This is a genomic window from Azospirillum melinis, assembly GCF_013340935.1.
Taxonomy (GTDB): domain Bacteria; phylum Pseudomonadota; class Alphaproteobacteria; order Azospirillales; family Azospirillaceae; genus Azospirillum; species Azospirillum melinis.
Map to the genome: position 1 here is coordinate 1 of NZ_WHOS01000042.1, position 55,550 is coordinate 55,550.

51 protein-coding genes and 4 tRNA genes (1 of these 55 running past the window's edge) are annotated in these 55,550 nt (G+C 67.1%); 34 read left to right on the forward strand and 21 right to left on the reverse strand.

The features are described 5' to 3' along the window. Positions 1-105 precede the first annotated feature (105 nt). From GBZ48_RS25025 to GBZ48_RS25040, 4 genes are all read left to right on the forward strand, one after another. Entirely contained in the window at positions 106-1,500 is a 1,395-nt protein-coding gene (locus GBZ48_RS25025) for a murein hydrolase activator EnvC family protein (RefSeq protein ID WP_343049658.1), read from the forward strand. Then, a complete protein-coding gene (locus tag GBZ48_RS25030) occupies positions 1,501-2,943 on the forward strand; it encodes a S41 family peptidase (protein WP_174473506.1) in 1,443 nt (480 codons plus the stop codon). Between the two features lie 15 nt (positions 2,944-2,958). Beyond that, on the forward strand, positions 2,959-4,134 hold the full coding sequence (locus GBZ48_RS25035) for a divergent polysaccharide deacetylase family protein (protein ID WP_174473507.1): 1,176 nt from the start codon (positions 2,959-2,961) through the stop codon (positions 4,132-4,134). 133 nt (positions 4,135-4,267) lie between these two features. After that, entirely contained in the window at positions 4,268-4,846 is a 579-nt protein-coding gene (locus GBZ48_RS25040; RefSeq protein WP_174473508.1) for a hypothetical protein, read from the forward strand. A 21-nt stretch (positions 4,847-4,867) separates the two neighbouring features. On the opposite strand, the gene GBZ48_RS25045 is transcribed toward GBZ48_RS25040, so the two are convergent. The 5 genes from GBZ48_RS25045 to rplU form a co-directional block, all read right to left on the reverse strand. Beyond that, the gene (locus tag GBZ48_RS25045; protein ID WP_174473509.1) at positions 4,868-5,512 is read right to left on the reverse strand and encodes an HAD family hydrolase; all 645 of its coding nucleotides are present in this window, start codon (positions 5,510-5,512) and stop codon (positions 4,868-4,870) included. A 5-nt stretch (positions 5,513-5,517) separates the two neighbouring features. Further along, the gene (gene proB / locus GBZ48_RS25050; RefSeq protein WP_174473510.1) at positions 5,518-6,657 is read right to left on the reverse strand and encodes a glutamate 5-kinase; all 1,140 of its coding nucleotides are present in this window, start codon (positions 6,655-6,657) and stop codon (positions 5,518-5,520) included. Then, positions 6,647-7,957: a GTPase ObgE gene (gene obgE / locus GBZ48_RS25055; RefSeq protein WP_174473511.1), complete on the reverse strand. Its 1,311-nt coding sequence runs from the start codon at positions 7,955-7,957 to the stop codon at positions 6,647-6,649. The genes proB and obgE overlap by 11 nt, the downstream gene beginning before the upstream one ends. A gap of 162 nt (positions 7,958-8,119) precedes the next feature. Beyond that, positions 8,120-8,407: a 50S ribosomal protein L27 gene (gene rpmA / locus GBZ48_RS25060; protein ID WP_109048977.1), complete on the reverse strand. Its 288-nt coding sequence runs from the start codon at positions 8,405-8,407 to the stop codon at positions 8,120-8,122. Positions 8,408-8,463: 56 nt separating this feature from the next. Continuing rightward, the gene (gene rplU, locus GBZ48_RS25065) at positions 8,464-8,781 is read right to left on the reverse strand and encodes a 50S ribosomal protein L21 (RefSeq protein ID WP_012974890.1); all 318 of its coding nucleotides are present in this window, start codon (positions 8,779-8,781) and stop codon (positions 8,464-8,466) included. A gap of 208 nt (positions 8,782-8,989) precedes the next feature. Here rplU and GBZ48_RS25070 point away from each other — a divergent pair. From GBZ48_RS25070 to GBZ48_RS25080, 3 genes are all read left to right on the forward strand, one after another. Next, positions 8,990-9,079: transfer RNA gene (locus GBZ48_RS25070), tRNA-Ser, on the forward strand. 253 nt (positions 9,080-9,332) lie between these two features. After that, a complete protein-coding gene (locus tag GBZ48_RS25075) occupies positions 9,333-9,995 on the forward strand; it encodes a hypothetical protein (protein WP_174473512.1) in 663 nt (220 codons plus the stop codon). A gap of 131 nt (positions 9,996-10,126) precedes the next feature. Further along, positions 10,127-10,726, forward strand: a complete 600-nt coding sequence (locus GBZ48_RS25080) for a PDC sensor domain-containing protein (RefSeq protein WP_174473513.1) — start codon at positions 10,127-10,129, stop codon at positions 10,724-10,726. A gap of 102 nt (positions 10,727-10,828) precedes the next feature. On the opposite strand, the gene GBZ48_RS25085 is transcribed toward GBZ48_RS25080, so the two are convergent. Further along, positions 10,829-11,317, reverse strand: a complete 489-nt coding sequence (locus GBZ48_RS25085) for an Hsp20 family protein (RefSeq protein WP_174473514.1) — start codon at positions 11,315-11,317, stop codon at positions 10,829-10,831. Between the two features lie 264 nt (positions 11,318-11,581). Here GBZ48_RS25085 and GBZ48_RS25090 point away from each other — a divergent pair, with 264 nt between their 5' ends. Continuing rightward, on the forward strand, positions 11,582-12,010 hold the full coding sequence (locus tag GBZ48_RS25090) for a DUF1465 family protein (RefSeq protein WP_098739216.1): 429 nt from the start codon (positions 11,582-11,584) through the stop codon (positions 12,008-12,010). 121 nt (positions 12,011-12,131) lie between these two features. Here GBZ48_RS25090 and rpmE read toward each other — a convergent pair whose 3' ends face one another. Continuing rightward, a complete protein-coding gene (rpmE, locus tag GBZ48_RS25095; protein WP_012974887.1) occupies positions 12,132-12,356 on the reverse strand; it encodes a 50S ribosomal protein L31 in 225 nt (74 codons plus the stop codon). A gap of 233 nt (positions 12,357-12,589) precedes the next feature. Between rpmE and GBZ48_RS25100 the strand changes: the two genes are divergently transcribed. The 8 genes from GBZ48_RS25100 (at position 12,590) to GBZ48_RS25135 (ending at position 20,486) form a co-directional block, all read left to right on the forward strand. After that, positions 12,590-14,383 (forward strand): ABC transporter transmembrane domain-containing protein, encoded by a 1,794-nt coding sequence (locus tag GBZ48_RS25100; RefSeq protein WP_174473550.1) that lies wholly within the window; start codon positions 12,590-12,592, stop codon positions 14,381-14,383. A gap of 81 nt (positions 14,384-14,464) precedes the next feature. Further along, a complete protein-coding gene (locus GBZ48_RS25105; RefSeq protein WP_174473515.1) occupies positions 14,465-15,598 on the forward strand; it encodes an ABC transporter permease in 1,134 nt (377 codons plus the stop codon). 157 nt (positions 15,599-15,755) lie between these two features. Further along, positions 15,756-16,724: a penicillin-insensitive murein endopeptidase gene (gene mepA, locus GBZ48_RS25110; protein ID WP_174473516.1), complete on the forward strand. Its 969-nt coding sequence runs from the start codon at positions 15,756-15,758 to the stop codon at positions 16,722-16,724. Positions 16,725-16,936: 212 nt separating this feature from the next. Then, complete coding sequence (locus GBZ48_RS25115; protein WP_174473517.1) at positions 16,937-17,878, forward strand: methyltransferase domain-containing protein; 942 nt, start codon at positions 16,937-16,939, stop codon at positions 17,876-17,878. 135 nt (positions 17,879-18,013) lie between these two features. Beyond that, positions 18,014-18,100 (forward strand) — tRNA-Leu (locus GBZ48_RS25120). Between the two features lie 38 nt (positions 18,101-18,138). Then, a tRNA-Ala gene (locus GBZ48_RS25125) sits at positions 18,139-18,214 on the forward strand. A gap of 282 nt (positions 18,215-18,496) precedes the next feature. Further along, on the forward strand, positions 18,497-18,877 hold the full coding sequence (locus GBZ48_RS25130) for a hypothetical protein (protein WP_174473518.1): 381 nt from the start codon (positions 18,497-18,499) through the stop codon (positions 18,875-18,877). A 418-nt stretch (positions 18,878-19,295) separates the two neighbouring features. Then, positions 19,296-20,486, forward strand: coding sequence for a glutathionylspermidine synthase family protein (locus tag GBZ48_RS25135; protein WP_174473519.1), 1,191 nt, complete (start codon positions 19,296-19,298; stop codon positions 20,484-20,486). 15 nt (positions 20,487-20,501) lie between these two features. Here the strand turns inward: GBZ48_RS25135 and GBZ48_RS25140 are convergent, their stop codons facing one another. Both GBZ48_RS25140 and phaR read right to left on the reverse strand, forming a co-directional pair. Next, the gene (locus GBZ48_RS25140) at positions 20,502-20,720 is read right to left on the reverse strand and encodes a hypothetical protein (RefSeq protein ID WP_174473520.1); all 219 of its coding nucleotides are present in this window, start codon (positions 20,718-20,720) and stop codon (positions 20,502-20,504) included. A gap of 207 nt (positions 20,721-20,927) precedes the next feature. After that, positions 20,928-21,578: a polyhydroxyalkanoate synthesis repressor PhaR gene (phaR, locus tag GBZ48_RS25145; RefSeq protein ID WP_109048134.1), complete on the reverse strand. Its 651-nt coding sequence runs from the start codon at positions 21,576-21,578 to the stop codon at positions 20,928-20,930. Between the two features lie 591 nt (positions 21,579-22,169). Here phaR and GBZ48_RS25150 point away from each other — a divergent pair. The 4 genes from GBZ48_RS25150 to GBZ48_RS25165 all read left to right on the forward strand — a co-directional run bounded on the left by GBZ48_RS25150 (position 22,170) and on the right by GBZ48_RS25165 (position 27,384). Beyond that, a complete protein-coding gene (locus GBZ48_RS25150) occupies positions 22,170-23,498 on the forward strand; it encodes an alpha/beta fold hydrolase (protein ID WP_174473521.1) in 1,329 nt (442 codons plus the stop codon). 113 nt (positions 23,499-23,611) lie between these two features. After that, a complete protein-coding gene (locus GBZ48_RS25155) occupies positions 23,612-24,787 on the forward strand; it encodes an acetyl-CoA C-acetyltransferase (protein WP_174473522.1) in 1,176 nt (391 codons plus the stop codon). Positions 24,788-24,935: 148 nt separating this feature from the next. Then, positions 24,936-25,658 carry an acetoacetyl-CoA reductase gene (gene phbB / locus GBZ48_RS25160; RefSeq protein WP_174473523.1) on the forward strand — a complete coding sequence of 241 codons (723 nt, stop codon included), beginning with the start codon at positions 24,936-24,938 and terminating at the stop codon, positions 25,656-25,658. 196 nt (positions 25,659-25,854) lie between these two features. Then, positions 25,855-27,384 carry a UbiD family decarboxylase gene (locus GBZ48_RS25165; protein ID WP_174473524.1) on the forward strand — a complete coding sequence of 510 codons (1,530 nt, stop codon included), beginning with the start codon at positions 25,855-25,857 and terminating at the stop codon, positions 27,382-27,384. 71 nt (positions 27,385-27,455) lie between these two features. On the opposite strand, the gene GBZ48_RS25170 is transcribed toward GBZ48_RS25165, so the two are convergent. The 5 genes from GBZ48_RS25170 to GBZ48_RS25190 form a co-directional block, all read right to left on the reverse strand. Beyond that, on the reverse strand, positions 27,456-27,854 hold the full coding sequence (locus tag GBZ48_RS25170) for a gamma-butyrobetaine hydroxylase family protein (protein ID WP_174473525.1): 399 nt from the start codon (positions 27,852-27,854) through the stop codon (positions 27,456-27,458). Continuing rightward, positions 27,851-28,081, reverse strand: coding sequence for a Trm112 family protein (locus tag GBZ48_RS25175; protein WP_109048130.1), 231 nt, complete (start codon positions 28,079-28,081; stop codon positions 27,851-27,853). The genes GBZ48_RS25170 and GBZ48_RS25175 overlap by 4 nt, the downstream gene beginning before the upstream one ends. A gap of 27 nt (positions 28,082-28,108) precedes the next feature. After that, positions 28,109-28,777, reverse strand: coding sequence for an LON peptidase substrate-binding domain-containing protein (locus tag GBZ48_RS25180; protein WP_174473526.1), 669 nt, complete (start codon positions 28,775-28,777; stop codon positions 28,109-28,111). Between the two features lie 58 nt (positions 28,778-28,835). Further along, positions 28,836-29,798 carry a thioredoxin family protein gene (locus tag GBZ48_RS25185; RefSeq protein ID WP_174473527.1) on the reverse strand — a complete coding sequence of 321 codons (963 nt, stop codon included), beginning with the start codon at positions 29,796-29,798 and terminating at the stop codon, positions 28,836-28,838. A 184-nt stretch (positions 29,799-29,982) separates the two neighbouring features. Then, a complete protein-coding gene (locus GBZ48_RS25190; RefSeq protein ID WP_174473528.1) occupies positions 29,983-30,543 on the reverse strand; it encodes a prolyl-tRNA synthetase associated domain-containing protein in 561 nt (186 codons plus the stop codon). A 161-nt stretch (positions 30,544-30,704) separates the two neighbouring features. On the opposite strand from GBZ48_RS25190, the gene GBZ48_RS25195 reads away from it, so the two are divergent. From GBZ48_RS25195 to GBZ48_RS25210, 4 genes are all read left to right on the forward strand, one after another. Beyond that, positions 30,705-30,779 (forward strand) — tRNA-Gly (locus GBZ48_RS25195). 844 nt (positions 30,780-31,623) lie between these two features. After that, a complete protein-coding gene (locus GBZ48_RS25200) occupies positions 31,624-32,292 on the forward strand; it encodes an RraA family protein (protein WP_109445775.1) in 669 nt (222 codons plus the stop codon). A gap of 82 nt (positions 32,293-32,374) precedes the next feature. Next, complete coding sequence (locus GBZ48_RS25205; protein WP_174473529.1) at positions 32,375-33,319, forward strand: AEC family transporter; 945 nt, start codon at positions 32,375-32,377, stop codon at positions 33,317-33,319. A gap of 622 nt (positions 33,320-33,941) precedes the next feature. Then, on the forward strand, positions 33,942-35,639 hold the full coding sequence (locus GBZ48_RS25210; RefSeq protein WP_174473530.1) for a methyl-accepting chemotaxis protein: 1,698 nt from the start codon (positions 33,942-33,944) through the stop codon (positions 35,637-35,639). An 82-nt stretch (positions 35,640-35,721) separates the two neighbouring features. Here GBZ48_RS25210 and GBZ48_RS25215 read toward each other — a convergent pair whose 3' ends face one another. Together GBZ48_RS25215 and GBZ48_RS25220 are read right to left on the reverse strand one after the other, a co-directional pair. Further along, positions 35,722-36,387 (reverse strand): elongation factor P hydroxylase, encoded by a 666-nt coding sequence (locus GBZ48_RS25215; protein ID WP_174473531.1) that lies wholly within the window; start codon positions 36,385-36,387, stop codon positions 35,722-35,724. Positions 36,388-36,547: 160 nt separating this feature from the next. Next, complete coding sequence (locus GBZ48_RS25220) at positions 36,548-38,557, reverse strand: HAMP domain-containing methyl-accepting chemotaxis protein (protein WP_174473532.1); 2,010 nt, start codon at positions 38,555-38,557, stop codon at positions 36,548-36,550. A gap of 412 nt (positions 38,558-38,969) precedes the next feature. Between GBZ48_RS25220 and GBZ48_RS25225 the strand changes: the two genes are divergently transcribed. The 3 genes from GBZ48_RS25225 (at position 38,970) to GBZ48_RS25235 (ending at position 43,236) form a co-directional block, all read left to right on the forward strand. After that, positions 38,970-40,091, forward strand: a complete 1,122-nt coding sequence (locus GBZ48_RS25225; protein ID WP_174473533.1) for a glycosyltransferase family 2 protein — start codon at positions 38,970-38,972, stop codon at positions 40,089-40,091. After that, entirely contained in the window at positions 40,088-41,830 is a 1,743-nt protein-coding gene (locus tag GBZ48_RS25230) for an ArnT family glycosyltransferase (protein WP_174473534.1), read from the forward strand. Before GBZ48_RS25225 ends, GBZ48_RS25230 begins: the two co-directional genes overlap by 4 nt. Positions 41,831-42,012: 182 nt before the next feature. Further along, positions 42,013-43,236 carry a serine hydrolase domain-containing protein gene (locus tag GBZ48_RS25235; protein WP_174473535.1) on the forward strand — a complete coding sequence of 408 codons (1,224 nt, stop codon included), beginning with the start codon at positions 42,013-42,015 and terminating at the stop codon, positions 43,234-43,236. Between the two features lie 27 nt (positions 43,237-43,263). On the opposite strand, the gene GBZ48_RS25240 is transcribed toward GBZ48_RS25235, so the two are convergent. Together GBZ48_RS25240 and GBZ48_RS25245 are read right to left on the reverse strand one after the other, a co-directional pair. Next, entirely contained in the window at positions 43,264-43,674 is a 411-nt protein-coding gene (locus GBZ48_RS25240; protein WP_109051615.1) for a nuclear transport factor 2 family protein, read from the reverse strand. Between the two features lie 153 nt (positions 43,675-43,827). Further along, on the reverse strand, positions 43,828-44,811 hold the full coding sequence (locus tag GBZ48_RS25245) for a hypothetical protein (RefSeq protein ID WP_246307445.1): 984 nt from the start codon (positions 44,809-44,811) through the stop codon (positions 43,828-43,830). Between the two features lie 264 nt (positions 44,812-45,075). Here GBZ48_RS25245 and nadE point away from each other — a divergent pair, with 264 nt between their 5' ends. Continuing rightward, positions 45,076-46,773 (forward strand): NAD(+) synthase, encoded by a 1,698-nt coding sequence (nadE, locus tag GBZ48_RS25250; protein ID WP_174473537.1) that lies wholly within the window; start codon positions 45,076-45,078, stop codon positions 46,771-46,773. Positions 46,774-46,899: 126 nt separating this feature from the next. Here nadE and GBZ48_RS25255 read toward each other — a convergent pair whose 3' ends face one another. The 3 genes from GBZ48_RS25255 to elbB all read right to left on the reverse strand — a co-directional run bounded on the left by GBZ48_RS25255 (position 46,900) and on the right by elbB (position 48,577). Beyond that, positions 46,900-47,055, reverse strand: a complete 156-nt coding sequence (locus tag GBZ48_RS25255; protein WP_174473538.1) for a hypothetical protein — start codon at positions 47,053-47,055, stop codon at positions 46,900-46,902. Positions 47,056-47,202: 147 nt separating this feature from the next. Next, on the reverse strand, positions 47,203-47,772 hold the full coding sequence (locus tag GBZ48_RS25260) for a hypothetical protein (protein WP_098739245.1): 570 nt from the start codon (positions 47,770-47,772) through the stop codon (positions 47,203-47,205). Positions 47,773-47,908: 136 nt separating this feature from the next. Further along, positions 47,909-48,577: an isoprenoid biosynthesis glyoxalase ElbB gene (gene elbB / locus GBZ48_RS25265; protein WP_174473539.1), complete on the reverse strand. Its 669-nt coding sequence runs from the start codon at positions 48,575-48,577 to the stop codon at positions 47,909-47,911. 180 nt (positions 48,578-48,757) lie between these two features. Here elbB and gltX point away from each other — a divergent pair, with 180 nt between their 5' ends. The 6 genes from gltX to purQ all read left to right on the forward strand — a co-directional run. Then, positions 48,758-50,101 (forward strand): glutamate--tRNA ligase, encoded by a 1,344-nt coding sequence (gene gltX / locus GBZ48_RS25270; protein ID WP_174473540.1) that lies wholly within the window; start codon positions 48,758-48,760, stop codon positions 50,099-50,101. Between the two features lie 28 nt (positions 50,102-50,129). Next, entirely contained in the window at positions 50,130-51,506 is a 1,377-nt protein-coding gene (cysS, locus tag GBZ48_RS25275; protein WP_174473541.1) for a cysteine--tRNA ligase, read from the forward strand. Between the two features lie 174 nt (positions 51,507-51,680). After that, positions 51,681-52,112: a DoxX family protein gene (locus tag GBZ48_RS25280; RefSeq protein WP_174473542.1), complete on the forward strand. Its 432-nt coding sequence runs from the start codon at positions 51,681-51,683 to the stop codon at positions 52,110-52,112. Positions 52,113-52,232: 120 nt separating this feature from the next. Then, a complete protein-coding gene (locus tag GBZ48_RS25285) occupies positions 52,233-53,603 on the forward strand; it encodes a TldD/PmbA family protein (RefSeq protein WP_174473543.1) in 1,371 nt (456 codons plus the stop codon). 240 nt (positions 53,604-53,843) lie between these two features. Beyond that, entirely contained in the window at positions 53,844-55,070 is a 1,227-nt protein-coding gene (locus GBZ48_RS25290; protein WP_174473544.1) for an ammonium transporter, read from the forward strand. Positions 55,071-55,182: 112 nt separating this feature from the next. Continuing rightward, positions 55,183-55,550: the 5' portion of a phosphoribosylformylglycinamidine synthase subunit PurQ gene (gene purQ, locus GBZ48_RS25295; RefSeq protein WP_109075620.1), read on the forward strand. 322 nt of this gene lie beyond the right edge of the window; 368 of the gene's 690 nt are visible here — the first part of the coding sequence; it begins with the start codon at positions 55,183-55,185; its stop codon lies beyond the right edge, outside the window.

Below are 55,550 nucleotides of genomic sequence, written 5' to 3' on the forward strand. Positions count from 1 at the left end.
CTTGGAGTGGCAAATGAGTTGGGGCGAGGCTCGGTGTTTCGACTTGAGCCACGCAATGGCCCCCCCTCACCCAGCCCTCTCCACGGAGGGGAGAGGGTTTCCGGGGTGGGAGAGGGTATCCTCGCCGGCTTCGTCGTCATCGCCGGTCTGATCATTGCCCAGCCGGCGAATGCCCAATCCGAAGCTCCCAAGGACACGCTGAAGCGGGTCGAGCAGCAGCTTCAGACCGGCAAGCAGCGCCAGCAGCAGTTGGAACGCCAGTCCCAGGCGCTTCAGACCGAACTCGATACCCTGCGCGGCCGGCTGATCGCGCTGGCCGATCAGGCCCGCGGGCAGGAGCAGACGCTCGACCAACTGGAAGACTCGCTCACCGCCCTTGAGGCGGAAGAGCGCGAGCGCTCCGCCGGTCTCGACGCCGAGCGTCAGCAGATCGCCACCCTGCTGGCCGCCCTGCAACGGCTGGCGCGCATCCCGCCGGAGGCGGCGCTGGCTCGGCCGGAAAGCCCCGTGGACACCCTGCGCTCCGCCCTGCTGCTGCGCGACGCCGTGCCGGCGCTGAGGGCGCGGGCCGATGCGCTGTCCCAGGCGCTGACCGCGCTGGCCGACACCCGTGGCAAGCTGGTCGACCAGCGGGCGAAGGCATTGGCGGCGCGGGTGGCGCTGACCGAAAAGCAGGACGAGATGAACCGCCTGATCGCCCGGCGCGAGGAGCTGTCGCGCCAGACGGAGGAGGAGCGCGTCCAGGTCGGCCAGCGCATGGCGGATTTGTCGGGGCAGGCCACCGACCTCCGCCAGCTGATGGAGCGCATCGAGGCCGAACGCCGCGCCGCCATCGAAGCCGCCGCCCGCCGTGAAGCCGAGCGGCGCGAGGCGGAGCGCAAGGAAGCCGCCAAGCGCGAAGCGGAAAAGCGCGAGGCCGAACGTCGCCTTGCCGCCCAGAAGGAAGCCGAGCGCAAGGAGGCCGAACGAAAGCTGGCCGAACTGCGCGCCGCCGAACAGAAAATCGCCGAACAGAAGGCCGCCGAGGAAAAGCGCGCAAAGGACGAGGCCGCCAGGGAGGCGGCACGCGAACGCGAGCTGGCCGCGAAGTCTCCTGACGGCCCGCCGGCCGTCTCCGGCATGGTTCTGCCGGCTGCCGGCAAGCTGACGACCCGCTTCGGCGAGGCCGACCGCTATGGCGCGACCAGCCGTGGCGTGACGGTCCAGACCCGGGCCGGAGCGACCGTGGTGGCGCCGCGCGGCGGCACGATCGTGTTCGCCGGTCCCTTCAAGGGCTATGGCCTCATCTTGATCGTGGAACATGGCAACGGATATCATAGTTTGATTGCGGGTTTGGGCCGGATCGAAACGGCCGTCGGGCGTAAGGTGGCCAGTGGGGAACCGCTGGCGGTCATGCCGCCGGATGGCAATCCGGATCTCTATTTCGAGCTGCGACGAAACGGCCAGCCGATCAATCCGCAACGCGGGTTCGGCGCCCCGGAGGGGAAAGGACAAGGGTAGATGAGGATGTTCAAGCGCGCCGCAACGGCGGCAGCTCTGGTGTTTCTGGGCGCCGGCGTCGCCACCGTCACTGCTCAGTCCAGCAATTCGTCGGACACCTACCGGCAGCTGAACCTGTTCGGCGACGTCTTCGAGCGCGTCCGCGCCGAGTATGTCGAGCCGGTGACCGACGAACAGCTGATCGAATCGGCGATCAACGGGATGCTGACCTCGCTCGACCCGCATTCCAGCTATCTGAACAAGAAGAGCTTCCAGGACATGCAGGTCCAGACCCGCGGCGAGTTCGGCGGGCTGGGCATCGAGGTGACGATGGAGAACGGCCTGGTGAAGGTCGTGTCGCCCATCGACGACACCCCGGCTTTCCGCGCCGGCCTGCAGCCGGGCGACCTGATCGTCCAGCTGAACGGCGAGGCGGTGATGGGCCTCAGCCTGAACGAGGCGGTGGAGAAAATGCGCGGGCCGGTGGGCAGCGAGCTGAAGGTCACCGTCCGCCGCGGCGAGGCGGGAGAGCCCTTCACCGTGTCGCTGACCCGCGCCGTCATCAAGGTGCAGTCGGTCCGCTTCCGCACCGAAGGCGACATCGGCTACATCCGCGTCACCAGCTTCAACGAACAGACGCAGAGCGGGCTGGAGAAGGCGATCTCCTCCATCCAGCAGCAGCTGGGCGACAAGCTGAAGGGCTTCGTGCTCGATCTGCGCAACAACCCGGGCGGCCTGCTCGACCAAGCGGTTTCGGTTTCCGACACCTTCCTGGAGAAGGGCGAGATCGTGTCGACCCGCGGCCGGCGCGCCGAGGAGGGCACCCGCTTCAACGCCAAGCCGGGCGACCTGATCAAGGGCATGCCGCTGGTGGTGCTGATCAACGGCGGGTCGGCCTCGGCCTCTGAAATCGTCGCCGGCGCCCTGCAGGACCACAAGCGCGCGATCATCATGGGCACTCAGAGCTTCGGCAAGGGATCGGTGCAGACCATCATCCCGCTGCCCGGTCATGGCGCCATGCGTCTGACCACGGCGCGCTACTACACGCCGTCGGGACGCTCGATCCAGCAGCTCGGCATCACCCCGGATATCGAGGTGCATGTCGCCAAGGTGGAGGACTTGGACAAGAACGTCATCCGCCGTCGCGAGGCCGATCTGAAGGGCGCGCTGGTCAACCCCGACGCCGCCAACAAGGCGCCGCGTCCGGCCACCACGAACCCGGCCGCTCCCGGCACGCCGGCCGCTCCGAACCCGGCAGCGCCGGCTCCGGGATCGGGCGCAGGTGCCGCCCCGGCGGCGCCCGGTGCTGCTCCCGGTGCTGCCCCTGCTCCGGGTGCCGCTCCCGCCCCGGCCGAGGGTGCGGCGGCGGAGGGGGCGGAGCCGCCCTTCGACTTCCAGCTCGCCCGCGCGCTGGATCTGCTGCGTGGCGTCGCCCTGTTCCAGCAGCGCTCCGCGGCGCGCTGATCGGAGCGAACGACGGTGAAGGCTCCCGCCCTGCTCGGTCGTCTGCGGTTCGATGTCCGGGGCCTGCGCCCCGGGCTCGGCTGGCTGCGCCGTTTCCGTCGCAACGGAGACGACCCGGCAGGGCGGCCGCGCAAGCCGCTTTCCAAGGCCCTGCTGGGTGCCGTCGCCGTGGTGGCGGTCGCCTATGCCGGCTTGGCCGGTTGGCTGGCGCTGAACGGCGGGGCAACGCGGGACGCGTGGCAGGCGTCGATTCCGTCGACGACGGTGGCGGTCGCCCCGCTGCCGCCGCCACCGCCGCCGGAGCCCAAGGTTGCAGCATCGGCGGTTCCGCCGCCGCTGCCGACCGATGCCGCCCCGCTGCCGCTGCCGGGTGTTCCGGCGGCGGCGGTGACGCTGGTCCCGGCCCCGGTGCCGGGATTGGTGGAGGACAGCCGCAACGGCCCGCTGCCGCGCATCGCCCAGGACGGGCGCAAGCCCTGGCAGGTCTATGCCCGGCCATTCCCGGCGACCGACAAGCGGCCGCGCATCGCCATCGTGATGTCCGACCTCGGGCTCAGCGGCGTCACCACCGGCAATGCGCTGGCGAAGCTGCCGCCCGGCATCACGCTGGCCTTCCTGCCCTATGCCGAGCGGCTGGACGATTGGGTCGAGCGTGCCCGCACCAAGGGGCACGAGGTGATGCTGTCGGTGCCGATGGAGCCGCTGAACTACCCGCGTGACGATCCCGGCCCCAATGCGCTGCTGACCATGCTCGGCCCCGACCGCAATGTGGAGCGGCTGGAATGGTCGCTGGGCAAGGCGGTGGGCTATGTCGGCATCACCAGCACCACCGGCAGCAAGTTCACAGCCAACCCGGCGGCGATGCAGCCGGTGATCGACGCGCTGAAGGCTCGCGGCCTGCTGCTGGTCGATGCCCGCGCCAATCCCAAGAGCGTCGCCGGGCCGCTCGCCAATCTGGCCGGCGTGCCGCGGGCGCTGGGCGACCGTGTCATCGACCGCGACTTGTCGCGCGGCGCCATCGACGACCAACTGCGTGAGTTGGAAGAGATTGCCAAGACCAACGGTGCCGCCGTCGGTTTCGCCTCCCCCTATCCGACGACGATCGAGCGCCTCAATCTCTGGATGACCGCTCTGGCCGACCGCGGCATCGCGCTGGCCCCGGTGTCGGCTGTGGTCAATATCCAGAAATAGCGTACCGGCCGGCTTCTCACCCGATTGGTCTGAATGCGACAACGCGCGTCGGCCGGATGCACGCCTATGTCTTGCGCGATTGCGTCCTATACGAGAATATCCCCGCCGGTTTTCGAATTGGCGGAGAGGGCGGATGTTTCATCCGGAAGCGCTGGAGCCCATTGTCGCGTTCCTGCGTGGCATCGGCATGCAGGTGGAGTATGGCGACGCTGCCCATGGCGGCTTCCTACCCGGTGTGAACATCCAGGCCGGGGCGCTCCATGTCGATCCGGAGACGCTGCTGGGACCGGGCGACCTGCTGCATGAGGCTGGGCATATCATCGTCCTGCCGCGTCAATGCTGGCCGTCGCTGGGGCGTGACGTGCAGGCGGACATCGACACCATCCTCGCCGACCAGACCGCGCGCGACGGCACCCCCGACCCGATCCTGACCAGGGCCGCCCGCCAGGGCGAATTCATGTCGCAAGCCTGGTCCTATGCTGTGGTCCGGCATCTGGACCTGCCGCAGGAATGCTTGTTCTTTCCCGGCTCCTACCGGTGCAGCGGCTATGAGGGCACCCACCCGATGCTGGCCTGGATCGAGCAGGGAACCCATTCCGGCCTGATCAATCTGGCGCAGGCGGGCTTCACCGGCTATGCGGGGATGTTCGCATTCATGGGCGACAATGGGCTGGCCCCGTTCCCGCAGATGGCAAAGTGGACGTTGGACTGAGGGGACTGTCGGCAGTGCCCTTCAGCCGCAGAGCGCATCCCAATCCAGCGCCCCCGGGTCCTCGACCAGATGGTCCACCGTGTCGAACACCACGGCGGGGTGTTGGGGCCAGGCGATGGTCAGCATGCCGGCAGCTTTGGCGCTGCGGGCGCCGGTGGGGCTGTCCTCGATCACCGCGCAGGCTTCCGGCGGCAGTCCCAGCATCTTTGCCGCCAGCAGGTAGGGCTCCGGATGGGGCTTGCCGTTGGCAACGTCTTCGCGGGCGATGCTGAAGCGGAAATGCGGGATCGCCATCGCCCGCATGTTGGCATCGACGATCATGCGCCCGCCGTTCGACACGCAGGCCTGGGCCAGCCCGCGGACGGCGAAGGCCTCCACCAGGGCGAAGGCGCCCTCGCGCGGGCGCACCCGATCAACGTTGGCGACATACTGGGCGTTGATTTCGTCGGCCCAGACATGCAGGTCGATGGGGAAGGGGCGGCGGGCATGCAGGGCGGCGTAGATCTCGCGGAACGCCACGCCGTGCATCGACCGGCAGTCCTCCTCGCTCAGTTCATGGCCATAACCGCGGCAGACATCGACTGTGATCTGCTGGTGCCAGGGCTCGCTGTCCATCAGCGTGCCGTCGATGTCCCACAGGATGGCACGGATCGGGGGGCGCGACATCACGGTCACCGCACCACCAGATCGTCGCGGTGGATCATCTCGTCCCGCCCCTGATAGCCCAGGATCTCCGGGATCTCGGTGCTCTTGTGGCGCAGGATCTTGCGGGCGTCGTCGGCACTGTAGGCGACGAGGCCGCGGGCGACCTCGCGCCCCTCCTGCGTGCGGACGATCACCACGTCGCCGCGGTCGAAGTCTCCCTGCACGGCACTGACGCCGGCGGGCAGCAGGCTGGCACCGTGGGACAGGGCGCGCATGGCACCGTCATCGACCACAAGCACGCCGGTGGCGTTGACATGGCCGGCAATCCAGGCCTTGCGGGCGCTGGTCGGCTCGGCCGACGGCAGGAACCAGGTGCAGAGCGCGCCGCCATCCTCCGGCCGCTGCTCCAGCGCCGTCAGCGGGTTCATGCGCTTGCCCTTGGCGATGACCATGCGGCAACCGGCCGACAGGGCGACGCGCGCAGCGGCGATCTTGGTCACCATGCCGCCGCTGCTGTAACCGGGGGGCGGCTCGCCGGCCATGCCCTCGATCTCCGGCGTCAGTTCGCGCACGGTTGGGATGTGGCGGGCGTCCGGGTCCTTGCGCGGGTCGGCGGTGTAGAGGCCGTCGATGTCCGACAGCAGAACCAGCGTGTCGGCGCTGACCATCTGCGCGACGCGGGCGGCCAGCCGGTCGTTGTCGCCGAAACGGATTTCGGCGGTGGCGACCGTGTCGTTCTCGTTGATGACGGGAACGGCACCCAGCTTCAGCAGCGTGTCGATGGTGTTGCGGGCGTTCAGGTGGCGCCGCCGCTCTTCCGTGTCCTCCAGCGTCACCAGCACCTGGGCGACGGTGACGTCATGGCGGGCCAGCGTTTCCTGATAGGCGTGGGCAAGGCGGATCTGGCCGGTGGCGGCGGCGGCCTGTTTCTCTTCCAGCTTCAGCGCCCGGCCGACGAGGCCAAGATGCTCCCGCCCGCAGGCGACGGCGCCGGAGGTGACGATCACAACCTCCTGCCCGCGCTTGCGGCAGGCGGCGACGTCGTCGGTCAGCGCGTCGAGCCAGTCCCGGCGGATTTGCCGGGTTTCCCCGTCGACCAGAAGGGCCGAGCCGATCTTCACGACCAGCCGGCGGGATTCGAGAAGGGTAGGGGCGTCAAGCGCCATGGCGGGAGGTTCCGTCCGTATCGTCGTCCGAACCGTCCTCTTCGCCTTCCGGCTCCTCTCCGTCAAGGGCTTCGTCCGAGTCGCCGTCCTCCAGCTCCTCACCCTCTTCGAGATCGCCTTCTTCAAGCTGGGCGGCTTCGAGGTCTTCCTCCTCGAAATCCTCATCCTCGAGATTGCCTTCCTCGCCGCCGACCCATTCGCCGGTTTCATCGTCCCACTGCATCTCACCGTCGTCGGGCAGCTTCTGGCCGACCGGTGGGCGCGGGATGGAGCGGGTCGCCGGGGCGTTGATGACCTCGGGCTCTTCCGCCTTCGACTCCTTGATGACGGTCAGCAGACGGTAGAGCACCTGCTTCACGCCCTGGCCGGTGGCGCCCGACAGCACCATGACCTCGGCGCCCGATGCCTCCTCCAGCGCCGCCTTCTTCTCCTCGATCTCCTCGTCGAGCAGGGCGTCGGACTTGTTCAGCCCGATGACCTCCGTCTTGTCGGCGAGGTTGCCGCCATAGGCCTCCAGCTCGTTCCGGATCGTGCGGTAGGAGGCGACGACGTCGTCGGCCGTGCCGTCGATCAGGTGCAGCAGGATGCGCGAGCGCTCGACGTGACCGAGGAAGCGGTCGCCCAGCCCATGGCCCTCGTGCGCGCCCTCGATCAGGCCGGGAATGTCGGCGATGACGAACTCTTCGTCACCGGCGCGGACGACGCCCAGGTTGGGAGCCAGCGTGGTGAAGGGGTAGTCGGCGATCTTCGGCTTGGCCGCGGTGGTGGCGGCCAGGAAGGTCGACTTGCCGGCATTGGGCAGCCCAAGCAGGCCGGCATCGGCGATCAGCTTCAGCCGCAGCCACACCCACTGCTCCTGCCCCGGCCAGCCGGGGTGGAACTTGCGCGGCGCCCGGTTGGTCGGCGTCTTGAAGTGCGCGTTGCCGTGCCCGCCGTCGCCGCCGCGCAGGAAGACGCGGCGCTGGCCGGCCTCGGTCAGGTCGCACAGCACGGTTTCCTGGGTCTCGTCCAGGATCTGGGTCCCGACCGGCACCTTCAGGACGACATCCTCGCCACGCGCGCCGTTGCGGTTGCTGCCCATGCCGTGATGGCCGCGCTGCGCCTTGAAGTGCTGCTTGTAGCGGTAATCGATCAGCGTGTTCAGGCCGTCCGCCGCCTCGATGATCACATCGCCGCCACGGCCGCCGTCGCCGCCGTCCGGGCCGCCGAACTCGATGAACTTCTCGCGCCGGAACGCCACGGCACCGGGTCCGCCGTCACCGCTCTTCAAGAACACCTTGGCCTGATCGAGAAACTTCATCGGGGGACCTTGCCCGTAAACGGAAGGGGAACCGGCGGCGGGACGGCACCGGACTGAAAACGAAAATCGGGGAGCCGGTCGCCCGGTCCCCCGATTTTATCCCACAAGCGTGCAGGCCTGCGACACAGGCCGCTCAACGACCTTACTGGTTGTTCGGCCCGATCACTCGGCGGCGACGGCCGGAACTTCCTGGTCGTTGGCCGGAACGACGTTCACGAAAGTGCGGCCGTTCGAGCTGTGCTTGAAGTAAACCTGACCGTCGGCCATCGCGAAGATGGTGTGGTCGCGGCCGAGGCCGACATTCTCGCCCGGGTGGAACTTCGTGCCACGCTGACGGACGATGATGTTGCCGGAGACGACGTTCTCGCCACCGAAACGCTTCACGCCGAGACGGCGACCGGCGGAGTCACGGCCGTTGCGGGACGAGCCGCCTGCCTTTTTGTGTGCCATGGGGTGTTGCTCCTAATACTGAAGATGCGCCTGGAAGCTTGACCGGAAGACCCGGATCAGGCCGCGCCGTTGATGCCGGTGATGCGCAGGACGGTCAGGTCCTGGCGGTGGCCGTTCTTACGGCGGTAGTTCTGGCGGCGCTTCTTCTTGAAGACGATGATCTTCGGGCCGCGATCCTGGGCGACGACCTCGGCGACGACCGAGGCGCCGGCCACGGTCGGGGTGCCAATGGTGGTGTTGCCTGCGTCGCCGACCATCAGCACGTCATCGAGCGTGATGGAGGCGCCAGCATCGGCCTCGAGCTTCTCAACACGGATCACGTCGCCATTGGCGACCTTGTACTGCTTGCCGCCGGTGCGGATCACTGCAAACATTGTCGTCACTGCCTATGTCAAAACAAACGGCGGGCTTCTCGCCCACCGTTCGATGCGCAAGCCCGTTCATGGGAGCGACGATCTATACTCAAGGTGGCCTGAGAGTCAACAGGGATACGGCCGAAAAGCTTCGCATTTTTCTGCAAAAAAGGCTTGCGCGGCCGGAGGCGTTTATATAGGTTCCGCCCACCCCGCCAAACGGGGCAGCGGATGGGTGGCAGAGCGGTTGAATGCACCGCACTCGAAATGCGGCATACCCTCACGGGTATCGGGAGTTCGAATCTCCCCCCATCCGCCATTCTCTCTCACCAGAGAGTAAATTGCAAAGCGCCAGCCGGATCGGCTAGGCGCTTTTTTCTTGTCCGGCTCGCGGCCGCCTTCGTATCGGTTGCCTTTCTCTCGGCTGCCCCGGTCTTTTCCGGTTGGGCACCTCCTTTTTCTCCGGGCCGTCGCGATGGCCGTTCCCCCGGCTGGTTTGTTGGTCATCTCAACACCAACGCCCAGATCCCTTCGGTGCGATCCGCCAGGGATGCGACCGGAGGGGTGCCGCCATGAACACGCTCAGCCGCCACGACGGGTGCCTGCGCTTCTCCTATGTCGTCGACGGCGGCCTGCGCGTCGAAGGCACCCACGATCCGGCGGAGCAGGTGCTGGTCCTGAAGGTGACGACGCCGCTGGGGCGGGTGATCCATATGGATGCGATTCCCTGCGACGACCCCCGTGTCATCCTGGCGGCGCTGCGCGAATGGGGCGAGCCGCCGGAGGAGGTGCGCGACGCTCTGCCTGCGCTGGGCGGCAACGCGATCCTGCTGGAGACGCGGCTTGGCGACTCGGTGCGCGCCTCTGTCCGCCGCCATGGCATGAAGGTGGAGGTCGTCTTCATCGACGGCGATGGCCGGCGGCTGGCGGAGTTGCGCGCCGGCAGCCTCGAGGCGCTCGACGCCAAGGCCGGCGGACTGCTGCGCCTGTCGCAGCGGACCCGCGCGGTGCTCAGCGCCTGGCTGTCGGCCGAACCGCTGTGGCTGGCGGCATTCCTGTTGGGCGGGCCTTTCCTCGGCGCGTTGCTGATCGTCTTCGGCGCGCAGGTATCGCCGGAACAGGTGCTGGTCACTGCCTATGCCGGGGCTGCCGGGCTGGTCGCCGCCTATGAGCTGCTGCGCGCCGGTTACGCCGAGTGGGTGCTCGCGCCGCCGGACAGCTTTCCGCGCCAGTGATCTCCGGCATTTAATCCGTATCACGGATCTTCCGTTTGACGGAAAAACAAACCCCGACGCTGTGGTGCCAGCTTCGGGAGTCCGACCATCGCCCCGCCCATGACTGGGCCAAACGACTGGGAGGACATCACATGACGCAGGCTCGATACTGGATCGCCGGCTGCGCGATTTCCCTTCTGTGCACAGGCACGCTCTCGATGGCATCCGCCGCGGATCCCGCGCTGGAAGGCGCGGTGCGCAAGGCGGTCAGCCAGCAGGCCCAGCCATGGCTGGCCGATCCGGCGGTGGTGGGCGCGGTGAAATCGCAGAACAGCAGGAATGCCGGCATCGCCCAGGCCAAGATCGACGAGATGGACAACACCTGGAAGGCGGCGGCTAAGGCGGGAGGCGCCAACCCGGCCTTCGATGAGGTCTCGTCGAATGCGGTGTCCAAGCAGTTGAAGCAGGTCGTCGCCGGCAGCAATGGCCGGATCGTCGAAATCCTTCTGATGGACGACCATGGGCTGAATGTCGGCCAGACTGCCGGGACCTCCGACTTCTGGCAGGGCGACGAGCCGAAATGGCAGAAGATCTTCACCAGCAATGCCGATCTCTACATGACCGACCCGGAGAAGGACGACAAGACCGGCGCCATGCTGACCGAGGCCAGCGTTCCGGTGATGGACCCGGCGGGCAAGCAGAAGATCGGCGTGGCGATGATTGTTCTGGACACCGCGAAGCTGGGCCAATAGGCGTCACCCGCAGCGGCGGTTCGGCAAAGCAAACGGCGCCCCGGATGGTCCGGGGCGCCGTTCTCATGTCCGCTTCAAAAGCGGACGGACCGCGTCAGGGCGTCAGGCCGCCTGCTGGGTCAGGGCGGGGGCCGGAGCGGGCGTCTCGACCTCCACCGACTGGTTGCCGGCGGCAGTGACGATCGGAATGCTCCGCGGCTTCATCGCTTCGGGTACCTCGCGCGCCAGCTCGATGTGCAGAAGGCCATTCTGAAGAGACGCGCTGGTCACCTTGATGAAATCGGCCAGCTGAAAGCGGCGCTCGAACGCGCGCCCGGCGATACCCCGGTAGAGGAATTGGCCGGTCGGCTCGTCCTTCTTAGCTTTACCAGTGACGGTCAACGAGTTCTGGTGAGCGACGATGTTGAGGTCGTCCAGACCAAAGCCGGCAACGGCCATGGTGATCCGGTACGAATCCTCGCTCAGTTTTTCGATGTTGTAGGGCGGATAGGACGCCGCCTCGTCACCGGTGGTCGCGGTCTCCAGCAGACGCGACAGACGGTCGAAACCGACGGTGGAACGGAACAGCGGCGAAAGGTCGTAGCTACGCATGACATATCCTCCGAAAGAGCGATACGGCCATCGAGGACCACGGTCTGGTCGGTCCTCGAAGGTGGGGTTGGAGGCGGACCCCGTATGGGCATCCGCCTGACGAGCGAGAGATAATCGGCGCTTTTTCCTGTTCAAGAGGGCGGTCGCACAAACGCCGGCCAGACCCCGCCTGGGGTTGCCGGGTACCGCCCAGTCACCAATTGTTAATCAGTTGCGGCAAGGCTCACGCTAGGGCCGTAAGTCCGCGGGAGGGGGCCGACGACCATGACTTCGCACACCTTCTTCTTCAACGGTCCCTACGACGAGACCATGGCCCTCTTGATCGAGGCGCGGAATTACATCGCCTATCATGATGCGGCTGAACACCGGAAGCTGCCGCCTCAGGTCCGCTTGCAGATTTCCTACGAATCCATGCGGGTGACCAGCCGCCTGACCCAGGTGATGGCGTGGCTGCTGGCGCAGAAGGCGGTTCATGCCGGCGAGATGTCGAAGGAGCAGGCGGCGAGCGAGGATTTCGCGCTGTCCGGAGGCGAGATCTGTTCCGATCCCAGCGGCCCCGACAACGAGGAACTGCCGTCCGGTCTGCGCAGCCTGCTGGAACGCAGCCACAGCCTCTACATGCGTGTCCACCGGCTGGACGCCATGGTCCGCGCCGATGTGGAGCGCGAGGCCGCCGCGGCGGCTGTCGGGTAAGCTTGCGGTGGGGGGAAAGGCGGCCGCCGCGCCATATGCAAACGGAAAAGTACAAACGAAAAGGGCGTCCGAACCGGTCGGACGCCCTTTTCGCATCGGCAGGATAGAAGTGCGGTAACGCTTACTTCTTGAGGCCGAAGTTCGCGAAGCGCTTGTTGAACTTGGCGATCTGCCCGCCGGTGTCCAGCAGCTTCTGCACGCCGGTCCAGGCCGGGTGAGACTTCGGGTCGATGTCGAGGCGCAGCGTGTCGCCCGGCTTGCCCATGGTGGAGCGGGTCGTGAACGAGCTGCCGTCGGTCATGACCACGGTGATCTCGTGATAGTCGGGATGGATGTCAGTCTTCATGGCCGGGGTTCCTGCAAAGCGAGCGGCGTCTATACCAAAACGCCTTCGCCGGTGCAACCCCGGAATCGAGCCTCGTTCGCGCAGTCTTCGGCGGGTTCCAAGGCCGTTTCTGCGGCGGTTTTGCCCGTCCATCGCCTTGTTGGCGTCGCCGCACCGCGCTATATGCCACCGATCCGCATCAATAACCCCAACAGACAAGCGGGAACCGCGTGGCTCGCCAACCCTCCCCCGACATGATCGCCGCCTCCGCCCGTGGCGAGGCGGATGCCCGCCGCCGCGACCTCGGCCCCCTGCGCCGGCTGGTGCCGTTCCTGCTTCCCTACAAGTGGCGAATCCTGGGCGCCATGGTGGCGCTGACCGTGGCCGCCGGCACCGTGCTGGGGCTGGGGCAGGGGATGCGGGTGCTGATCGACCAGGGTTTCGCCGGCGGCGACACCTCGCTGCTCGACCGCTCGCTTCTGGTGCTGCTGGCGGTGATCGCGCTGATGGCGGCCTCGACCTATGGCCGCTTCTATCTGGTCAGCTGGATCGGCGAACGGGTGGTCGCCGACATCCGGCGCGCCGTCTACGACCATGTGCTGACCCTGTCGCCCGGCTTCTTCGAGACGACCAAGACCGGCGAGATCCTGTCGCGCCTGACCACCGACACCACGCTGTTGCAGGTGGTGGTCGGTTCGTCCGCCTCCATCGCGCTGCGCAACGCGTTGCTGTTCCTGGGCGGCACCGGCATGCTGCTGATCACCTCGCCCAAGCTGACCGGGCTGGTGGCGCTGGTGGTTCCGCTGGTGGTGGCGCCGATCGTTTTCTTCGGCCGGCGGGTGCGCAAGCTGTCGCGCGACAGCCAGGACCGCATCGCCGACATCGGCTCCTTCGTGGAGGAGACTTTGGCCGCCATCCGCACGGTCCAGGCCTACACCCACGAGGCCATCGACCGCACCCTGTTCGGCAAACGGGTGGAGGAAGCCTTCGACGTCGCCATCCGCCGGGTGCGCGTGCGGGCGGTGATGACGGTGATCGTCATCGTTCTGGTCTTCGGCGCCGTCGGCATCATCCTGTGGATCGGCGGTCATGACGTGGTGGCGGGACGCATCACGCCGGGCCAGCTGTCGGCCTTCGTCATCTATTCCGTGGTGGTCGCCGGGTCGGTCGGCGCCATCAGCGAGGTGATCGGCGACCTCCAGCGCGCGGCCGGCGCCACCGAGCGTCTGTTCAGCCTGCTGTCCGTCGAGTCGGAAATCCGTGCCCCGGCCGCGCCGAAGCCGTTGCCCAGCCCGGCGGCGGGAGCGCTGTCCTTCGACAATGTCCGCTTCCACTACCCGTCGCGTCCCGACTGGGCGGCGCTGGAAGGCTTCTCGCTGGACGTGAGGCCGGGCGAGCGGGTGGCTCTGGTCGGCCCGTCGGGGGCGGGCAAGTCGACGGTGTTCCAGCTTCTGCTGCGCTATTACGACCCGCAGGCCGGTTCGGTGCGGCTCGACGGGGTCGATGTGCGCGATGCCGATCCGGTGGATGTGCGCCGCCGTCTCGGCCTCGTCGCCCAGGACCCGGTGGTGTTCTCCGCCAACGCCTGGGAGAACATCCGCTACGGCCGGCCCGACGCGTCGGATGCCGAGGTGCGCGCCGCCGCCGAGGCCGCCCATGCGCTGGACTTCCTCGATGCGCTGCCGGAGGGGTTCGGCACCTTTCTGGGCGAGAAGGGCGTGCGGCTGTCGGGCGGCCAGCGCCAGCGTCTTGCCATCGCCCGCGCCATCCTGCGCGACCCGCCGGTGCTGCTGCTGGACGAGGCGACCAGCGCGCTGGATGCCGAAAGCGAGCGGATGGTGCAGGACGCGCTCGACCGGCTTATGCATGGCCGCACCACGCTGATCGTCGCCCACCGGCTGGCGACGGTGCTGAACGCCGACCGCATCGTGGTGATGGACAAGGGCCGCGTGGTGGAGACCGGCACCCATGGCGAGCTGGTGGCGCAGGGCGGGCTCTATGCAAGGCTGGCGGCCTTGCAGTTCGACCGCGCGGACGGGGTGGCCTAAGGGGACATCGCCGGGGGCATCGACGCCTCCGGCCGACCGCGCTACCCTTGCCGCCATCCCCAGCCCCCATGAGGCAATGCGATGGCGCGGATATCGGCGGGCCGCCTGATGGCGGTTATGGTGAAGGAATTCATCCAGATGCGGCGCGACCGGCTGACCTTCGCCATGATGGTGGGGGTGCCGATCCTGCAATTGATCCTGTTCGGCTTCGCCATCAACTCCGACCCGAAGGCGCTGCCGACCGCGCTTCTGGTCGCCGACTCCGGCCCCTTCGCCCGGACGCTGGTCGCGGCGATGGAGAATTCCCGCTACTTCGCCATCACCCGCAGCGCCGCTTCGGAGGCCGAGATCGACCGGCTGCTGGCGGAAGGGGAGGTGCAGTTCGCCGTCACCATCCCCCCCGGCTTTGCCCGCGACCTCCAGCGCGGCACCCGCCCGGTCCTGCTGGTGGAGGCCGATGCCACCGACCCGGCGGCGACCAGCAACGCCCTGTCGGCGCTGACCGCCATCGCCCGGCAGGCGCTGAACCCGGACCTGACCGGGCCGCTGGCGAGCTTGCGAACCGGTCCCGACCCGGTCGAACTGCGTGTCCACCGCCGCTACAACCCGGAAGGCATCACCCAGTACAATGTGGTGCCCGGCCTGATGGGCGTAGTGCTGACCATGACCATGGTGATGATGACGGCGCTCGCCGTCACCCGCGAGCGGGAACGCGGGACCATGGAAAACCTGCTGGCGATGCCGGTGCGCCCGTTCGAGGTGATGCTGGGCAAGATCGTGCCCTTCGTCGTCGTTGGCTATGTCCAAGTGCTGCTGATCGTCGTGGCGGCGCGGCTGCTGTTCGACGTGCCGATCGTCGGCAGCCTGGGCCTGCTGTCCGCCGTGCTGATCCTGTTCATCGCCGCCAATCTGGCCGTCGGCTTCACCTTCTCCACGCTGGCGCGCAACCAGTTGCAGGCGATGCAGATGTCCTTCTTCTTCTTCCTGCCGTCGATGCTGCTGTCCGGCTTCATGTTTCCCTTCCGCGGCATGCCCGGCTGGGCGCAGGCGGTGGGGGAAATCCTGCCGCTGACCCATTTCCTGCGCATCGTCCGCGGCATCCTGCTGAAGGGGAACGGACTGGCGGAGATCGCCGCAGAGGTGCTGGCGCTGGCCCTGTTCCTGACGGTGGTCACGGTGGTGGCGCTGAAACGCTATCGCCAGACGCTGGACTGAACCGCGGGAACCGCCATGGGGCGCACCACCGATGGCCCGGCTCTGCGCCTGTCCGTTCGGTTGTGCCGCCGGGATGCCTCCTCCATCATTCCTTAACCACGACTCCGCTATAGCCGTAACAGTGGCGGTGCTGGCGACGGCGATGCGGGGGGCAGAGATGGGTTTTCGCGCTTTTGGCGGTCGTGCCTTAAAACTGGTCGCGTGCGTCGGGCTGGCTGTCGCCCTGCTGGCGGCGGGCGAGGCCGACGCCAAATCGCGCAAGAAGAAGCCGGCGCCGATCCCGGCCTACGCTACCAGCGTCGCCTGGGGGGCGGTGACCGGCCCCTCGCTGGGGGCCGCCAAGTCCATCGGCGGTTATGCCGCCGGCTGCATCGCGGGTGCCCGTGCCCTGCCGCCGGAAGGCGTCGGCTATCAGGTGATCCGCCTGTCGCGCCAACGCAATTACGGACATCCGGTGCTGGTCGACATGCTGCGCGACTTCGGGCAGCGGGTGGCGCTTTCCGGGCTGGGCACCGCGCTGATCGGCGACATGGGGCAGGCGCGCGGCGGGCCGATGCCGTCGGGCCATGCCAGCCACCAGATCGGCCTGGATGCCGACGTCTGGCTGCGTCTGGACCTGCCGCCGATGGGCCGCGCCGGCCGCGAGCGGCTGGACGAGATCAAATATGTCGATTACGACCGCATGCGGGTCACCGAGGACTGGTCGGACCGTCAGGCGAAGATGATCCAGATCGCCGCCAGCGATGCCCGTGTCACCCGCATCTTCGTCAACCCGGCGATCAAGCTGGCGATGTGCCAGCGCAGCTGGGCCGACCGCAGCTTCCTGAACAAGCTGCGCCCCTGGCACGGCCATGACGGCCACATGCACATCCGGCTGGGCTGCCCCGCCGGCAGTCCGCAGTGCGAGCAGCAGGATGCCCAGCCGGAAGGCGACGGCTGCGGGGACGAGCTGATGTCCTGGCTGGACAGCGCCGCTCCCGCCATCGAGCATCCGCCGGGCTACAAGCCCGAGCCACGGGTGGTCCGCAAGATGCCGGCAGCCTGCGCTCCCGTGCTGAATGCGGCAGGCACCCGCATGGCGTCGCTGGCCGACTCCGCGGCGGTGCCGACGAAGGCCGCGCGCTGACGGGTTGGCGTGTTTCCGTGGAGAAATTTTTCCACTTGCATGCAATTAGCGTCCGTCTAACCTGAGGCTGGACAGATTCTTGCGGGTGGTGTGTCCGGTATGTATCGAACAACCGCAGGGATGCTGTGCCGGGTGCTGCCGGCCGGAGTTGGTCGGCGGTGCCGGGAGTCGTTCGGCGGATGGGGTGCCACGGCGATGACGGACATGGGGAAATGACGGACAAGGACGGAGCGTCCGGACACGGACCGAGCCTGAAGACGCGCCTGTATGCGTGGTGGGAAGGCTATGATTTGTCCGGCATGAAGGCGAAGAAAGGCGATGAGCCGGCGCCCGAACCGGAACAGCCGCAGCCTGCCGCTCCCGGTCCGGGCATGAACCGCTGGGGCAAGCCGCTGTGGACAGCCACCCGCATCGAGGTGGCCGAGAAGATGTGGGGCGAGGGCTTCAACACCCCTGGCGGCGCCGACCATATCCCCTATCTGGTCAAGCCGCTGGGCCTGAACCCGGCGATGAGCGTGCTGGACCTCGCGGCCGGGCTGGGCGGCACCAGCCGCACCATGGCCGGCAAATACGGCTGCTGGGTCACCGGGCTGGAAGCGTCGGAGCTGCTGGCCAAGGAGGGCATGGTCCGCTCCTTCAAGCTTGGCCTGGAGAAGAAGGCGCCCGTCGAGACCTTCAATCCCGAGCATTTCGGCTATCCCAAGCGCGTCGACGCCATCGTCTACAAGGAAGGCCTGTTCTTCGTCCGCGATAAGGAGCAGATGTTCGACGGGATGGAGCTGGCGCTGAAGCCGCGCGGCCATCTGCTGATCACCGATTACATCGCCGAAGCGGATGTAATGGGGGTAAAGGCGGTGCAGGGCTGGTGCGACAAGGAGCCGCTGACCCCGAACCTCTGGCCCAAGGACCGCATGGCCAATGCGTTCGCCCAGCGCAACCTCGACCTGCGCATCGCCGAGGACATCACCGACACCCACCGCGGACTGATCCTGTCCGCCATCCAGGGTCTGGTCGAGCATCTGGAGAAATTCCAACTCGACACCCCGACCAAGCTGGCGGTGATGGAGGAGGTCGAGCTGTGGGCCCGCCGCGTCGCCGCCATCGAGGCCGGCGTGCGGGTTTACCGCTTCTATGCGATCAAGCCGGCGGAATAGGGCCGGCGGAGTAGGGAGCGCATGCCTCTCTGCCGTGCCTCCCAAAAAACTTTTGCGCGATTGCATTTTTTCACTTGAGCGCGACCGCGGCTCTGGGTACATAGAGCGCCCCGCGTGACCCCAAGAAACGCGGACGCGCTTGTGGCGGAATTGGTAGACGCGCTAGGTTCAGGTCCTAGTGGCTGAAAGGCCGTGGGGGTTCGAGTCCCTCCAAGCGCACCAACACTCCAAGTGTTGGTGAAGAGTAAGAGAAGCATAGTGGGGCCATAGCTCAGCTGGGAGAGCGCTACAATGGCATTGTAGAGGTCAGGAGTTCGATCCTCCTTGGCTCCACCATTCTCTGACGCCTGCCGGGGCGGAAAATTTCCCGGCCATTCCCTGACCTTCCGAATTCACCCCGATCCCCGCTGAACTCGCCGGGATCTTTATCGGTACAGCCACTGTGGCCTTTCCGCATCAGGAAGGCGCAGACAGGGTGTTACCACCTTGGGGCGCATGGCCGAACGGGTGCCGCGCACGGATAATCGCGCCTGTCGAACCGCAAACTCTCTTCTGCACGCTTCGACGCAAACACGCACCCACATCGCACGCCATTCCGATTTTTCCGGAGCGCCCGCCATGTCCACACGGATGGAACACGGGTTGAGGACGCTTGTCCTCGCCCTTTACGATGAAGCTGCATTGACGGCGGCTGCCAAGGGCCTGACCGGGCTGTTGGCCGAACGGGCGGCCTTGAGCGAGGCCGCCAGCCTCGTGTCCGTCCCGGCCCGCCGGACAGTGTCCGAGGAAGAGGTGTTGCGCATCGTGTTGTCGGCCCGCCGGCTCCAACGCATGGGCGGCTCGCGCGACGACGGCCCGGTGCTGGTCCCCGGCCTGTCGGCGGTTCCGCCGTTGCCGCCGCTGCATCAGTCGGTTGCTGCGATGAAGCCGCGTCGCGGCCGTCTGGCCCTGTGGGCGATGCGCTCGCTGGCACGGCATCCGTCGGCGCCGCTGATCTGAGGCGCGCCGGCTGACAGGCAGCGGTCCCTTGCCGGCGACTGGTCCCCGCCGGTGCGGGCCGCTGCTGCCTTTCGCCGCAACGGTCGGAGTTGCGCGGCAGGCGGCCCGGGATAGGGGCCGGGGCTGACCCTGTTCCATGCGGCCCCGGTGGGCGCAGTCGGGGGAGGGTTATTGCGGATGCGTGCTGGCGCGCTGCGGCGCGGCAGGCTACATACGCAAGGCTGCGCTTGCGTCGCAGCGATTGCGTCGCGAGCATCCGCGTCTGCGTCGGATTGGCCTCCCCCGGAGTTGACCGTTGACCAGTGGACAGTTGACCAGCCTGCCGCCCGTCACCTTTTCCCTGTGGCTTTTCATGCGCCGTGCCTCGGCCGCGCGCCGCCCGGCCTGCCGGCACTGACGGTCGGGGATCGGAACTGGCATGCGCAGGACGACGATGAAGCCGCGGGCCGACTGGCGACCGGGTCTCCGCAAATACCCCTATGGTGTGCGCGCCATGTCGGCCGGGGCCGGCTGGCGGGAAGACACCGTCTATGAGTTCACCGCCTCGCAGATCGACCTGATCGAAAGCGTGGCGGACGAGCTGCACAGCATGATCGCCGTCGCCGTGCGCCATGTGATGGAGCACAAGCTGTTCGCCTCGCTCGGCATCCGCGGCGATCTGGCGCGCATGCTGGAGGCGTCCTGGGTCGATTACTGGGCCGGCGGGCGGCGCAATGAGCGGGCGGGTGGGCTGGCTGGCCGGTTGACTCTGGCCTATGACGGGCGCGACAGCGTCAAGCTGCTCGGGTGCAACTACGACACCACCGAAGGGCTGTTCGCCGCCTCGATGATCCAGCGCAACTGGCGCGAGGCGATGGCGCCGGACGCCAACCAGTTCAACGGCCTGCACGAGGCGCTGGTGGAACGCTGGGAGGAACTGGCGACGGGTGTGCCCGGCCGCGGCCGCATGCATGCGACCTGCGCCACCCCCGACCCGGTGCGCGAGGGTGAACTGGTCTATCTCGCCGCCACCGCGGCGGAGGCCGGGATCGACACCCGCCTGCTGCCGCTCCATTCCATCGCCTGGGACGGCCGCCGCTTCCTCGACGACGAGGGACAGCCGATCTCCTGGCTGGCGAAGCTCTATCCGTGGGACGGGCTGGCCGACGACGGGTTCCTCCAGCGCCTGCGCAGCAGCGGCATGAGCGTGCTGTCGCCGCTGTGGTGCTGGCTGTGGTCGAACCACGGCCTGCTGGCGGTGCTGTCCCACCTGTATCCGCGCCACCCGAACCTGTGCCGTGCGGCGCTGGATCCCAGCGGCGTGGCCGGGGCCGATATGGTGACCACGCGCGCCCTGCATGGGCTGGACGGTGCACCGACCCGGATGCTGCGGCATGGAGAGGTTATTGCCGACGACGGGCCGGACATCGGCGAGGATGTCGCGGCCCATGGTGCCGTCTGGCTGGAAACCCCATCCTGCTTCAGCGAGGAGGACACCCGCGCCGTCCTGCACGCCTGGATCGTCGGCGACAAGTGCCTGGGCATGGCGGTGCGGGAATCCACCGACCCGCGGCTGGCGGCCGGTGTCGGGCCGGACGCGGCAATGGTCCCGCACCTGTTCAGGGGCTGATTACCCGACAACCTGTCAGGGCGCGAACGGGTTCTTCAATGCCGGGCCGAAGGTCGCCTTGCGGGCGGCGCGCCAGATGCTTTCGGCCGCCGCGTCGTTGCCGCGGTCGGCGATGGCCATGCCGGCCACGCCGGGCTGATGGCTGAGCCAATCGCGCAGCAGGTTTTCGAACCGCGTGGTCTCGCGCGGATCGTCGCTGGCCATGGTGATCGAAACGGTCAGTTCGGTGGTCATGGTCGGTTCCCTCCTGACGGTTGGACGGGCCGGTCGATCCAGCAAATCAGCCGGACCGGCGCCGTGGACGAGAAGGTGCCCCCTATGCACGGGGGCCAAGCCTGCGCGCCCGGTCCCGCATGCGCAATGAAAAAGGCGGGGTATGACCCCGCCTTCCTCGCGTCCCGTCCATCGGGACCCGTTCTGCCGGACGGATCCGGCGGCCCGTCACTTCGTGTCCGACTTGCTGCCGGGAATGGCGATGCTGGCGATCTGCTTCTGCAATTCGTCGATCTGCTTCTGCAGTTCGTCGAAGGTGGCGCCGCCCGGATTGGCGGCGGGCGCGGCGTTGCCCCCCTGGCCGGGCTGGCCGGCCGGGCGCTGTGCGCCGGGCACCTCGTCCCCGGCGCCGGGGGCACCGAAGGGAGTGAACATGCGCATGGCGCGTTCGAACATCGCCATGTTCTGCTTGCTGACCTCGTCCAGCCGGCCGAACGGGAACATGCCGCCCAGCGTATTCTGGAAATAGTCGCGCATCTGCTCCTGATTGCGCGAGAAGGCCTGCATCGAATATTCCAGATAGCGCGGCACCACGGACTGCATGTTGTCGCCGTAGAAGCCGATCAGCTGGCGCAGGAAGCTGATGGGCAGCAGGTTCTGCCCCTTGCTTTCCTCTTCCACGATGATCTGGGTCAGGACGGACCGGGTGATGTCCTCCCCGGTCTTCGCGTCATAGACCACGAAGTCCAGCCCGTCCTTCACCATCTGGCAGAGATGGTCGAGCGTGACGTAGCTGCTGGTGGCGGTATTGTAGAGCCGCCGGTTGGCGTACTTCTTGATCGTGATCGGAGCGGACTTCTGGTCTTCCTTGTCGGCCATCGCTGAGTCTTTCAAGAAGGGACGCGTTCCAGGTCACGTTCCAGGTCATGGAGTTCCGGAACACACGTGACTGGCGGCGGAAATTGTTCCGTCATTAGGACTACTCGAAGGGATAGCAATTTGTCCAGCGTTGCGCCGCGGCATAGCGCCGCGGTTGCGCTCGGCCCGGCGGTGCGGATGGAGGATCGGTGCGCAACCGGCTGCCTCCCGCCGATACCCGAAAGGTCAGGTAAGGGGCCATGCCGGGCTGGTCAAGCCGGCCCGGCGGCCCCTATACTCCGGCCATGGCCGACCCGTCGAATCCAGACCGCTCCTCCGATCCGTCCGCCGCCGACCCGCCTTCCTACGAAACGCTGGCGCGCCGCTACCTGGACCTGTGGCAGGACCAATGGACGGCCTGCGCCGCCGATCCGGAAATGGCCGACATGACGACCCGCATGTTCCAGATGATGGGGCAGGGGGCTGGACCGTTCGGCTTCGGTCAGGCGGGGTTCGGCGCGTTCGGTGGCGGTTCCATGCCCGGCACCGGCTGGGATCCCCAACCCTGGCCATTCCCGAACAGCGGCTCCACCCAACACGGACAGCCTTCCGATGAGCGAGCGTCTGGCGGACGACAGGCAGACGGGCGAGGCTCCGCCCAATCCGGCAGCGGGACCGATGAAACGGCAGGGACCGCGCCCGCTGGCGCTCCATCTGACGGCGGCTCTGGCCAGCTTGCTCAGCTCCTCGGCCGCATTGCCGCACTTGAGGAGCGGCTCGCTTCCCTGGAACCCGGCCCTGCGGAGCCGGGCGGCGGCGCTACGGGAGGACATGGCGCGGGCGGACCGGATGCAGGGCACCCGAACGCAGGAAAGCCGAGCGCAGGAAAGGGCGCCAGGGCCCGGCGACCGTCTGGCCAGGGAGGTTGACCGGGAGATCCGCCGCCGCATCGACGCCGTCCTGACCGGGGTCGAGCGCTACCGCAGCCACCCATACCGCCGCGACCTGCCCGATCCGCCGGTGGTCTGGACGGAAGGCGGATCGCGCCTGCTGGATTATGGCCGGAAACGGGGCGGCCGGCCGGTCCTGTTCGTGCCGTCGCTGGTCAACCGCGCCTATATCCTCGACCTGTCGCGCGACAAGAGCCTGATGCGCTGGCTGGCGGGGCATGGTTTCCGGCCGCTCCTGCTGGATTGGGGCAGGCCTGGGCCGCTGGAGCGGCGCTTCACCCTGACCGACTACATCGCCGGACGGCTGGAACGCGCGCTGGACTTCGCCGTGGAGATGGCCGGCGCGCCGGTCCCGGTGGTCGGCTACTGCATGGGCGGGCTGCTGGCCGCGGCTCTGGCGCAGCGCCGGCCGCGCTCGCTCGCCGGGTTGGGGCTGATGGCGACGCCCTGGGACTTCCATGCGGAGGATGCGGCGACCGCCCGCCGGGTGGCGACCTTCATCCAGCCCTGGGGACCAGTGCTGGACCGCTGGGGCGAACTGCCGACCGACGCCCTGCAGGCGCTGTTCGCCCAGCTCGACCCGCTGCTGGCGCTGAAGAAATTCTCCGGCTTCGCCCGCATGGCGCCCGGCTCCCGTGCCGCCACCGCCTTCGTCGCGCTGGAGGATTGGCTGAACGACGGGGTGCCGCTGGTGGCCGGGGTGGCGCGCGACGCGCTGGCCGGCTGGTACGGGCGCAACGACACGATGGCCGGGGCCTGGATGGTCGCCGGGCTGCCGGTCGATCCCGGCGCCATCCGCGTGCCGACGCTCGCCCTCATTCCGGAACGCGACCGGATCGTTCCGCCGGCCTCGGCCCTGGCGCTGCCTACCGCGATCCCCGGCGCCAGAATCCTGCGCCCGCCGCTTGGCCATATCGGTATGGTGGTGAGTGCCGGTGCCGAAACCGGAGTGTGGAATCCTCTGGCCGAATGGCTTGCTGCGACAGGTTAGCGCCGCGACCTTCGGCCAGCTTGCACCCGTCATATTGCCGGACTTAAGGTAAGAATCACTCCGAGCGTCCCACCAGCGCTATAATAAAACTGTCCTATTTCGAGGAGCGTTCAATGACCGAGGTTGTCATCGCCGGTGCCGCCCGTACGCCCATCGGCAGCTTCAACGGCGCCCTCAGCGCCGTTCCCGCCCATGTTCTGGGCGAGGTCGCGATCCGCGAAGCGCTGGCCCGTGCTAAGACCGACGCGGCGGAAGTGAACGAGGTGATCTTTGGCCAGATCCTGACCGCTGGCCAGGGTCAGAACCCGGCCCGTCAGGCCGCCGTCAACGCCGGCATCCCGGTTGAGGCGACCGCCGTCGGCGTCAACCAGCTCTGCGGGTCCGGTCTGCGCACCGTGGCTCTCGGCTACCAGGCGATCAAGAACGGCGATGCCGATATCCTGGTCGTCGGCGGCCAGGAAAGCATGAGCATGGCCCCGCACGTCATGCACCTGCGCAACGGCACCAAGATGGGGTCTGCCGAACTGCTCGACACCATGCTGCGCGACGGCCTGACCGACGCCTTCCATGGTTATCACATGGGCACCACCGCGGAGAACGTCGCCCAGAAGTGGCAGCTGACCCGCCAGGAGCAGGACGCCTTCGCCGCCGCCAGCCAGCAGAAGGCCGAGGCCGCCCAGAAGGCCGGCCGCTTCAAGGACGAGATCGTCCCGGTCACCATCAAGGGCCGCAAGGGTGACGTCGTCGTCTCGGACGACGAGTACCCGAAGCATGGCACCACGGAGGAATCGCTGGCCAAGCTGCGCCCGGCCTTCTCGAAGGACGGCACGGTGACTGCCGGCAACGCATCGGGCATCAATGACGGCGCCGCCGCCCTAGTGCTGATGACGGCGGAGAACGCGGCCAAGCGCGGCGTCACCCCGCTGGCCCGCATCGTCTCCTGGGCGACCGCCGGCGTCGATCCGGCGATCATGGGCACCGGCCCGATCCCGGCCTCGCGCAAGGCGCTGGAAAAGGCCGGCTGGACCGTCGACGACCTCGACCTGATCGAGGCAAACGAGGCCTTCGCCGCCCAGGCGCTGGCCGTCAACAAGGACCTCGGCTGGGATACCGGCAAGGTCAACGTCAATGGCGGGGCCATCGCGCTCGGCCACCCGGTCGGCGCCTCCGGCGCCCGCGTGCTGACCACGCTGCTGTTCGAAATGCAGAAGCGTGACGCGAAGAAGGGCCTCGCCACCCTGTGCATCGGTGGCGGCATGGGCATCGCTCTCTGCGTCCAGCGCGACTGAGGACCGGAAGGGCCGCTTTCGCAAATGGAAGCGGCCCGCTTCGCTTGAAGGCTTGGGGCATCCGCCGGACCTGCGGAGGGAGTCCCATGCCCAACAATAAAAAGTCAAAGAAACCAACCAACCATCACTAAATCTGGGGAGAAGAACTATGGCTCGTGTTGCAGTCGTCACTGGTGGCACCCGCGGCATCGGCGAGGCGGTTGCCGTCGCCCTGAAAGATGCCGGTTACAAGGTCGCCGCCAACTATGCCGGCAACGATCAGGCGGCCGAGGAATTCACCGCCCGCACCGGCATCCCGACCTACAAGTTCGACGTCGCGGACTTCGACGCCTGCAAGAAGGGGATCGCCGCGATCGAGTCCGACCTGGGCCCGGTCGACGTGCTCATCAACAACGCCGGCATCACCCGTGACGGCGTGATGCACCGCATGACCTACGATCAGTGGGAGAAGGTGATCCACACCAACCTGTCCTCCTGCTTCAACATGTGCCGCAACGTCATCGACGGCATGCGCGAGCGTGGTTTCGGCCGCATCGTCAACATCGGCTCGGTCAACGGCCAGGCCGGCCAGTACGGTCAGGTCAACTACGCCGCGGCGAAGTCCGGCATCCACGGCTTCACCAAGGCGCTGGCGCAGGAGAGCGCAGCCAAGGGCATCACCGTCAACGCCATCGCCCCCGGCTACATCGACACCGACATGGTGCGCGCTGTGCCGGCCAACGTGCTGGAGAAGATCGTCGCCCGCATCCCGGTCGGCCGTCTCGGCCGCGCGTCGGAGATCGCCAAGGCCGTGCTGTACCTCGTCGACGACGACAACGGCTTCATGACCGGATCGACCCTGTCGGTCAATGGCGGCCAGCACATGTACTGATCCGGTACCGGGTCTCGCACCCTGGTTCGTGACCTGCGACGAAGCCCCTTTCCCACCCCTGCCCGGACCGCTGGTCCGCTGTGGGTGGGGGAGGGGTTTTTGTTTTTGAAACAACCTCCACCGCACTTGACGGACCGGCCGCCGAGTTGAAGGTTATCGTCCGTTTCGGACGCACCACCACATTGGACACCCTGCGATGCCTTACACCTCGTTGCGCGACTTCATCGACCGGCTGGAGAAGGCGGGGCGGCTGGTTGTGGTGAAGGAGCCGGTGTCCAGCGTGCTGGAAATGACCGAGATCCAGACCCGCCTGCTGGCCGAGAACGGCCCGGCGGTGCTGTTCGAGAACGTCATCAAGGCCGACGGCACGCGCTCGGAGATGCCGGTGCTGGTCAACCTGTTCGGCACCGTCGAGCGGGTTGCCTGGGGCATGGACCGCGAGCCGCACCAGCTGCGCGCCGTCGGCGAGACGCTGGCCTTCCTCAAGCAGCCGGAACCGCCGGGCGGCTTCCGCGAGGCGCTGGACCTGATCCCGCTCGCCAAGACCGTGCTGTCGATGAAGCCGAAGACGGTCGGCTCGGCTCCATGCCAGGAGGTGGTGCTGACCGGCGACGACATCGACCTCGGGCGCCTGCCGGTGCAGAGCTGCTGGCCGGGTGAGCCGGCGCCGCTGATCACCTGGCCGCTGGTGGTGACCAAGGGGCCGACGGGGAAGCGCGAAGACGACTTCAACCTCGGCATCTACCGCATGCAGGTGCTGGGGAAGAACAAGACCATCATGCGCTGGCTGAAGCACCGCGGCGGAGCCCAGCACCATCACCGCTGGGCTGCCCATCAAGAAAGGAAGGGCGGCAAGCGCGAGCCGCTGCCCTGCGCCGTCGTGCTGGGGGCCGATCCCGGCACCATCCTGGCCGCGGTGACGCCGGTGCCCGACACCCTGTCGGAATACCAGTTCGCCGGCCTGCTGCGCGGCAAGAAGGTGGAGCTGGTGGAGTGCAAGACGGTACCGCTGAAGGTGCCGGCCCAGGCGGAGATCGTTCTGGAAGGCCATGTCAGCTTGGACGACTACGCCGACGAAGGGCCCTACGGCGACCACACCGGCTATTACAATTCGGTCGAGCCCTTCCCGGTCTTCACCATCACCGCCATGACGATGCGGCGCAAGCCGATCTACCTCTCCACCTTCACCGGCCGTCCGCCCGACGAGCCGTCGGTGCTGGGCGAGGCGCTGAACGAGGTGTTCATCCCGTTGCTGATCCAGCAGTTTCCGGAGATCGTCGATTTCTGGCTGCCGCCGGAAGGCTGTTCCTACCGCATCGCGGTGGTCAGCATGAAGAAGGCCTATCCCGGCCATGCCAAGCGGGTGATGATGGGCGTCTGGTCCTTCCTGCGCCAGTTCATGTACACGAAGTGGGTGATCGTCGTGGACGACGACATCGACGCGCGGAACTGGAAGGACGTGATGTGGGCGATCTCCACCCGCATGGATCCGGCCCGCGACATCACGGTGATCGAAGGCACGCCCATCGACTATCTCGACTTCGCCAGCCCGGAATCGGGGCTTGGCGGCAAGGTCGGCCTCGACGCCACCAACAAGTGGCCGCCGGAAACCAAGCGTGAATGGGGCGAGAAGCTGCACATGACCGACGAGGTCGTCGAGGCGGTCAGCCGGAAATGGGACCTGTACGGCCTGCCGGGCAGCGGGAAGCCGATCTGGAAGAAGTGAAATGGCGGTTCCCTTTCCTCCCTCCCGCACAGACCCTGTTTGTGCGGGAGGGAGGAAAAGAAACCCGCAAGCTACCGCCGCGGGTCGCGGCTCAGGCCCTTGGCCTGCAACTCTTCAAGATACTCGGCCCACAGGGCTTCCTGTTCGGTGCCGATCTCATAGAGGTATTTCCAGGTGAAGATGCCGCTGTCGTGCAGGTCGTCGAAGACGATGCGGATGGCGTAATTGCCGACCTGCTCCAGCCGCATGATGCCGACATGGCGGCGACCGGCCACCGTCTGCTTCTGGTTGGGGTTGTGGCCTTGCACCTCGGCGGACGGGCTGACGACGCGCAGGAACTCCGCCGGGTAGGAGAAGGTCCGGCCGTCGTCGAAATCGACCTCCAGCCGCTTCTCCTCCTTCTTCAGGCGGATCTCGGTCGGCCAGTGGACCGTGCCGAATCCATCGCCCGTACCGGCGCCTGCACTCATCGCGCCGCCCCCACCTTGTCCAGGCTGCGGGCCTCGTCGATCAGCATGATCGGGATGCCGTCGCGAATCGGATAAGCCAGACCGGCGCGCTCGCTGACCAGCTCCGCACGTTCGGCGTCATAACGCAGCGGACCCTTGGTCAGCGGGCAGACCAGGATCTCCAGCAGCTTCGGATCGACGCGGGCGTTGGTTTTCGCTTCGCTGCTCTTGTCCTCGGGCGTCGCCATGTCGTGTCTCGTGGTGATTGGAAGGAATCAGTGCTTGGGCGGCGGGCCGTCCCCGTCATGGCTGTCGAGAATGGCCATCTCGACCAGCCCGATCAAGAGCTTCCCACGTTCCGCCAGGGTCGGCGCCTCCAGCAGCGCCTGTTTTTCACCAGGCGTGAAGGGGCAGATCATCGCCAGAGAGTTGACCAGCCGTTCATCCAGCGTCGATTCGATGGATTTCCAGTCGACCGACAGGCCCTGGACCCTGAAGTAGGTCTTCAGGGCGCCCAGCAGCCGGTGGCGGTCGATGTCGCCGCAGGACTCGGGTTCCAGGTCGGCGCGGAAGGGGCGCCAGTCGGGGACGACCCGCCGATAGCCGCGCGCACCCTCCACCTCCCGCCCGATCTCGAACCGGGCGACCCCGGTCAGGGTGATGAGGCACCGGCCGTCGTCGGTCTCGGCGAAGCTGGTGATGCGGCCGGCGCAGCCGCAGGAATAAACGGCCGGCTCACGCTCCCGCCCGGCAGGGTCGAGGGGCTGGATCATGCCGATCATGCGGCCGCTGCCCAGCGCATCCTCGACCATCGCGAGATAGCGGGGCTCGAAGATGTTCAGCGGCAGCCGTGCCCGCGGCAGCAGCAGGACGCCGGCCAGCGGGAAGATCGGCATCATCGCCGGCAATTGGCTGAACTCGGGGTCGAAGGGGTTTCTGGTCATGCCAATCAGATAGAACCCCATCGCCGGTGGAACAGCCGTCCTTTTTTCGGAAAAAGCGTCAGCTGAACATCATGGTCGACAGGCGGCGGCGGGTCTTCACCGTCAGCGGGTCGGTCTGGCCGAACGCCTCGAAGAACTTCACCAGCTGCTTGCGGGCGCCGTCGTCGTTCCAGGTCCGGTCGCGCTTGAAGATCTCCAGCAGCTCGTCCACCGCCGCTTCGCGCTTGCCGGCGGCGAACAGCGCCATGGCGAGGTCGAAGCGCGCGGCATGGTCGTTCGGGTCGTGGGCGACCTTTTCCATCAGCTCCGGGATCGGGCCGGCGTTGGCGGCCTGTTCCGCCACGTCGAGAGCGGCACGGACGTTGGCCAGCTCCTTGTCCTTGGCGATGGCTTCCGGGGCCTGGGCCAGCATCTGCTTGGCGTTTTCCAGGTCGCCGGCGGCGATCAGGCAGCGGAGGATGCCGGCATAGGCCTGGACGTTCTCCGGCTCGGCCTGAAGGATCTGGCTGTAGAGGTCGAGCGCGCCCTGAAGGTCGCCGCCTTCCAGCATCTCCTTGGCCTGGGCGAAGGCCTCCTCTAGCATGTCGTCGGCACCGCCGCCGACACCGGCCTGCTTGGCCAGCGTCACCAGCTTGTCGACGAAGGCCTTCACCTGCGATTCGGGCAGGGCGCCCATGAAGCCGTCGACCGGACGGCCCTGGAAGAAGGCATAGACCGCCGGGATCGACTGCACGCGCAGCTGCGAGGCGATCATCGGGTTGGCGTCGGTGTCGATCTTCACCAGGCGGACCGCGCCTTTGGCAGCGCGCACCACCTTCTCGATGATCGGGCCCAGCTGCTTGCAGGGGCCGCACCAGGGCGCCCAGAAATCGACGATCACCGGGACGTCGCGCGAGGCTTCGATCACGTCGGCCATGAAGGCGCGGTCGGTGCTGTCCTTGACGATCTCAGCGGCACCGGGGGCGGAACCAGCGGCGGGAGCGGCGGGCTTGGACCCGTTGGCGGGGGGCATGGAGAACATGGCGTGTTTCGGTCCCGTTGGTGATGCCTGGCCCATTAGGACATCCCGGTGGGCCATGGAGTTGCCGATCCGGCCGGCCCGGATCCTCATCGTTGGCGACATATGTGAGCGCGCAGGGCGGCTCAAGCAAGCATTGCGTGGGCAAGCATTGCGTGGACAGGCACTGCGCAGAGGCTCCGGCCCGTCATTCCTGTGTGCGGCCGAACTCGACGATTGCCGGTTCGTGACCGCAGGCGCGGATGAAGCGCATCAGGTCGTCCCGCCGGATCGCGGTGGTGCGGTCGTTCAGCAGTGGGTGATAGTTCAGCAGGTCATGCTCCATCATCGCCTGCTGGAGGACCACACGCACCTTGTGTCCGGTGTCGTTGACCAGGGAGAAAGGCGTGACCGATCCCGGCCGGATGCCGAGGAAGCGCCAAAGCCGCTCCGCCGAGGCGAAGGACAGCCGCGCCGACCCGATGGCCTTGTCCAGCCGGTTCAGGTCGATTTTCGCATCCTCCAGCGCCACCACCAGCCAATGCTGGTCCTTCTTGTCCTTCAGGAACAGGTTCTTGCAATGACCGCCGGGCAGGGCGCCACGCAGGGCCTTGCTTTCCTCCACCGTGTGCAGCGGCGGGTGGCTGTGTGTGGTCGCCCGGATGCCCAGCGCGTCGAGCCGCGCCAGCAGTTGATCCGGCGAGGTCGGCAGCGGCGCATCCCCATCGGGAAGGGAGGCGTCCGGAAGGGAGGTCGATGCGGTGTCCATGACAGCCCTTGTACCGGGCGCGCGGAAAATCGTCCAGTCGGTGAAAAAAACTGAAACAAGGCGCTTGCATTGCGTCGGCCGATGAGTATAGTCCGCCGCACACCGCCGGACGGCAGCGACAACGGTCTGAACCGATGAAACGCCGGACGATGGAATGGAGCGCGGGCGTAGCTCAGGGGTAGAGCACAACCTTGCCAAGGTTGGGGTCGAGGGTTCGAATCCCTTCGCCCGCTCCAGTTTCCTCCAGACTTTACGCTGGAGCATGCGATTTCAAAAGGCCGGACCTTCGGGTGCCGGCCTTTCGCATTTTCTCCCTCCTGTTTCCAGTCCATCCGGACTTGCTGGCTTGCGGTCCGCAACCCCTCCGTAGGGGATGACGCCTTGCGGGATGATCGCCCATTGGATCGCCGATCCGCGGGATCGACAATCCACCTCATTCTTTCAGCTTTCAATTGCGGCAAATCAAAGCCTGATCGTCATACAATTGTAGGCGGATTGTGAGGCTGAAACGGCATGATGTTCCTGCCGCTCCGGCAAAAGACCGTTCAGCACGGCCACAGTTGTGCCTGCTTTCAGCGATCGTTGTAATTTTCCGGAAATTTCTCGCTTTGGCTGTGTTTCATGTTGAGATAGCCCAAAAGGGGACGCGGAATTTCCTATGACGTATTTACAGATTGTCAACCTCCTTGCGTATGACCGCATGGGGAGGTACACTTCAAAATCTAAATAAATAGCGTCTAAGGCTCCGGGGGTTGTGGCGAACGAAGACACTCCGCGAAAAATCGTGTCAAAATTCAGAAACATTCCCGTGAGAGGATGCGCCGGCTATTTGCTTTCGCTCGGTCGGCACCGCTTCACCGTCGTGGTTCCGGCAGGAATTCGGCGCAAGAATTCGGGATGGCTGAAAGCACGGTTCGGCTCCGCCCCCGCCCCACATCCGTCCAACCGCGCCGGAATCGAGAAACGGTCCCTCACCGGGGGCCTCTGCCGACCTCCGCCTCTCCGGACTTCGACCCCGACCTCCCGACCCGGATGCGAAGCCCGGATACCAAGACCCAGATACCAGGAAAGGAAACCGCCATGGCTATGCAGCGCTATCTCGTCGACTATCCCCGGCTGTCCACCGATGCCCTCGCCAAATGGTCGTCGGTTCCCAGCAGCGTCGCCTCCGACGCGATGAACCGGTGTCAGAGCATGGATTCGCGGATCAAGCCGATGGTCCCCGGTATGCGCATCTGCGGTCAGGCCCGCACCGTCGTCACCATGCCCGGCGACAACAGCATGGTGCACCACGCCGTCAGCCTGGCGGAACCGGGTGACGTGGTGGTGGTGGCCGGCGGCGGCCTGGACGACGTGGCGCTGGCCGGCGAATGGGTGGTGCGCTGCTGCAAGCGGCGTGCGCTGGGCGGTCTGGTTGTCGACGGTTCGGTCCGCGATCTGCACGAAATCCGCGGGCTGGGCCTGCCGGTCTTCGCCAAGGGTGCCGTGGCCCGCGGCCCGCACAAGAATTTCGGCGGCAAGATGGACGTCATCGCGGCAATCGGCGGCGTCCCGGTCAATCCCGGCGACCTGATCCTGGGCGACGAGGACGGCGTGGTCGTGGTGCCGCTGGCCTTCGCCGATGCCGCCCTGACCCAGAGCCTCGCCCTGCTGGAGCGCGAGCGCAGATGGACCGAGCAGATCGAGGCCGGCGCCACCTTGGTGGACGTGCTGGGCGTCCCGCCGCTCGAGATCGTTCCCGCCGACTGAGCGGAACCGTGTAAAGGAAAGCCCCCGCATCGTCGGCCGCATTGTCGACCGTTGCCGACCCCGCCCCCATGGTGCCGCGTCCATGTCGCTGATTTTCCAGATCGTCCTGCCGATGTTCGGCCTGATCGCCCTTGGCTTCTGGGCGGCGCGTTACCGTGGCTTCAGCACTGCGATGGTTCAGGGGCTTTCCCGTTTCCTCGGCATCTATGCGCTGCCGGCGCTGCTGTTCTCCAACATGGCGCGGGCGGACATCCCGGACCCGCTGGAATGGGCGGTGCTGGGTTCCTTCTACATCGCGGCGGTCGCGGTCTTCCTGGTCGGCGGGCTGTGGATGCGGATGGCCGGCCGGCGGGAGCAGATCGCTCCCATCGGCCTTGCCAGCTCCTTTTCCAACATCGCGCTGCTGGGATCGCCGATCATCATGGAGGCCTACGGGCCGACCGTGGCGGTGCCGGTGATGCTGCTGATCGTCTTCCAATCGCCTCTGCTGTTCACCTCGGCCACCATGCTGGCGGAAACCCAGCGATCGGCGCGCAACGGCCGGGCCGGGCGGCCGGTGAAGGCGACGCTGGACGCCGCCAAGGCGACGTTGACCAGCCCGCTGGTGGTGTCGGTCATTTTGGGGCTGGCCGTCAATTTGATCCATTTGGCGATCCCGCCCATGGTGATGAAGAGCTTCACCATGATGGCGCAGACGGTTCTTCCCTGCGCCTGCTTCACGCTGGGGGCGTCGCTGGCGCTCAGCCCGGCCTCGGGTGCGGTGCTGCCGGCCACCGTGGTGGCGTTGTTGAAGACCGGGCTGCACCCGCTGCTGACCTGGCTGCTGGCCACCCAGCTTTTCGACCTGCCGCCGCTGTGGGTCGCCCCGGCCGTGACCGCTGCGGCCTTGCCCATCGGCATCAACGCCTATGTTTTCGCGGAGCGCTATAATGCCGGGCGTGAGGTGGTGTCGATGTCTCTGCTGATCTCCACTCTGCTGTCGCCGGTGTCGATTTCCATCGCCTTCATGGTGTCGTCCGCAGGCTGACGCCGGGCCGGAACGGCCCACGGGTGTTGTCGAAGAAATTTCCAATACGCTGAATTTACTTGATGGATCTGACGATTCATCCGGAGGGGCGGTGGCGTGCTCCACGCTGCATGCGGCAGTATGGCCGCCGCTACCGCCATTGATAGGAGAAAAAAACCCTGTTAGCCTCTAATTGTATGAATTTCTAATCATCATGATATCGGCAAGGCTGTGTCTTGATCTTCCAGAACACGGAACATGATAGTTCAACGCTTCGGTGGCAGGAACTGGCCGATGTCGTTCCGGATAACAATAAATCCACATTTTCCGCCACATATCATAGTATGATCAAGACTCTGAACGCTTCGGCGCCGAAGAAAATCGGTACCAGTTGTGTCAGATCAAAGACTCGCATAAAAACAACTGCGTTAATCATTGCAAAAGATTTCCCGGGTGAGATGGCGCAGCGATGGCCGTGCCGGCGGGCAGGCCGCCTCGATGCCATTCCCGGAACCGGCGCGGGAGTCCGTCCCCGCAGGGTTTCATCGACCGGAGCGGCGTCACGCGGCAGCCGCACGTTCCTCCGCCCCAATGCCATACCGGATCGTTCGCGCCACGGACAGCCGGCCGACGCAGGTGCCCCATGACCCTCCTCAACAACTTCCACATCCCCGTCAAGATGGCCATTCCGGCGACGACGGCGATCATCGGCATGCTGGTGATCGCGCTGCTCGGCTGGTCGGCGATCACCCAGCAGTCGACGCTGCTCGACGCCCTGTTCAACCGTTCCTTCACCCGGGAAGCGGAAATCCAGGGGCTGACCGATACCCTGACGGTGGCCCACGCCGGCATGTACCGGACCGTGATCCTCAGCAGCGCGAACGCCTCGCCGAAGGCGGTGGAAGAAGAGATGAAGGCCCTCGGCAACCAGCTCGGCAAGCTGAAGAGCCAGTCGGAGGCCCTGAAGGGCGCCACCGCCGACACCGACGACGAGGCGAAGTTCTTCGAGCGGTTCGGTGCCGACAGCGCCACCTATCTGGCGAAGGTGGGCAGCTTCCTCGACCTGTTGAAGATGGGCGTCGATCCGCTGGACTTCCTGCAGGAGGTGCAGGCCGCCTACACCCGATTGCAGGGGACCAGCCGCGACTATCTGACCTACAAGCGCAAGGTGTCGACCGACGCCTACGCCGAGGTCAACGCATCGGTCGACAACACCACCCAGGCCTTCATGGCGGTGGCTGCGGCGGCCCTGCTGGTGACGGTCGGCGTCGCGCTGTTCATCGGCATGAACATCGCCCGCCCGATCGTGCGCCTGACAGACGTGATGGAGCGGTTGGCCCGCGGCAACCTGGAGGCGGACATTCCCGCTGCGGAGCGCGGCGACGAGATCGGCCAGATGGCCCGCACGGTTCAGGTCTTCAAGGAAAACGCCGTCCGCGTGCAGGAACTCTCGCGGGAGCAGGAAGCGATGCGCCTGCGCAACGAGCAGGAGCGGCGGCAGGCGATGACGGCGCTCGCCAACGACCTGGAGGCATCGGTCAAGGCGATGATGGGCGAGGTGGTGCGGTCGGCGACGTCGATGCGCAACGAAGCCAACTCGATGCTCGACAACGCCAAGCAGACCAGCCACCACAGCGACAGCGTCGCCCATTCGGTGCAGGAGGCGACCAGCGAGGTCGAAAGCGTCGCCGCCGGCGCCGAGCAGCTCCGCGCCTCCATCGACGAGATTACCCGCTCCATCAGCCAGTCGGCACAACTCGCCCGCGGCGCGGTGGATGAGGCGGGCCGCACCGACAGCATCGTGCAGGGGCTGAGCGAAGCCAGCCGCAAGATCGAAGAGGTCGTCGGCCTCATCCAGTCCATCGCCGGCCAGACCAACCTGCTGGCGCTGAACGCCACCATCGAGGCGGCCCGCGCCGGCGAGGCCGGCAAGGGCTTCGCCGTGGTGGCCCAGGAGGTGAAGAGCCTCGCCAACCAGACCGCCAAGGCAACCGAGGAGATCGGCGCCGAAATCGCCGCGGTCCAGGCCGCGACCCATGCGGCGGTCGGCGCCATCCGCGCCATCGTCGGCACCATCCGGCAGGTCGACGAGTCCCTCGGCACCGTCGCCGCGGCGGTGGAGGAGCAGGACGCCGCCACCCGCGACATCAGCGCCCGGTCCCAGCGCGCCGCCGTCGACACCATGGCGGTGATGCAGGAGATGCGTCTGGTCCAGCAGGCCGCCGAAACCACCGGCCATTCCGCCGGATCGGTGCAGAACACGACCGAGGAACTGTCGCGCAGCTTCAACCGTCTCGACCACGAGATCGAAGCCTTCATCACCCGCATCACCGCGGCATAGCGAGGGTCAAAACGAGAAACGCCCTCTCCCGCATCGTGCAGGAGAGGGCGTTTCTCGTTCTGGCTGCCGGTTCTTTGAGTCGTCAGGCGCTCTCCAGCACCTTCTTGCGCGCATCCGCCCAGTCGCGTGCCGTCGTTGGCCGGCCATCGGCGTCGATCAGGCCTCGGGCGAACAGTTCCTCGGCATGGCGGATGAAGAAGGTGGCGGTGCTCGACCGCTCCCAATGCTCCATCCAGTTCTGTTCCAGGAAGGCCAGAATCCCCGGCTGGCCCAGTTCGACTTCCCACAGCACGCCGAGCAGCGACGTCTGCTGCTCCTCATGCATGCAGTCCTCGAAGCACAGGCGCTTGTCGGCGCGCGCCTCCTTGCGGGCGGTGGTCTCCGGGCCCGGACCCAGGCCGTAATCGATCAGCGTCCGCCGTTCCGGCGCCGCGCACAGCCAGTGCGCCACCTCATGCACGATCACCGTCGCCTCGACATCGGTGCGGATCACCTTGCCGTCCCACATGAAGGAGCGGCTGGGCGGTTCGTCCAGCGTGTCGATGCCATGGGCATGGGCCAGCCGCACCGCGTCCGCCCGGTGGGCCGGCGTGTCGACGCCACCACCGGGTTCGTCGTCCGGCCGCACGGGCCAGGTCGCGGCGATCCGGCGGAAGGCGGCGCGCGCTTGGGCATGGCCGTCCAGATGGGCGTCGAAGGCGGCGATGGCCTTCGGCATGTCGTCGATGGCGATGGGGGTCAGGATCATGGGGCCTATGTGCCCAAGGGGACGTCCCGGCGCAAGGGGAATGTAACCGTGCAGAGCAGCAGGGCTGCCCGGCAAGACAATGGCGCCGGCAAGTCCCGGTCTTTTCGGGTCCTGCCGGCGCCATAACTGTCATGGTGCCGCTTGGGATGGTTGCGGTTTCTTACGCTGCGCGCATGTCGGACAGGAAGCGCGACACGAAGCCGCGCAGGTCGGTCGCCTCGTGGTTCAGCCCGTCGGCGGCGGTCAGCACCTCGCGTGAGGCATCGCCGGTGGAGGCCGCGGCTTCCGACACGCCGGCGATGTTGCCGGACACCTGCTGCGTGCCGCGCGCCGCCTGCTGGACGTTGCGGCTGATCTCCTTGGTCGCGGCACCCTGTTCCTCCACCGCGGCGGCAATGGTGGTGGAGATGTGGTTGATCTCGGCGATCACCCGGCCGATCTCGGCGATGGCGCCCGCCGCCTGCCGGCTGATGTCCTGGATACCGGCGATCTGGCTGCCGATCTCCTCGGTCGCCTTGGCGGTCTGGCTGGCGAGGCTTTTCACCTCGCTGGCGACCACGGCGAAGCCCTTGCCCGCTTCGCCGGCGCGCGCCGCCTCGATGGTGGCGTTCAGCGCCAGCAGGTTGGTCTGGCTGGCGATGTCGGTGATCAGCTGGACCACCTCGCCGATGCGCTGGGCGGCGTCGACCAGCCCGCGGACGGTGCCGTCGGTCTTCTCGGCGGTGGCAACCGCCTGTCCGGCAATCCGGGTGCTTTCCGCCACCTGCCGGCCGATCTCGGCGATGGAGGCGGTCAGTTCCTCCGTCGCGGCGGCCACCGTTTCGACATTGCCGGTCGCATCAAGCGAGGCGTTAGCGACCGCATCGGCCTGCCGGGTGGTCTGCTCCGCGGTTGCCGACATGGTCTGGGCGGTCGCCTGCAACTGCGTTGCCGCTGCCGACACCCGGCCCAGCGCCTGCAGCACCAGCCGGTCGAACTCCTGGGTCAGCCGGTCGATGCGCTCGCCGCGGCTGCGCTGGGCCTCGTGGTCGGCGCGCTGGGACTCGGCCAGCCGGTCGCTCTCGATCAGGCTGTCCTTGAACACCTGCAGGGCTTTGGCCATGCCGCCGATCTCGTCGGCGCGCTGCAGGCCGGGAATGTCGACGCTGCGGTCGCCGCCGGCCAAACGGGTCATGCGGTCGGTCATCGCCACCACTGGTCGCGACAACCCGCGGCCGATCAGCAGCGCCGTCGCCAGCCCCAGCACCACTGCGATCAGGGAGGCGATCGTCATCCCGCCGCGCGCCTTATCGATGAAGGTGCCGGTTGCCATGCCCAGGCTTTTCTGGGCGTCGACGCTCGCCACCGTCAGCTGCTCCGCCTCCTTGGCGATGGAGTCGCCGACGGGGATCAGCACCTCCTTGACCAGCCTGTCACGTTCGGTGGTCGCCTTGACCACGCCGTTGAAGCCGGTGATGTAGACGCGCAGCATGGCGGTGTAGGACATCGCCATCTTGCGGCGGTCCATGTCGGTCAGCTTCGCCATCATGGCACCGCCACGGCTGGCGGCATCGGTGAACTGGGACCGGGTCTGGCTGGCTAGCGCCGGAGAGCCGTCAATGTTGTAGCGGGTCGCCGAAATGCGGGCCGACAGCATGTGGCGCAGCGCCATGCCTGCCAAATAGGCGGCGTCGGTATCGCCCCCGGTGCTGGCGCTGTCCATGATGTTGTCCAGCGCGCTTTCCAGCCGCGGGCCGATCTCGTCCAGTTCGGAGATGGCCTTGCTGCGCTGGGCCTGGAAATCCATCGCAGCAGCGAAGGCCTCCTGGTATTGGGCGATCTCCTGCGCCATATGGTCGGCGGTCTGCAACAGGGCAGGGTCGGTGACCAAAGCGCGGGTCTTGTCGATGGTCTGCGCCGCCTCCTGCGCCGTGCGCCGGACAGTCGCGCCGACCTCCGGATCCCCGGTCAGCAGGAAGCGGGTGGCCTGCTGGCGCATCTCCAGCATCAGGGCCTGGATGCGCCCCAGCTCGTTGGTCTGCTGGCCGAGCTGGCGGTAGGTGTCCACTGCGCCGCCGACCTCCGACAGGGCCGCCACGCCGATGCCGCCGATCAGCACCAGGAACACCAGAATGCCGGCGCTGGCCGCCGTGATCTTCGTTCCTACGGAAAAGCGATTGAAAAGGCTCATGGCCGGGGCCTCCATCGGCACGGGGGTGCTGCGCGGAACCTGAAAAGGTCAGTGATAGCGACCTGTTCCAAAAGGCCGGTTTCAGGAAGCATGCCACATGCCCCGGTATGGACCGGCCTTGCGCGCCGATAACCGAAGAGACCCATGAATGACCTAGGGGAAAGCAGTCGTTCCGCATCGTTGGAATAAACCGCAACGCCGGATGTTTGCCTGTTTCGTTGGACTGCGGGTGGCGGGTGTCCGGACGCTTTCACGGGCGAACAGTCCATTTTTTGTGCCGCGGCGGTCACAGGAGAGGCATTTTGAACATCCCCCCGTATCGTGATATATGCCAAAGGGCGCAGCGGCCGTCCGGGGTCGTCGCCGATCCCCTCATCTCCCGGTCCCTGACGCTTTGATCCGACGGCTGGCCATGTCCATTCCCGACGCGCCCTTTTCCGCGGCTTCCCCGGATGCCCGCACCGTTCCCGCCCGTTCTGCGGCCAGTCGCCCTCCGGCGGACCGATACGGCCGTCCACGGCGCGGCTGCCTGTCGGTCGTCATTCCCTTCTACAACGAGGGGCCCAACATCGCCGCCCTGTTCGCCCGGCTGGTGCCGGTGCTGGACGGACTCGGTATGGATTGGGAGGTGGTGTGCGTCAACGACGGAAGCCGCGACGACACCGTCGACCGGCTGCTGGACGTCCATGACCGCGAGCCTCGGGTGAAGGTCGTCGACCTGTCCCGTAATTTCGGCAAGGAACTGGCGCTGTCCGCCGGGCTCAGCCACACCACCGGCGACGCCATCGTGCCCATGGACGCCGACCTGCAGCATCCGCCGGAACTGCTGCCAGCTTTCATCGCCAAGTGGCGCGAGGGTTTCGACGTGGTGGTCGCGGTGCGCCATGCCCGTGTCGGGCAGAGCCTGAAGCACCGGCTGTTTGCCCGCCTGTTCTACTGGGTCTTCGACCATCTGTCGGAGATCAAGCTGCCGCGCGAGGTCGGCGATTTTCGCCTGATGGACCGTCGCGTCGTCGAGGTCATCAACCGGATGCCGGAGCGCACGCGCTTCATGAAGGGCATCTTCGCCTGGGTCGGCTTCCGTCAGGCCGCGATCCCCTACGAGCAGGGCGAGCGCGCCGGCGGCGATACCAAATGGGGCTTCGTCAAGCTGCTGCGCCTGTCCTTCGACGGGCTGACCGCCTTCTCCACCTTCCCGTTGCGGGTGTGGAGTCTGGTCGGCATGGCGGTGTCCGGCGTCGCCTTCGTCTATATCCTGATCCGCCTGATCCGCACGCTGATCCACGGCATCGACGTGCCGGGCTATGAATCTCTGCTGGTCGCCGTGCTGTTCCTGGGCGGCCTCCAGTTGATCACCCTGGGCATCATCGGCGACTATCTGGGCCGTGTCTTCGCCGAGGTGAAGGGGCGTCCGCTGTTCATCGTCCGCTCGGCCCACGGCTTCGGTCCGGCGGACGGCCGGCACGAGCATGATCTGGACCCTGTCGGCGAAAGCTTCGGCGACGGAACAGCGGGGCAGGAGCCGCGCCGATGAGCATCGAGACCCGTCTGGACACCGGCGACGGGGAGGGTGCCGGTGGCGCCGCTCGCCGCCCGCGTCCTGCCACCGCCGCACCCTCCACCGCCACGGCGGCCGGCCGCGCGCTGCCGCGTGGCGAGGCGGCCCTGTGGGACGGGCTGTCGCGTGCGCTTCTCCTGGGCGTGCTGATCCTGGCGGCGCTGACCTTCCTCAGCTACGGCATCAGCACCGACGAGGAGGTCCAGCACATCTACGGCAAGAAGCTGCTGTCTTATTACCTCAGCGGCTTCCAGGACCGGTCGGCCTTCCATTTCAAGGATCTGGCCTATTACGGCGGGCTGTTCGACCTCGTCACCGCCGTGATCGTGCCCTTCTCCCCCTTCGAGGAATACGAGACGCGGCACCTGCTCTGCGCGCTGGTCGGCGTGCTGGGCATCGCCGGAACCTGGCGTTACACCCGGCTGCTGGCCGGTCCGCGCGCCGGCTTCATCGCGGCGGCCCTGCTGTCGCTGAGCGGCGTCTATTACGGCGCCATGTTCAACAACACCAAGGACGTGCCCTTCGCGGCCGGCATGGTGTGGACGCTCTATTTCGCCACCCGCATCCTGAAGCAGATGCCGCGTCCCAGCCGGAGCGCCGTGCTGAAGTTCGGGCTGGTGCTGGGCATGACGCTGGCGATCCGCGTCGGCGCGGTGCTGGCCGGCTTCTATCTGGCGGTCGCCATGGCGCTGCATTTCGCGCTGGTCACCCGGCAGGAGGGGCACCGCTGGGCGCTGGCCGATGCGCGGCGCGCCTTCCTGTCCCTGTGGCCGGCGATCCCGGTCGCCTACGCCATCATGGCTGTGTTCTGGCCCTGGGTGGTGCAGCGGCCATTCCGCAACCCGCTGGAGGCGCTGCGCGTCGTCTCCCACTTTCCGATCGACATCCAGACGCTTTTCATGGGCGAACTGGTCCATTCGAACGATCCGCCCGCCCTGTACCTCCCGGTCTATCTGGCGGTGAAGCTGCCGGAGGCGGTGGTGATCGGCGTCGGGGCCGCGGTCCTCATGGCGGCGGTGTGGCTGGCGCGCGGCGGCTGGCGGCGCGCCGGCGCCTTCACCGTGGTCCGCTATACCCCGCTGGTGCTGGCTGGCTTCCTGCCGATCCTGCTGTTCGTTTTGATGCGGCCGTCCGTCTACAACGGCATCCGCCATTTCCTGTTCCTGGCGCCGCCGTTCGTGGTGATGGCCGCCATCGCGGCCGACCGGCTGTGGACGCTGTCACAGCGCGGCGGCCGGGCGCTGGGGCAGGGGTTCGCCGCCGCGATGACCGTGGTCGCCGTGGTGTACGCATGGCAGCTGGGCGCCATGCATCCGAACCAGTACGTCTATTACAATCAGTTCGTCGGGGGCGTACGCGGCGCCGATGGCCGGTTCGAACTGGATTACTGGGGCAACTCCCTGCACGAGGCGCTTCAGGAACTGGTCGAGTATGTCGAGCGCGAGAACGATGGCCATGCCCCGCCGCGGCAATACACGCTGACCGTCTGCGGCAACACGCTGGCGGTCCGGTTCGAGTTGCCGCCCTGGCTGCGTCTGGTGAACGGAATTGAACCGGATTGGCGCAAGGCGGATTTCTTCCTGGCCTTCACCCAGGTGAAGCGTTGTCCGTCCCTGTTGGACGGCCATCCGATCCTGGAGATCGCCGCCGACGACGTGCCGCTGTCGGTGGTCAAGGACCGCCGTCCGCCAAGGGCCGAAATCCCCACCGAATAGCCGCGGCCGGATAACCAACGCTGGCCTGCCAAGCCTGACCTGATGGGCGGCGATGGGACAGTTGGGGAGTACCCCGGCGGCTCCCGCCCCGTCTTTCGCCGCATCGCCCTTCGCGGCCCTGTCCGCCCGCCGTACGTCTGCCCACTCTCCAGGCTCGCGATTGGGAGCGGGCGGAGGTGTGCATGCGGCGCGGACTGCTTTGGGGCGCTTTGTGCCTGCTGCTGTGGAGCGTTCCGCTCGGTCCGACCGGGGCCATCGGCCTTGACCGGGCTCCCGACCCGTTGGTCGATGCGGTCACCCGTGCGGTGGAGGGGCGGCAGCCGGCGGCCGGAACCGGCAGCCTGGTGGTCGGCGTCATCCGCGACGGCCGGACGCTGGTGGTCGGGCGTGGCGATGCCGGGCGGCCGGATGGCGGGCCGGCCGACGGGCGCACCCTGTTCCAGATCGCGTCGCTGACCAAGCCCTTCACCGGCACCATCATGGCGGAACTGATGCGGGAGGGCCGCGTCGACCCCGCCGACCCGCTTCAGCGCCATCTGCGCCGGGTCGGCGCGGTGCAGGTCGCCCATGTGCCGGACTATGACGGCCGTCCGATCCGGCTGCGCGATCTCGCCACCCACACCGCCGGCCTGCCGAACGTGCCGGAAACCCCCCGCTTCTCCTGGAGCCGGCTGGAGGATCCGCGCAATCCCTACAAGCCGCTGTCGCGGGGCGAGTTGGCGCTGTGGCTGTCCGATTACCGGCTGCCGGTGCCGCCGGGCGTGCGTTTCAGCTATTCCAATGCCGGCATGTCGGTGCTGGGCGAGGCGCTGGCGGCAGCGGCCGGCCAACCTTACGAGACCTTGCTGAAACGGGTGGTGACCGATCGGTTCGGGCTGCGCGACACCACCCTGCACCCGACGGCGGAGCAGCGGATGCGCAAGGCGGCGGGCCATGCCCGTGGCCGGACCGTGCCGGATTGGGAGGCGCCGGCGATGCTGCCCGCCTTCGGCCTCTATTCCTCGGCCGACGATCTGCTGCGCTGGCTTTCCGCCAATCTCGGCGATTGCCCAGGCGGTGCCGCCGTCGGGCCGGCCGGTCACGGCTGTGCGCCGCCGGTGGCGGCCACCCTGGCGCTGGCGCAATCGGTGCAGGTCGACGGCCGGTCGCTGGCAGATCCTGGCAGCCTGGGAAGCGGGGCGATGGCGCTCGGATGGTTCGTCGCCTGGGCCACGGACGGCACGCCGATCCATTGGCATTCCGGCTCCACCGGCGGCTTCAACGCCTATATCGCCTTCTCGAAGGCGCATCGCTGGGGCGTTGTGGCCCTGACCAACAGCGATCCCGATCAGGTCGCCGCCGACCATGTGGTGATCGACCTCGTCCGTCGTCTGGAAGCGCGGCCGGAGGTGGCGAGCCTGCCCTGAGGCCCTGTCATGAAGCTGCGGCCCGGTTCAGTGCAGGCGCCGCAGCGGCTTGACCGGGATCTCGACATCGGCGCGGGCCGGGGCGATGGGACCTGCCTGATGATGGGCGAGACGCCAGTTGCCCTTTTCGCGGGCAAACAGGTTGGTGGCGGCCAGGACGGCATCGCCCAGCGTTTCCTCGCAAACCACCAGCGCTGTGTCGCCGTGCAGCGTGACCCGTTCGTTTCGGGCCGCCACCGTGATGCCGCTGGGTGTGCGCAGAACGTCGCGCCAGCTGGTCAGCACGGCGTCGCGTCCGAACAGGGCGGTCCAGCCGGGATGGATGCAGGAGACGGGCAGCGTTTCCGCCCACAGGGCTTCCATCGCGGCGGCGTCGCGGTTGGTGAAGGCCCTGTAGAAGGCTTGGTTCAGGGCCAGCAGCGTGTCGCGGTCGGTCATGTCTTCATCCGGGCGATGGTTCCGGGAGGTCGGACGGCGCCCGGCCCGGCGGGCCGGCACCGGGACCGCTTGTAAAGAAGCCATCACTCATGGGCAAGCGCCGGTCCGGACGGATCCGGGCCGGCGCTGTGACAATGAACGCATCGGACCGGCTCAGGCAGTCAGATCGACGCCCTGCGACTTTGCGGGAGTCGCGGCGGTGGCCGCCGTCCCGCTCTTCCCGGCCGACAGCCCGGCGATCGGATTGGACAGGTCGAGCGTCAGGTGGGTGACGCCGTCCTTCGAGGTGGTCGGCTTCAACACCGCCAGCCCCTTCATCCCGTCGCCGCCGCCGCCTTTGGCGGCCATGTCGTTCAGCTTGCCGAGGATGTCCTTGATCTCATCCTCGCTGAAGCCTTCCGACCGCACGATCATGCCGGTCGACTCGCCGGTGGCGGTGGTGGTCATGCCGGTGGCGCTGAGCGCCATATCGCCGCCCTTGCCCAGGGAAGCCTGCAGGCGCTGGTCGTCGCGGCGGAAGTCCAGGGTCGATTTCGCGAAGGAGATCTTGACGCTGCGGTCGCCGTCCTGGATTTCCAGGTCGATCCCATGCGACTCGATCGACCACTGGGACTGGGTGGCCTGCATGTCCACCGACAGGTCGCTGAGGTTCATGCCGTCCAGCTTGGACTTCAGCCCGTCGCCGAAGCCCTTCACCGCGTCGTCGATCCGGTTCTGCGGAACGCCGAGCGCACTCAGCGTATCGCCGAGCCCCTGCTTCAGGGCGTCGATGCCCTTGCCGAACATGCCGGCCAGGCCCTTGCCGTGGTCCAGTGCCGACTGCATCAGCGACTGGGCCTGCTTTGCACGGTCCACGCCGCTGCCGGAGGCCAGGGCGCCACCCCCGCCCGCTGCCCCGCCCGCTGCCTGGGTGCCGCTCTTGCCGGTCATGCTGTCCAGCAGCGATTCCATCGACTGGCTGATGGTGTAGGCCGGCGATTGGGACTTCTTGTCTGCCTTGTCGCCGTCCACCGTTTTCGCGTCCGATTTGGCCAGCGCGTCCTTCACCGTGCCGGCCGTCTTTGACGAACCGTTCTGCACAGCCGTGGACAGCACCGACGGTTTGCCGCTCGGGCCGCTGAGCTCCGCGTAGTACATGGATGCCCCCGCATCGCGTTGTTTGTGTGCAAGCGGAAGCATGGCGCCGGCAACCTTTACCGTTTGTTAATTTCATGGATTTCTTTCAATGATTGAAACAAATTCGTTTCCTTACTAAGTATCGACGACTGTGAAACTTCATCCGATGTCTTGGTACCACTTGTTCCGCCTGCGTGATGAGCTGCGACGAGGCGCGGCTTTCACCATGGAGAAGGGGCTGCTACCCTTGTCGCCAAAGGACCCGGAAGAAGGGAGCCAGCCATCATGACCGACCACCTGTCCATAGCCCTCGCCCAGATCAATCCCGCCGCCGGCAACCTCGCCGCGAATGCCGACCGACTCCGTGCCGTAAGGGCTGAGGCCGCGGCACGCGGTGCCGATCTGGTCGTCTGTCCCGCTGCCGGCCTGTCCGGTGCCCCGTTGCTGGATCTGGCTGCACTTCCTGCCTTCCTCGACACGGTGGAGGCAACGGTGCAGGCGCTGGCGGAGGACACCGCCGACGGTGGCCCGGCCTTGCTGGTTGGCGCGCCCTGGCATGGGGATTCGGTGCCTGGGGATTTGGGACGCGACGGATCGAAGCGTCACAATGCCGCGCTGTTGCTGGATGGTGGGAGAATCGCTGCGATTCGTTTCCAGGCCGTAATGGATTCCGGTGAAATCGGTGGGCCGGAGGAGGATCGTTTTGATAGCGGTCCGATGCCGGGTCCGGTGAATGTTCGCGGAGTGCGGATCGGCCTGCTGGTCGGCGGCGACCTGACCACCGGCGACGTTGCAGAAACGCTGGCGGAAAGCGGTGCCGAGCTGCTGGTCGCCATGCTGGCAAGTCCCTTCGCTCCTGGCCGCGCCGACCAGCGGATTCATGCCGGCGTCGCGCGGGTGGTGGAATGCGGGTTGCCGCTGGCCGCCGTGAACCTGATCGGCGGGCAGGACGAGCGGGTGTTCGACGGCGGCAGCTTCGCGCTCGCCCCCGGCGGGCGGCTGGTCGCCCAGGCTCCGCTGTTCGCCGAACATCTTCTGCTGACCCGGTGGGAACGCGGAGACGATGATGGCTGGGACAGTTCTGAGGCCGAAACGATTGCTCCGGCTGAAGGAACTGAGGCGCTCTATGGCGCGCTGGTGCTGGGTCTGCATGATGCCGTAACGAAATCCGGCGCGCCGGGTGTGGCGGTCGGTCTGACCGGCGGTCTGGACTCGGCGCTTGTCGCCGCCATCGCCGTCGACGCGTTGGGGCCGGAGCGGGTCCTGGCGGTCCGGGCACCGCTGCCGGGCGGCCCGGACGCTGATCTTGCCGGTGCCCTGGCCGACAGTCTGGACGACGCGGCGGAAATCGTGGAACTGCTGGGCTGCCGCCTCGACAATGTCGCGCTGGCGCCGCTGCTGAAGGCTGCCGACTCGCTGTTGGCCCCGGCCTTCGCCGGCCGCGATCCGGCCATGGCGGTGGAGCGGATGCATGCCCGTCTGCGTGCCGCAACTCTGGCGGCGCTGGCGGAGCGGATGGGGGCCTTGCTGCTGTCGAGCGTGGACCGTACCGACCGGTTGCTCGGCCTTGCGCCGGAGGAGACGGGTTGCGGCTATGCCGTGCTGGCCGACGTGCCGAAGACGGCGGTACTGGAACTGGCGCGCTGGCGCAACCGCAACCAGCCGGCGGCATCGCGCGGGCCAGCCGGGCTGGTTGTCCCGGAGCGGGTGCTGACGCGTCGGATGAAGGCTGAAACTCCGGCCGGGCTGCCGCCGGCGGAGGCGTTGGACGATCTGCTGGCCGGCTTGCTCGATGGCGGGCTGTCGCCGGCCGATCTCATGACGCGCGGTCATGCATCGGAGACGGTGGCGGCGGTCTGGCGATTGATGGCTCGGGCGGAAGCAGGCCGCCGCGGGGCTCCGCCGGGGCCGCGTGTGTCCCGCCGGTCAACGGTGCGGTTGCGGCGCTTTCCGATTGCCGGCGACTTCACCGATCTGCTGTAGAGCGGGCGGGTGGAAGGGGGCAGCCCCCTTCACACCCGTTTCGAAGTCTCGCGGACGTCAGCCGCGCGTCAGCTTGATGATCGTGGCGATCATGCCGAAGGTCCACAGCACGGCCGGCAGAACCACTCAGGTCGGATGGAAGATGATCGCCAGCGGCATGATGAAGATCAGCAGCATGGCGGGAAAGACGAAGAAGGGCGAATTTCCCCAGTTGCTCAACAACCCGGCTGGGTTCGCGTCTTCACCAAGATAAGCATCGGCGGTAACCGCTTGATCCGTCATCTCTATCACCCAAAGATTTTTGCGGTTATCTCCTGTCCCGCAGTGCAGCAAGACAGGGGTTCATACGCCACGATGCTTTGGATGGCCAGAGCGCAGCCTTTGCCGTTGCTTTTGACTTTGGTCGAAGATTGGGTTCCGGGACGCCGGTTACGCGGCTTCGGTCAGTGCCAGCTGCGGGCGGCGCAGGCTGGACTGGATGGTGAAGGGCGCACGGACGCCGCCATTGAACAGCTCGGCGCATTCCAGAGCCTTCAGCACGCGCTCTTCCGGCGGCTGGCCGGCGGTGGAGGCGAGCGAACCCAACGCATAGTCCGATCCGCAGCCGATGGCATGGTAGCCGCGCACCGCCTCGCCGACCTGATAGTCGGACTGCACGGTGAAGAGGCGGCCTTCCAGCCCTACCATGAAGGTGCCGCCTGTCTCCACGTCGTTGGAGCGGTGGGCGTAGCCGCCGTCCTTCAAGCAGTTGCGGACGGCATCGACGAAGTCGACGACCATGTAGCGGAACAGGTCGGCGTCATGGTCGCGGGACGGGACCTCCAGCCGGTAATGCAACAGCTGGCCCATGCGGAAGGAACTGGTGAAGCCGATCAGGCTGTCGCCGTTGCGGAACACTTTGGTGTCGGCGCGGACGGTGATGTCCAGCCCGTTCACCCCGGCGCTGTCGCCGCCCATCCACACGCGATCGCCGTCCACCAATCCCACAATGCAGGTCATCGCCAACCCTCGCCTGATAAAAAAGAAACCGAGGCAAAGGGTGGGGGAAGGCGGTTAATGAATTATTGCTCAGCTTTGTGACATTGCGCGTGACAAAGGAGGTATCGTTACCCCCTTCGTCGTGCGTTTATCTTGCTTACTTCGCCAGATCGACCAGAGCCTTGACAGTATTTTCGGCCCCTTTGGCGATCTGTGCCAGAGTGGCGTCCAGCATGTAGCAAGGGGAGGTGACCACCTTCAGCCCCGGATCGACCACGATCTCGCCATGGGTGGTGGTGCGGTGGACCGCCCCCATCGCTTCCAGGGCGGCGACGGTCCCAGGATCGTTGCCGACGGTCAATTCCACCCCCTGCTGGCCCAGGATCTTGGCGAGGATGGCCGGCGCGATGCACAGCGCGCCGATCGGCTTGCCGGCCGCACGCATGGCGGCGACGGCGGCCACCACCTGCGGGTTGACCGAGCAGTCGGCCCCCTTGAAGGCGAAGTCGCTGAGATTCTTGGCGGCGCCGAATCCGCCGGGGAAGATCAGCGCATCGACGTCGCCGGCCGAGAACTCGCTGAGCGCGGTGATCTTGCCGCGGGCGATGCGTGCCGACTCGACCAGCACGTTGCGGCTTTCGCCTGTCTCCTGGCCGGTCAGGTGGTTGACGACATGGGCCTGCGGAATGTCGGGGGCGTAGCACACCGCCACCGCGCCCACCCTGGCGATGGCCAGCAGGGTGCAGACCGCCTCGTGGATTTCCGCGCCGTCATACACGCCGCAGCCCGACAGCACGACGCCGATGCGCAAGCTCTTGTCCGCCATAGGATGTCTCCGAGATTGGATTTGCCGCCAAGCTAACGCAGCCCGTTTCCCGCGCCTACCGTAGCAACCGACGCAATGCCCGACCTGTTGCGCGGATGCATCGGTCGCGGACCGCTTTCGGAAGGCGCGCCGGCCGTGCTAGGACTGCCCGTCTGTCCCGTCCGCAACCCGAGTCCAGCCATGTCCACCGCCGTCCGTTTCGCCCCCAGCCCGACCGGCCGCATCCATGTCGGCAATGTGCGCCTTGCGCTCGTCAACTGGCTGTTTGCGCGCAAGACCGGCGGAAGCTTCATGTTCCGGCTCGACGACACCGACGAGGAGCGCTCCACCCAGGAATTCGCCGATGCCATCGCTGCCGACCTGACCTGGTTGGGCCTGACCTGGGATCGTTTCGCCCGCGAAAGCGACCGCTATCCGCGCTATGACGAGGCGGCATCGGCGTTGAAGGCCGCCGGCCGGCTCTATCCCTGCTACGAGACGCCGGAGGAACTGAACCTCAAGCGCGCCAGCCTGGTGTCGCAGGGCCGTCCGCCGATCTACGACCGCGCCGCGCTGCGCCTGACCGACGAGGACCGCGCCCGGCTGGAAGGGGAAGGGCGCAAGGCCCATTGGCGCTTCAAGTTGAACCCGACTCCGGTGGAGTGGATAGATCTCGTCCGCGGGCCGGTGCGGTTCGAGGGCACGGCGCTGAGCGATCCGGTGTTGATCCGCGAGGATGGCCGGCCGCTCTACACCCTGACCAGCGTGGTCGATGACGCCGACTTCGCCATCACCCACATCATCCGCGGCGAGGACCATGTCGCCAACACCGCGGTTCAGATACAGATTTTCGAAGCTCTTGGTGCGGCGGTGCCGTCCTTCGCCCATCTGCCGCTGCTGACCGATGCCGGCGGGCAGGGGCTGTCGAAGCGGCTGGGCAGCCTGTCGGTCGGCAGTCTGCGCGACGAGGACGGCATCGAGCCGATGGCGGTCAACAGCCTGCTGGCGAAGCTCGGCACCTCCGATCCCATCGAGGCGCGGCTGACGCTTGAGGAGTTGGTGGCGGAGTTCGACCTGTCGAAGATCGCCCGCGGCACGCCGAAGTTCGATCCGGAGGAGCTAGGCCGGCTGAACGCCCGCATCCTGCACCTGACGCCGTTCGAGATGGTGGCCGCCCGGCTGGAGGCGCTGGGCCTGACCGGTGCCGACACCGCTTTCTGGGACGCGGTGCGGCCCAATCTGGCGCGACTGAGCGAGGCGCGGGACTGGTGGGCGGTGACACATGCGCCGGTGACGCCGCTGGTGGAGGATGCCGCTTTCCTGGCCCAGGCGGCGGCGCTGCTGCCCGTCGAGCCGTGGGACCTCGGCACCTGGGGCGCCTGGACCAATGCGGTGAAGGGGGCGACGGGCCGCAAGGGCAAGGAGCTGTTCCTTCCTCTGCGCCGCGCGCTGACCGGGCGCGACCATGGACCGGAATTGAAGAACCTGCTACCCCTGATCGGACGGGCGCGCAGCCTCCGGCGTCTGGCCGGCGAAACCGCCTGAAACCTTTCTTAATCCAGGAGTTCGGACCGTGCCGTTGGACCTCTACAACACGCTGACCCGCCGTAAGGAGCGCTTCGAGCCGCTTCGCCCGGACCATGTCGGCATGTATGTCTGTGGTCCGACCGTCTACGACACGGCCCATATCGGCAACGCCCGGCCGGTGGTGGTGTTCGACCTGCTGTTCCGGCTGCTGTCGCGGCTCTATCCGGCGGTGACCTATGTCCGCAACATCACCGATGTGGACGACAAGATCATCGACCGGGCGCGGGACAGCGGCGAGCCGATCGATGCGCTGACCGTGCGCACCACCGACCTGTTCCATGCCGACATGGACGCGCTGAACGCGCTGCGCCCGAGCATCGAGCCGCGGGCGACCCAGCATATCGGCCAGATGATCGCGCTGATCGCCACGCTGATCGAGCGCGGCAACGCCTATGCGGCGGAAGGGCATGTGCTGTTCTCCGTGCCGTCGATGCCGAGCTACGGCCAGCTGTCCCGCCGCTCGCTGGAGGACATGATCGCCGGTGCGCGGGTGGAGGTGGCTCCCTACAAGCGCGATAGCTCCGACTTCGTGCTGTGGAAGCCGAGCAGCCCCGACCAGCCCGGTTGGGACAGCCCCTGGGGCCGCGGCCGGCCCGGCTGGCACATCGAATGCTCCGCCATGGCGAAGGAGCATCTCGGCGCCACCTTCGACATCCATGGCGGCGGGCTGGATCTGATCTTCCCGCACCATGAGAACGAGATCGCCCAGAGCTGCTGCGCCAACGGCACCGACCGGCTGGCCCGCACCTGGGTCCACAACGGCTTCGTGACGGTCGAAGGCGAGAAGATGTCGAAGTCTCTCGGCAACTTCTTCACCGTCCACGATCTGCTGGACGAGTTCCCGGGCGAGGCGATCCGCCTCACCCTGCTGAGCGCCCATTACCGCCAGCCGCTGGACTTCACCCGTGAGGGAATCCGGCAGGCCAAGGGTGCGCTCGACCGCTGGTATCAGGCTCTGCGCGGAGAGCCGGCAGCCATTCCGGCCGAGCTGCCCTTTGACGTGCTGGCGGCGCTGGAGGACGACCTGAACAGCCCGCTCGCCATCGCGCATCTGCACGAGCTGGCGACCGCGGTGAACAAGGCGAAGAGCGATGCCGAGAAGGCCGCGGCCAAGGGTGCGCTGCTGGCGGCCGGACAACAGCTCGGCCTGTTGCAGCAGGATGCGGAGGCATGGTTCCGCTGGGCGCCGACCGGTGGGGCCGAAGGGTTGACCGACGCCGAGGTCGAGCAACTGATCGTCGATCGCAAGTCCGCCCGCGCAGCCAAGAACTTTGCCGAGGCCGACCGCATCCGTAAGGAACTGGCCGACAAGGGCATCGTCCTCGAAGACGGTCCGCAGGGTACGACCTGGAAGCGGGGGTAATTGGTCGATCCGCCCTTTCCCAATGAGGGAAAGGGCGGGCCACCCATCATTGTTCCCTGGATCGCAACAAACCTTCGTCAAATTCGCTGATTATCCCACACGTCGATCCGGCCTAATCTCCTCATCAGACAAAACGCGGCCCGTCCGGCCCACCTGACCGAGGAGACCCTGACCATGATCGACAATCGCACCGCTCCCTATGCCGCCTTCCTGCTGCGCGTCGGCCTCGGCCTGCTGTTCCTGGCGCATGGCCTCGTGCTGAAGGTGCTGACCTTTACCATTCCCGGCACCGTCGGTTATTTCGAGAGCATCGGCTATCCCGGCTTCTTCGCTTATCTCGTGATCCTGGGCGAGATCGGCGGCGGGCTGCTGCTGATCGCCGGTGTCTACACCCGCTGGATCGCGCTGGCCCTGCTGCCGATCATGATCGGCGCCACGCTCCAGCATGTCGGCAATGGCTGGGTGTTCAATACGCAGGGTGGCGGTTGGGAGTTCCCGGCCTTCTGGACGGTCCTGCTGGTGGTGCAGTCGCTGTTGGGCGAGGGCGCCTTCGCCCTGAAGGTTCCGGCACTGGGCGCCCCGAGCGACCGTCGCGAACTGGCCTGATCCGCAACCAAAACCGGTATTCGATGGTGGCGCGGAGCGGGGAGGGGGCAATTTGCCTCTTCCCCGTTCCGCGTCGCCGTCCCATTTGGTAGACAGGACGGAGACCAACCGGAGAGCCTGATGACCGTTTCGCCGAACGACCAGCACAAGACGGAGTCCTCCGGGGTCCTGACTCTGCTGGACGACCTGATCGCCAAGGCGCGCGCCGCCGGCGCGGATGCCGCCGATGCCGTGCTGTTCGACAGCGCGTCCGTGTCCCTCGCCCACCGGCTGGGCAAGACCGAGAAGCTTGAGCGCTCCGAATCCGGCGATCTCGGCCTCAGGGTGTTCGTCGGCAAGCGGCAGGCCATCGTCTCCTCCACCGACCGCAGCGGCAAGGCGCTGGACGAGTTGGTCGAGCGTGCCATCGCCATGGCCCGTGTGGTGCCGGAGGACGGCTTCGCCGGCATCGCCGATCCGGAGCAGCTGTCCCGCAGCTGGCCCGACCTCGACATCTGCGATGATGAGGAACCGTCTTCGGAAACGCTGATCGAACGCGCGCGGATCGCCGAAGAGGCAGCGCTGGCGGTCGAGGGCGTCACCAATTCCGAAGGGGGCGATGCCGGCTGGAGCCGCTCGACCATCGCGATTGCCGCCTCCAACGGCTTCGCCGGCACCTACGGGGTGTCGCGCCAGTCGCTGTCTGCCTCCGTCCTGGCCGGTACCGGCACCGGGATGGAGCGCGACTATGATTATGACAGCAAGGTCTATGGCGCTGACCTGCGCGATCCCGCCGAGATCGGCCGCGAGGCCGGCGAGCGCGCCGTCCGCCGCCTGAACCCGCGCCGCGTCAAGAGCTGCAAGGTGCCGGTGTTCTTCGACCCGCGGGTGTCGCGCGGCCTGCTCGGTCACCTGACCGGCGCCATCAGCGGTCCCAGCATCGCCCGCGGCACCAGCTTCCTGAAGGACAGGATGGGGCAGCAGATCTTCGCGTCCTCCATCACCATCGTCGACGATCCGCATGTGAAGCGCGGCCTGCGCTCCCGTCCCTTCGATGCCGAGGGCGTCGAAGTGTCGCGGCGTACGCTGATCGAGGACGGTGTGCTGACCACCTGGCTGCTCGACCTGCGGTCCGCCCGGCAACTCGGCCTGACGACCACCGGCCATGCCGCCCGCGGCACCTCCGGCCCGCCCGGCCCGGCCCCCGCCAACGTCTACATGGCTGCCGGCAAGCGCAGCCGCGCCGACATGCTGGCGGAGATCAAGGACGGCTTCTATGTCACCGATCTGATGGGCATGGGCGTCAATGGCGTCACCGGCGATTACAGCCGTGGTGCCGGCGGTTTCTGGATCGAGAACGGACAGATCACGTATCCCGTCAACGAGATCACCATCGCTGGCAACCTCAAGGACATGTTCCTGAACATGGAGGCGGCCGACGACCTGGAACTGCGCTTCGGCATGGATGCGCCGACTGTGCGCATCGACGGCATGACCATCGCCGGGATGTAAACGCCGGCATGTAAGCGGAGGCGTTCAGGCCGCTTAGGGCGGAGGCATCTCCGCCCGTCTATTCATCATTTGGCATCGTTCTTGCGCAGACAGCGGGCAACCCAAAGCGGGTTCGCCCGCTTTTTGTGCTGCATTTCCGCCACTCTGCCTGTCCAAACGTCAGCTAGGCCCTTGCGCATATCTGCCTGATCTGTTAGCAATTTGCCGCTTTTTTGGGCGAAATGCTGAAGGTTTGTGCAAATGGATACGGCAAAGACGGGTGGCGACGTCCTTTTCGTGCTGATGGGCGCGGTGATGGTGCTGGCGATGCATTGCGGCTTCGCCCTGCTGGAGGTCGGGACGGTCCGGCGCAAGAATCAGGTGAACGCGCTGGTGAAGATCCTGTCAGACTTCGCCATGTCGACCCTTGCCTATTTCTTCGTCGGCTATGCCGTGGCCTACGGCATCGACTTCTTCGCCGACGCCCACACGCTGGTCGGCAAGGGAAGCGGCGGCTTCGCGGCCTATGGCTACGATCTGGTGAAGTTCTTCTTCCTGGCGACCTTTGCCGCCGCGGTGCCGGCCATCGTCTCGGGCGGCATCGCCGAGCGCGCCAGGTTCTGGCCGCAGGCCGGCGCCACGCTGGCGCTGATCGCGCTGTTCTATCCATTGCTGGAAGGCACGGTGTGGGGAACCCGCTTCGGCCTGCAAGGCTGGATGGCCGCGACCTTCGGCCAGCCGTTCCACGACTTCGCCGGATCGGTGGTGGTGCATGCCTTCGGCGGCTGGGTGGCGCTGGGTGCGGTGCTGAACCTCGGCAATCGCCGCGGCCGCTACCGCCCCAACGGTTCGCTGATCGCCATTCCGCCGTCGAACATCCCCTTCCTGGCGCTGGGCGCCTGGGTGCTGTGTGTCGGCTGGTTCGGCTTCAACGTGATGAGCGCCCAGGTTCTGGACGGCGTGACGGGTCTGGTCGCGCTGAACTCGCTGATGGCGATGGTCGGTGGCATCGTCACGTCGCTGGTGATCAGCCGCACCGATCCCGGCTTCGTCCACAACGGCGCACTGGCCGGTCTGGTGGCGGTCTGCGCCGGGTCCGACGTGATGCACCCGCTGGGCGCGCTGGTCACCGGCGGCATCGCCGGGCTGCTGTTCGTCTGGGCCTTCAACAAGTGCCAGATCGACTGGAAGATCGACGACGTGCTGGGCGTCTGGCCGCTGCACGGTCTGTGCGGCCTGACCGGCGGCCTGCTGGCCGGCGTCTTCGGGCAGGAGGCGCTGGGCGGCCTTGGCGGCGTGTCGATCCTCAGCCAGATCGTCGGGACGCTGGGCGGTGCCGGCTTCGGCTTCGCCGCCGGTCTGGCGGTCTACGGCCTGCTGCGCGTCACCGTCGGCATCCGCCTCGATCCCGAGCAGGAGTACAAGGGTGCCGACCTGTCGTTGCACCACATCACCGCGTACCCGGAAGAGGACGCGCCCGGCATGTAATGCGCCGCGCACAACTCCGCCGCCCCTTGGCCGACTCTTGCTTTGCCGGGGCGGCGGCTTTAGTGTCCGGCGCGAACTCCTCCCCCTCACGACGCCGGATTTTGACCGCCCCATGAAGGCCGCCATCGTCGTTTTCCCCGGCTCCAACCGCGAACGCGACGCTGTCGCCGCGCTGGAGGCCGTCAGCGGGACCAAGCCGCATCTGGTCTGGCACCGCGACACCGAACTGCCCAAGGTCGACCTGATCGTCGTGCCCGGCGGCTTCTCCTATGGCGATTACCTGCGCTCCGGCGCCATGGCGGCGCATTCGCCGATCATGCGCGAGGTGAAGGCGCGGGCCGATCAGGGCGTCCGGGTGCTCGGCGTCTGCAACGGCTTCCAGATCATCACCGAGGCCGGGCTGCTGCCCGGCGCGCTGATGCGCAACGGTGCGCTGAAGTTCGTCTGCCGCGTCCAGCATCTGCGGGTGGAGAACACCGA

Bases quoted from the DNA above. Each gene is read 5' to 3' on its own strand.
- GBZ48_RS25030 (WP_174473506.1), top strand. From the start codon at position 1,501: ATGAGGATGTTCAAGCGCGCCGCAACGGCGGCAGCTCTGGTGTTTCTG.
- GBZ48_RS25040 (WP_174473508.1), top strand. From the start codon at position 4,268: ATGTTTCATCCGGAAGCGCTGGAGCCCATTGTCGCGTTCCTGCGTGGC.
- GBZ48_RS25045 (WP_174473509.1), bottom strand. From the start codon at position 5,512: ATGTCGCGCCCCCCGATCCGTGCCATCCTGTGGGACATCGACGGCACG.
- proB (WP_174473510.1), bottom strand. From the start codon at position 6,657: ATGGCGCTTGACGCCCCTACCCTTCTCGAATCCCGCCGGCTGGTCGTG.
- obgE (WP_174473511.1), bottom strand. From the start codon at position 7,957: ATGAAGTTTCTCGATCAGGCCAAGGTGTTCTTGAAGAGCGGTGACGGC.
- rpmA (WP_109048977.1), bottom strand. From the start codon at position 8,407: ATGGCACACAAAAAGGCAGGCGGCTCGTCCCGCAACGGCCGTGACTCC.
- rplU (WP_012974890.1), bottom strand. From the start codon at position 8,781: ATGTTTGCAGTGATCCGCACCGGCGGCAAGCAGTACAAGGTCGCCAAT.
- GBZ48_RS25075 (WP_174473512.1), top strand. From the start codon at position 9,333: ATGAACACGCTCAGCCGCCACGACGGGTGCCTGCGCTTCTCCTATGTC.
- GBZ48_RS25080 (WP_174473513.1), top strand. From the start codon at position 10,127: ATGACGCAGGCTCGATACTGGATCGCCGGCTGCGCGATTTCCCTTCTG.
- GBZ48_RS25085 (WP_174473514.1), bottom strand. From the start codon at position 11,317: ATGCGTAGCTACGACCTTTCGCCGCTGTTCCGTTCCACCGTCGGTTTC.
- GBZ48_RS25090 (WP_098739216.1), top strand. From the start codon at position 11,582: ATGACTTCGCACACCTTCTTCTTCAACGGTCCCTACGACGAGACCATG.
- rpmE (WP_012974887.1), bottom strand. From the start codon at position 12,356: ATGAAGACTGACATCCATCCCGACTATCACGAGATCACCGTGGTCATG.
- GBZ48_RS25100 (WP_174473550.1), top strand. From the start codon at position 12,590: ATGATCGCCGCCTCCGCCCGTGGCGAGGCGGATGCCCGCCGCCGCGAC.
- GBZ48_RS25105 (WP_174473515.1), top strand. From the start codon at position 14,465: ATGGCGCGGATATCGGCGGGCCGCCTGATGGCGGTTATGGTGAAGGAA.
- mepA (WP_174473516.1), top strand. From the start codon at position 15,756: ATGGGTTTTCGCGCTTTTGGCGGTCGTGCCTTAAAACTGGTCGCGTGC.
- GBZ48_RS25115 (WP_174473517.1), top strand. From the start codon at position 16,937: ATGACGGACAAGGACGGAGCGTCCGGACACGGACCGAGCCTGAAGACG.
- GBZ48_RS25130 (WP_174473518.1), top strand. From the start codon at position 18,497: ATGTCCACACGGATGGAACACGGGTTGAGGACGCTTGTCCTCGCCCTT.
- GBZ48_RS25135 (WP_174473519.1), top strand. From the start codon at position 19,296: ATGCGCAGGACGACGATGAAGCCGCGGGCCGACTGGCGACCGGGTCTC.
- GBZ48_RS25140 (WP_174473520.1), bottom strand. From the start codon at position 20,720: ATGACCACCGAACTGACCGTTTCGATCACCATGGCCAGCGACGATCCG.
- phaR (WP_109048134.1), bottom strand. From the start codon at position 21,578: ATGGCCGACAAGGAAGACCAGAAGTCCGCTCCGATCACGATCAAGAAG.
- GBZ48_RS25150 (WP_174473521.1), top strand. From the start codon at position 22,170: ATGAGCGAGCGTCTGGCGGACGACAGGCAGACGGGCGAGGCTCCGCCC.
- GBZ48_RS25155 (WP_174473522.1), top strand. From the start codon at position 23,612: ATGACCGAGGTTGTCATCGCCGGTGCCGCCCGTACGCCCATCGGCAGC.
- phbB (WP_174473523.1), top strand. From the start codon at position 24,936: ATGGCTCGTGTTGCAGTCGTCACTGGTGGCACCCGCGGCATCGGCGAG.
- GBZ48_RS25165 (WP_174473524.1), top strand. From the start codon at position 25,855: ATGCCTTACACCTCGTTGCGCGACTTCATCGACCGGCTGGAGAAGGCG.
- GBZ48_RS25170 (WP_174473525.1), bottom strand. From the start codon at position 27,854: ATGAGTGCAGGCGCCGGTACGGGCGATGGATTCGGCACGGTCCACTGG.
- GBZ48_RS25175 (WP_109048130.1), bottom strand. From the start codon at position 28,081: ATGGCGACGCCCGAGGACAAGAGCAGCGAAGCGAAAACCAACGCCCGC.
- GBZ48_RS25180 (WP_174473526.1), bottom strand. From the start codon at position 28,777: ATGACCAGAAACCCCTTCGACCCCGAGTTCAGCCAATTGCCGGCGATG.
- GBZ48_RS25185 (WP_174473527.1), bottom strand. From the start codon at position 29,798: ATGTTCTCCATGCCCCCCGCCAACGGGTCCAAGCCCGCCGCTCCCGCC.
- GBZ48_RS25190 (WP_174473528.1), bottom strand. From the start codon at position 30,543: ATGGACACCGCATCGACCTCCCTTCCGGACGCCTCCCTTCCCGATGGG.
- GBZ48_RS25200 (WP_109445775.1), top strand. From the start codon at position 31,624: ATGGCTATGCAGCGCTATCTCGTCGACTATCCCCGGCTGTCCACCGAT.
- GBZ48_RS25205 (WP_174473529.1), top strand. From the start codon at position 32,375: ATGTCGCTGATTTTCCAGATCGTCCTGCCGATGTTCGGCCTGATCGCC.
- GBZ48_RS25210 (WP_174473530.1), top strand. From the start codon at position 33,942: ATGACCCTCCTCAACAACTTCCACATCCCCGTCAAGATGGCCATTCCG.
- GBZ48_RS25215 (WP_174473531.1), bottom strand. From the start codon at position 36,387: ATGATCCTGACCCCCATCGCCATCGACGACATGCCGAAGGCCATCGCC.
- GBZ48_RS25220 (WP_174473532.1), bottom strand. From the start codon at position 38,557: ATGAGCCTTTTCAATCGCTTTTCCGTAGGAACGAAGATCACGGCGGCC.
- GBZ48_RS25225 (WP_174473533.1), top strand. From the start codon at position 38,970: ATGTCCATTCCCGACGCGCCCTTTTCCGCGGCTTCCCCGGATGCCCGC.
- GBZ48_RS25230 (WP_174473534.1), top strand. From the start codon at position 40,088: ATGAGCATCGAGACCCGTCTGGACACCGGCGACGGGGAGGGTGCCGGT.
- GBZ48_RS25235 (WP_174473535.1), top strand. From the start codon at position 42,013: ATGCGGCGCGGACTGCTTTGGGGCGCTTTGTGCCTGCTGCTGTGGAGC.
- GBZ48_RS25240 (WP_109051615.1), bottom strand. From the start codon at position 43,674: ATGACCGACCGCGACACGCTGCTGGCCCTGAACCAAGCCTTCTACAGG.
- GBZ48_RS25245 (WP_246307445.1), bottom strand. From the start codon at position 44,811: ATGTACTACGCGGAGCTCAGCGGCCCGAGCGGCAAACCGTCGGTGCTG.
- nadE (WP_174473537.1), top strand. From the start codon at position 45,076: ATGACCGACCACCTGTCCATAGCCCTCGCCCAGATCAATCCCGCCGCC.
- GBZ48_RS25255 (WP_174473538.1), bottom strand. From the start codon at position 47,055: ATGACGGATCAAGCGGTTACCGCCGATGCTTATCTTGGTGAAGACGCG.
- GBZ48_RS25260 (WP_098739245.1), bottom strand. From the start codon at position 47,772: ATGACCTGCATTGTGGGATTGGTGGACGGCGATCGCGTGTGGATGGGC.
- elbB (WP_174473539.1), bottom strand. From the start codon at position 48,577: ATGGCGGACAAGAGCTTGCGCATCGGCGTCGTGCTGTCGGGCTGCGGC.
- gltX (WP_174473540.1), top strand. From the start codon at position 48,758: ATGTCCACCGCCGTCCGTTTCGCCCCCAGCCCGACCGGCCGCATCCAT.
- GBZ48_RS25280 (WP_174473542.1), top strand. From the start codon at position 51,681: ATGATCGACAATCGCACCGCTCCCTATGCCGCCTTCCTGCTGCGCGTC.
- GBZ48_RS25285 (WP_174473543.1), top strand. From the start codon at position 52,233: ATGACCGTTTCGCCGAACGACCAGCACAAGACGGAGTCCTCCGGGGTC.
- GBZ48_RS25290 (WP_174473544.1), top strand. From the start codon at position 53,844: ATGGATACGGCAAAGACGGGTGGCGACGTCCTTTTCGTGCTGATGGGC.